The sequence below is a fragment of the Helicobacter ibis genome (genome assembly GCF_027859255.1).
In the GTDB taxonomy this organism is placed as follows: Bacteria; Campylobacterota; Campylobacteria; order Campylobacterales; family Helicobacteraceae; genus Helicobacter_D; species Helicobacter_D ibis.
Genome location: NZ_JAQHXR010000001.1, coordinates 285,297 through 342,967 on the forward strand (window position 1 = coordinate 285,297; position 57,671 = coordinate 342,967).

Genomic DNA, 57,671 nt, shown 5'->3' on the forward strand with positions numbered 1-57,671 from the left:
ACAAATATCTGTGATATATGTTAAACCTGGATCTATAACTAATATATAATCAGGATTCATAAATTTCTCGTGGTTTAAAATTGGATTATCATCAATTCTGTTGTATGCAGTCATAGCAGCACCTCTTTTGGCTGAACCATAAAACGCAAATGCTTGAACCTCTTTGCCAGTTCCTGCAATTACATCAGCCAAACCCTTAGCACCAGTAACAGCACCTTGACCTGCTCGACTATGCCATCTAATCTCTAGCATGTTATGCCTCCTAAATAACTTGTATTTATATTATTGTAAGCAAGAGGCACTTAAAAATTACTTTTTACAGAATAAAAGGTAAAATAATATTTATCTTTATAGAAATTGATAATATTTATAAAATTTCTCAACATATCCTATTTTATCCCTAGTATTTCTTTTATTTTTAATATAGCATACAATGAATCTTTTTCTATGTTGCTTGTATATTTTTGTAACAATTCTACACTTGCATATCCGGTTGTTACTGCAATAGAGTTTATATTTGCGTCATTTGCTGCTTGTATATCAAGTTGTGTATCGCCTATTAGGTAAATATTGTCTTTAGCTATGTTTTTTGAGATTGCATTGATTGCTTTTATTACAGGCTCTTTGTTTGGTTTTGGGTATGTTACATCTTCTCTGCCTATAACACATGAAAAATATTTCAATAATCCAAAGTGTTCTAGCAACTCTTTGGAGTATTTGCCAGTTTTTGTTGTTACTATGCCTAAATGTGCAAAACTATAAGCCTCAATAATCGAATCTTTAGCATTTGGAAGTAGATTCGTTTTTATATTACATATTTCTCTATAGTATTTTTTGTAAGATTCAACATAAGTAGGTATTGAATCTTTTGGCACTTCTAATGCTTCAAACATATCTTCTAGTGTGTATCCTATTTTGCTTGTTAGTATTTCTAAATTTGGTTTATTTTTGTTGTGAGATTCAAATACTTTGTTGAAACTCTCACATATTGCTTCAGTTGAATCTATTAATGTCCCGTCTAAATCAAATAATACAATTGTTTGTTTCATATCGTGTCCTAAAAATAATATTTTGAAATTTACATTTATTTTGCTTTAAAAACGATAGAATCTAGGCTTTAATTTTTAGGAATGGTGATGTCAAATATTTATTCTAAACTTATAAACAAACTTACAAAAAGACCACTTAGCATAAATGAGCTTGAGGTTTTATTGAGTGATTTGGATAATTATTGTGATGCTAGTTTAGAGTTAGAATTGTTACAATCAAGCGGTTTGCCACTTGTTTTTATAAAAGATCAGGTATTTTTAAAAACAACACTAACGCAAGCTACCCTAGATAGTTATTGTATAGTTGATATAGAGACCAATGGACATAATCCACAGCTTCACCAACCAATAGAAATAGGAGCTATATTATACAAAGAAGGTAGAGTTGAGAGAACTTTTAGTAGCCTAATTTTTTGCAAAGAGATTCCACAAGCAGTTACTAAACTAACTGGAATCACACCGGATATGCTAGTTAATGCACCGCATTTAAAGAGTGTATTGGAAACTTTTAGAGTGTTTTTAGGAGATTCAATTCTTGTGGCACATAATGCTGATTTTGATTTTAATTTTTTAAGCCAATGTTTGGATTATTATGATTTTGGTGCTTTATATAACTTTAGAATATGTACAATAAAGTTAGCAAGAAAGCTAATAAAATCAGAAAGATATTCACTTGGCTATTTAAATGAATTTTTAGAAATTAATCATTTTCCTTTACATAGAGCTTATGATGATTCAGTAATTGCATTTGAGATATTTAAAAAATGTCTAAAGTTGCTACCTAAGAGCATATACACCAGCCAAGATTTGATACAATTTGCAACCCAATAAAGCAGGAGAATCTTAAGATGAATACAAATAATTATCCTAATAATTTTGAATATTTTCCAAGTCCATGCTATGTGCTAGAAGAAGAGAAACTAGAAAAGAATCTTCAGATACTAAATTATGTAAGATTAAAAAGTGGAGCAAAGATTTTATTGGCTTTGAAAGCTTATTCTCTATGGAGGAGCTTTGGTTTAATAAGACAATATTTAGATGGTATAACAGCTAGTGGAATTTATGAAGCAAGATTAGGTTATGAAGAGTTTAAAAAAGAGGTTGCAACATTTAGTCCTGCTTACAAAAAACGAGAAATGGAAGAACTAGTAAAAATTTCAAACCATATTATTTTTAATTCTTTTAAGCAGTGGCGTAAGTTTAAAGACATAATAGATAATGAAAATAAAATTAGAGAAAGTGAAAATAGAGAATTAATTGAAGTTGGACTTAGGGTGAATCCAAAATATAGCGAAGTTACACCACCTATATACAATCCTTGTATCATTGGTTCTAGGCTTGGGATTACGCCAAAGGAGTTTAAAAAAGGTGTTAGTAAATATGGGTTAGATGGTATAAGTGGAATTCACTTTCATACGCATTGTGAGCAAAATAGTGATGCATTAGCTAGAAGTTTGGAACATTTTGAGAAGCATTTTGGTGGCCATATTGCAAAAATGAAGTGGATTAATTTTGGTGGTGGTCATCACATTACAAGGGCTGATTACGATGTTGAGCTTTTGGTGAAAATTATTCAAGGATTCATTCAGAAGTATAAAACAGAAGTGTATTTAGAGCCGGGAGAGGCGGTTGGTTGGCAAACTGGGTTTTTAATAGGAAGTGTTATTGATATTGTTCACAATGGAATAGATATTGCTATTTTGGATATTAGTGCCACAACACACATGCCAGATTGCCTTGAGATGCCATATAGACCAATGGTTAGAAATAGTGGTGAAGTAAAAATAAAGCACAAAAAAAATGGTAAGCTAAAGCTTAAAGGAGAGAAAAAATATTGCTATCGATTCGGTGGCCCTAGTTGTTTGGCAGGTGATGTAATAGGCGATTATAGTTTTGATGAACCACTTAAAATTGGAGATAAAATAATCTTTGAAGATATGATACATTACACAATTGTTAAGAATAATACATTCAATGGAATACCTTTGCCAAGTATAGCAATGATAAGTAAAGAAGGCAATTTTAATATTTTAAAAACATTTGATTATAGTGAGTATAAGAATCGAAATAGTTAGATTTAAGCTTATATAAACAATTTTTAGTTAGAATTTTTGGTTTTGTAACTAGTATTACACTTTGTATTAAGGAAAATTATTATGATGCATAAAAAAATCATATTGTTAGTTTCGTTGTTTGTAGCATTTGTTGTTAGTGGTTGTTCAAGTGGAGATACGCAAAATGTTGCTAAAAATTCTTCAATACCTGTTGAAGTTTATAATGTAAAGCAAGAAAATGTGGAAGTTTCATTTGAGTATCCAACTCAATTAAAAAGTATCCAAAGTGTTGATATTTATGCAAGAGTTCAAGGGACATTGTTGCAACAAAACTTTATTGAAGGCACTTTTGTTAAAGAAGGTGACAAGCTCTTTAAAATAGATCCAGCAAGATATGAGGCAAGTGTTAATATAGCTAAGGCTCAATTATTATCAGCTCAAGCTACCTTTAAAGAAGCAAAGAGGGATTGGGAGAGATCAAAGAAGCTTTTTGAAGAAAAAGCATTAAGCCCAAAAGAAAGAGATCAATCTTTATCTGCATATGAGAGTGCATTAGCAAATGTAGAAAATGCAAAAGCTAGTTTAGATAATGCAATGATTGACTTAGAATATACAGATGTTATTGCTACTGCAAGTGGAAAAATAGGTATGAAAAATTATGACATAGGTGATTTAGTAGGTATTGCAGGTGGGAACAATGTTTTAACCACGATAACGCAACTCGATCCAATACATGCAGAATTCTCAATACCAAATAACGATTACTATTTCTTGCGGAATCTAAATAGAGATAATATTAAAGTTACATATATATTGCCTGATGGTAATGATTATAAAGAGAAGGGCAAGATTGATTTTATAGATAATGTAGTAGATTCAAATACTGCTACTATAAAGGCTAGAGCAATTGTGGCAAATACTGATAATTTGCTTGTTCCAGGTGAATTTTCTAGGGTAAAACTTGATGGATTTGTAGCCGAAAATGCAATTGCGATTCCTCAAAATGCTGTTATGCAAAATGCACAAGGTAGTTTTGTCTATACAATTATAGATAATAAAGCCACTATCACCCCAGTAGTATTAGGAAATGTAGTTGGAAATAAGTTTTTAGTTAAGTCTGGTTTAAAAGATGGAGATGTTGTAATTACAAGTCAGCTAATTAAAATAAAACCGGGTGCTAGTGTAACCCCAATTGGTGTCAATAAGTTTGAAACTAAATAAGTTAATGTAAGGTTTTTAAAAAAGGTTTTTTATGTTTTCTAAATTTTTTATTAATCGTCCAGTATTAGCTATGGTTATGTCAATAGTCATAGTAATTTCTGGATTATTATCCATGGTATCTCTTGCGGTTGAAGAGTATCCACAAGTAACTCCTCCACAAGTTGTGGTGCAAGCTACATATCCCGGTGCTAGTGCAGAGGTAATTTCAAGTAGTGTGGCAAGTGTGCTAGAGAGTAGTATTAATGGTGTTGAAGGCATGATATATATGCAAACTTCCTCTACTTCAAGTGGAACTCTTAGTATTAATATATATTTCACAAATGAGACAGATCCAGATCAAGCCACCATAAATGTAAATAATCGTGTCCAATCAGTGCTTAGTTCATTGCCACAAGAAGTTCAAAGAATGGGCGTTAAGGTAGACAAAAGATCATCTACAATTTTGGCGGTTTATTCTTTATTTTCTGATGTTCCAAACCAAGATGCAACTTATATTGCAAATTACGCTGCGATTAATATTTTAGATGAGTTAAAGAGAGTGCCGGGGGTTGGTGATGCTACATTATTTGGTAGACAAGAGTATGCAATGAGGATTTGGTTATCGCCAGACAAACTTACAAAATATAATCTAACCCCTTCTGAAGTAATTGCATTAGTGCAGGAACAAAACTCACAATTTGCAGCAGGTGCATTTGGACAAGAGCCTGTAAGGTCTGATTTAAACTTCACATATACGGTTACTACAAAAGGAAGATTTGTTGATGCAAAAGAGTTTGAAAACATATTAATTAGGACTAATCCTGATGGTTCATCTTTGTATTTAAAAGATATAGCAAGGATAGAACTAGGTGCCGAAGATTATAGTGTTAATGCTTTTTATAATGGGCATTCTGCAGTTGCATTTGGTGTATTTTTACAACCAGGAGCTAATGCACTTAATGTAGCAGAAGGCGTAGAAAAGAAGTTACAAGAGCTATCAAAAAGCTTCCCTGATGGTATGCAATATAAGATTCCATATGATACAACCGCATTTGTGAAGGTTTCTGTGCAAGAGGTTGTAAAGACATTTTTTGAAGCCATAATACTTGTTGTTATTGTTATTTACTTCTTTTTGCAGAATTTTAGGGCAACTATTATTCCAGTCTTAGCGGTACCCGTTTCTATTATAGGTGCATTTGCAGGTATGTATTTACTTGGATTTTCGATTAACTTACTTACGCTATTTGGACTTATATTGGCCATTGGTATTGTTGTTGATGATGCAATTATTGTTATTGAAAATGTTGAGAGAATAATCCATGAAGAAAAGCTAAGTGTAAAGGAAGCAACAATTAAGGCAATGGACGAAATAGCAAGTCCAGTTATTGCTATTGTGCTTGTTTTATCAGCTGTTTTTGTGCCTGTCGCATTTATTGGTGGGTTTTCTGGTGAGATATATAAGCAATTTGCAATTACTATAGTTATATCTGTTATTATATCTGGGTTTGTTGCTCTTACGCTGACGCCTGCATTATGTGTGTCTATTTTAAGCACAAAAGAACCAAAGCCTTTTAAAATAGTGAAGAAGTTTAATGTATTTTTTGATTGGCTTACACATAAATTCACAGAAAAGGTAGCAAATGCTATTAGGAGAGGTACTTTATACTTGGTACTTTTTGTTGGTTTGATTTTTATTACTTATGGATTATTTACTAGAGTTCCTACTGGATTAGTTCCTGCTGAAGATAAGGGTATTTTGCTAATTTCAGTACAATTGCCACCTGCAACTGCATTGAGCAGGACAACTCAAACTATTGGCTTTATGGAAGAAACCGTAAGAAGCAATCCTAATGTAGATTCAATTATGGCTCTAGCTGGATATGATTTGTTATCTAGTGCTACTAGAACATTTGGTGGTACTGCGTTTGTTAAGCTTAAAGATTGGGACGAGAGAAAAGAAGATTCGCAACACTCTGCTTTCTTGGCAAAAACGCTAACAGGACAACTTATGCAAAATCCAAATGCTGTTATTTTTGCATTAAATCCACCTCCAATTATGGGACTTAGCTTGACTGATGGCTTTGAAGCATATATTCAAGATAGAACTGGTGGATCTATACAAGATCTACAAAAATACACTCAAATGGTGTTAGAAGCAGCACAGAATCGTCCGGAGCTAACTGGAGTTAGGACAACGCTTAGTGCAAGTGTGCCTCAATATAATGTAGAACTAGATAGAGAAAAGGCAAAATCTCTTGGTATAAGCGTTGTTGATGTATTTTCTACTTTACAAGCAACATTTGGAACTTATTATGTAAATGACTTTAATTTGTTTGGTAGAACCTATAAGGTAAATATACAATCTGAAAGTAGCTTTAGGGAATCTCCTGCTGATTTGAGCAAGGTTTTTGTAAGGACAAATAAGGGTGATTTAGTGCCAATTAGCTCTATTGTAACTTTTAAAAGGGTGGTTGGACCTGATATTTTAGAGAGATTCAACTTATTCCCTGCTGCAAAATTAATGGGTGATGCAACTGCAGGATATTCTTCTGGTGATGCATTAAGGGCTATTGAAGAAGTGGCTGCTGAAGTCTTGCCAGATGGATATACGATAGCATTTTCTGGTAGCTCATATCAAGAAAAAGCAAGTAGTGGAACTGGTGCTGTTGCATTTATTTTTGGTTTGATATTTGTGTTTTTGATTCTTGCTGCACAATACGAAAGATGGCTAATGCCTTTAGCGGTTCTAACCGCTGTTCCTTTTGCGGTATTTGGTGCTATTTTTGCTACATGGCTTAGAGGATTAGAAAATGACATATATTTCCAAATAGGTCTAGTAACTCTAATAGCCTTAGCAGCAAAGAATGCAATTTTGATAATAGAATTTGCAATGCAAGCTAGAGAGCATGAAGGTAAAGATATATACGAATCTGCAATTGAAGCAGCAAGACTTAGATTTAGACCAATTGTTATGACTTCTTTAGCATTTACTATAGGGGTTCTACCATTAGCAATTAGCACAGGTGCTGGTTCTGCTAGTAGGCATGCAATAGGAACTGGTGTTATAGGTGGTATGTTGGCAGCTACATTTATTGCTACATTTTTCATACCTTTATTTTTCACATATTTTGCGAGATTTAGTGAGTTTTTAGCAAACCTAAGGAATAAAAAATGAAATTAAAAATTATATCTTTAATATCTTTATTGTTGATTTTTGGAGGTTGTTCTCTATCTCCAAAATATGAACAACCACAAGTTAGTATCCCTAGTAACTTTACAGGAGAGAGTGCAGATTCTAAAATTAGTGTTGCTTGGTGGAAAGACTTTAATGATGAATATTTAAATACTCTTGTTGATGAAGCATTGAAAAATAATTATGATTTATCTTTAGCTATGAGTAGAATCTCTCAAGCTAGAAGTCAGTGGAGCTATGCTAGAAGCGATAGATATCCAAATATAGGTGCTAAAGGTGAGGCTACTAGAAATAATGGAAATATGAGCAATCCAGTAAGTATGGGTGATAATTATAATAATTTTTCTTTAAGTGCTGTTTTGAGTTTTGAACTTGATTTGTGGGGTAGGGCTAGGGATTCTGATAGGAAAGCTTATGCCATGTTATTATCAAGCAAGGCCAGTAGAGACACTATTAAGCTTAGTTTGATTTCTAATGTTATTCAAAGTTATTTTGGTATTTTGGTTCTTAACAATCAAGTAGAAATTTCAAGATATACCCTAAAGAGTAGGACTGAAAGCTATGAATACAGAAAAAAAGAATATGAAATAGGGAAAATACCAGAAATAGATATGCAACAAGCAAAATCAGAGATGGCGTCTGTAAAGGCTCAAATGCAAAAGTTATTAATGGAGCAAAATGCAGCCCAAACTTCACTTATGATTCTTCTAGGTAGAAATCCGCAAGAGATTTTTGATCTAAAATTGCCGACAGAAGCAAAAGCATTGCCAAAATCACCGGTTATTCCTATTGGACTTTCATCTACTTTATTGGAGCAAAGACCAGATATAGAAGTAGCAACACAGAATCTAAAAGCATCTAACTTTGCAATTGGTGTTGCTAGAAGTGCATATTTTCCAACTATATCACTAACGGGATTAGCAGGATATGTAAGCCCACAATTAAATAATCTAATGCAAAGTTCATCTTCAACTTGGAATTATGGTGGTAACTTTGTTGGTAATCTCTTAGATATGGGTAGAACAATGGCTAATGTAGATTATGCAAAAGCACAACAAGAAGAGATGTTGCTTACATATGGACAAGTAGTAAGAAATGCATTTGGAGAGGTTAGAGATTCATTGTTTAACTATTCTATGAGTGGCGAGAGGTTAAAAAGCTTAGATGACCAAGTAAAGGCACTTAGGAGAACATTAGTCTTAGCAGAGCTTAGATATGCTGAAGGATATACTAATTATTTAGAGGTTTTAAATACGCAAAGTAGCTTGTTTGCAGCAGAATTGACTTATCAAAGTGCTGCATTGGAGAACTTGAGTGCTAGTATCAATGTGTATAAGGCATTTGGTGGTGGTTGGGATAAAACCAAATATGTACAAGAAGAATAGACTTTATTAAGATGCAAAATTATTTTAAGGAATAAAAATGTATTTTTTTGGTAGAATCAAGGCTTTTAATTTTGAATTAAGGTTATATAATTAATGTCCGAAATTATTGGTTATAAAGTCAATGGCGAGATAATTGATACACAAAGCATAGGAAATATAGATTCTAAAGAGCCTATTTATTTTGATAATTCTGAAGAATCTCTCTATATTATGAGACATACTTGTGCGCACTTAATGGCAGAAGCTATAAAGATTCTATATCCAGAGGCACAATTTTTCGTCGGTCCTGTTGTAAATGAGGGATTCTATTATGACTTTAGGGTGAATCATAAAATTAGCGAAGATGATTTAAAGACAATAGAAAACAAAATGAAACAATTAGCCAAAAAAGGCGAAAAATTAGTTAAGTATTCACTTCCTAGAGATGAGGCTATAGAGAAATTTAAAAATGATGACTTAAAACAGGCTGTAATTAGCAGAATACCTCTTGGAGATGGAACCCTTAGCATATATTCTCAAGGAGAATTCGAAGATTTGTGTAGAGGTCCTCATTTGCCTACTTTAAAGCTACTTAATTCATTTAAGCTAACTAAAATAGCAGGTGCCTACTTAGGTGGTGATGAAAACTCTGAAATGCTAACTAGAATTTATGGTATTGCATTTGCTGATAAGGATAGTTTAAATACATATCTAAGACAATTAGAAGAAGCAAAAAAAAGAGATCATAGAAAAGTTGGTATGGAGCTTGGATTATTTGCCTTTGATGATGAAATAGGAGCAGGGCTACCAATATGGTTACCAAGTGGTGCTAGACTTAGGCGAAATATAGAAAATTTGCTAACACAGGCATTAATAGAGCGTGGTTATGAACCAGTTAGAGGACCAGAGATACTAAAGAGTGATGTATGGAGGGTTAGTGGACATTATGCAAATTATGGTGAAAACATGTATTTTACCACTATTGATAATGTAGAATATGGCATAAAGCCGATGAATTGTGTTGGACATATTAAAGTATATCAGAGCTCACCTAGAAGTTATAGGGATTTGCCTTTGAGATTCTATGAATATGGTGTTGTTCATAGACATGAAAAGAGTGGTGTTTTGCATGGGTTGCTTAGGGTTAGAGAATTCACACAAGATGATGCACATATTTTCTGTCTCCCAAGTCAAATAGGTAGTGAAGTTAAAGATATTATCGAATTTACACAAAAAATAATGAATGCATTTGGCTTCAAATATGAAATGGAAATTTCAACTAGACCAGAAAAATCAATAGGTAGCGATGAAGTATGGGAAGAGGCTACTAATGCATTAAAAGAAGCATTAGATGAATATGGTATAGACTATGCAATTGATGAGGGTGGAGGTGCATTTTATGGTCCAAAGATAGACATTAAAATCACTGATGCAATAGGTAGAAAGTGGCAGTGTGGGACTATACAAATTGATATGAATCTTCCAGAGAGATTCAAGTTAGAATATACAGCTGATGATAACACTAGTAAACAACCAATAATGATACATAGGGCTATATTGGGCAGTTTTGAAAGGTTTGTTGCTATTTTAACGGAGCATTTTGGAGGAGAATTTCCATTCTTTGTTGCACCTACTCAAATTATTATAATTCCTATATCAAATGTACATACTGCATATTCTTTAAAAATAAGAAATGAATTGCTAAAATATGGAGTATATTCTGAAATAGACAGCAAAAATGACACTCTAAATAAGAGGATTAGAAACGCAGAAAAGCAAAGAGTGCCTATGATTTTGGTTCTTGGAGATGAAGAGGTCAAGAATAATAGTGTTGCTATTAGGGATAGGAGAAATAAGGAACACTTTAATATGGATTTAGTTGAGTTTATAAAATTTTCAAGGGAGAAAATGCGTGAGGTTAGCTTTTGAGTAAGAATACAGATGTAATGTTAAATGAGGATATTGATTTTCCAGAGGTTCGTTGTATAGGTGATGATGGTGAGCAGTATGGCTTGATTAGTTCAAGTGAGGCTTTGAAAATTGCAGAAGAAAAGGGTGTTGATTTGGTTTTGATAGCGCCAGATGCAAAACCTCCTGTGTGTAAGGTTATGGACTATGGTAAGTTCAGATACCAGCAAGAAAAGAAACTAAAAGAAGCTAAAAAGAAGCAAAAGCAAATAGAAATAAAAGAAATCAAGTTATCAGTTAAAATAGCTATCAATGATATAAACTATAAAGTAAAACATGCAAAAGAGTTTTTAAGTGAGAATAAGCATGTTAGATTCCGTGTATTCTTACGAGGTAGAGAGGTAAGTGAGCCACAAGTTGGCTTTGAAGTGTTAAATAAGGTTGCTTCTATGCTAGAAGAAGTTGCCAATGTTGATAAGGATTACAAGATAGAAGGACGATATGTCAATATGCTTGTAACGCCTAAAAAATAATTTATCTTATGAAAGGAGAAAGCAATGCCAAAAATGAAAACAAATCGCGGTGCAGCGAAGAGATTTAAAATTAAAAAAAATAGCATTAAACGCGGATCTGCTTTTAAAAGTCATATTTTGACAAAGAAAAGACCACGACAAATAGCTAATCTTAATGCACCTAAGCATGTTCATAGTGCAAATATTGAATCTGTTAAGAAAATGCTTTGCATGGGTTAAAAGTTGCATAATTTTTATGTTATCCCCCTATTTTAGGGCAAGTTTGATTATATATCACACCTTTTAAGGTTAAGGAGAAAAAATGGCAAGAGTAAAGACAGGTGTTGTAAGAAGAAGAAGACATAAGAAAATCTTAAAATTAGCAAGAGGTTTTTATAGTGCTAGACATAAGCATTTTAGAAAAGCAAAAGAGCAACTAGAAAGAAGCTTATGTTATGCATTTAGAGATAGAAAGCAAAAGAAAAGAGACTTTAGAAGATTGTGGATTGTTAGAATTAATGCTGCTTGTAGGATTAATGCAATTAGCTATTCTAAGTTCATGTTTGGTCTTAAGAAGGCTGGAATCTCGCTTGACAGAAAGATATTAGCAGATATTGCGTTAAATGAGCCTAGCCACTTTGCTAAGATAGTAGAGAGTGCAAAAAAAGCTCTGTAAGGATTCTTCTTAGAATCCTTTGTTTTTTGATGATATAATTTTCCTCTTAGTAGTTTTGTACTTCTCTTAATTTCGGTATTCTTATCTTTATTGTTGATTATAAAGCTTTGTTTTGGAAACTGCATGAAGTGTATTAATAAATTTATTATCCACAAGATATCTGAACAAAATAGTAAAAGGTGGTTATAGTTAAATTAGTGCAACTTGATGTGTGATATAATTATCACTTATTGTTGCCTATAGTGTGGATTTATAAATGTTGTATCTGTGCTAATTGTGGCAAATATAAATTTAAAGGTGTAATATGAAATTATTTGTTGTGTTTTTATCTTGCATTAGCTTTATTTTTGCTAGTGAAATGGTTATTAAACAAAATTTGAGTGTCGGTTTAGAAGTATTGCTTACAGATTATGTGGCCGATGTTAATATTCTATCAAGCGAAAAGCTAAAGAATACAAAAAATCTATCAACTGCTACTAAAAATGAAATAATTAAAACATATAACACTATAAATGAGCTAATAAAGCAAAGCTCAATATGTAGTGGAGGGGAATTTTCTATAAATCCTTATCATACATATAATAATGGAAGCATGGTGCAAAGTGGTTATGATAGTATGTATAGTTTGAAATGTAAGTTTAACGAGGAAAATAAAGGGATGTTCAATACTATGTTAAGCAGTATAGAAACTATTGTTTCGAAAAACTCATTTCTTCAATTGCCAATTCCAGCGATTACCAAGCAAGCAAGTTATGAATCTCAAAATGATACTTTAAAACAATTAAATAATAAAATGATACTAGAGGCAATATCGTTAGCGAAGGAATATTCTAATATTTCACATAAAAGTTGTTATGTAAAAGAGATTAATTTAGATAATAATAGAAATGTAATGCCAATGCTTGCAAACGATTCTAGAGCTAAAAATGAATTAAGTGGAATCTCTATGCCAGTCAAAAGTAAAGAAATGCAAAAGTTAAACGGATTAGTAATCTTTGCATGTAAATAGTTAGATTCCTAGCAATAAAATTTCCCATAATTTATCAACTTCATTGTCTTCTAAAAATTCTCCGTTGCCATTTAGCCAATGGAGGATTTTACTTTTATTAAATAAAGTCCCATTTATGCATTCTTTGTGTGCAGCAAGTATTCCTCTTAGTATTATAATTTTATCACCATTTAGGATATTATTGCAGATTAGACATGTATTTAGTGGGTTATTTCTTCCTTCAAAATTTAGTAATTTAGCATACAAACTTAGCATACATCGTTTTGGTTCTTCTTTATTGAGTCTAATAGCACCATGTTCTAAGTGATCAAAATAAAAGCTGTCTATATTACTTACATCTTGTAGATGAGTATTTAGTAAGGTTATATATTGTTGCCAATAGTATCTTTTGTGTGAGTGTATTTCCCAATCAAACGATAGATGTGATGGTTCCCTTAATTTACCTAGATTCTTTATATCTCGTTCTATTATAAAGTCTATTTTATGTCCTATATGTATCGTGCTGTGTCTAGCACCATAGAATCTATATAGTGTATATATATGATTTGTTGTTATTATTTTTACTAGCAAGTCTTCATCTCTTACTTTATGTGTGTGAAGTATATAGCCTTGCATTTAGATTCCTATAAACCATTTTCCCTAAATTAAAACTTGATTTTACAACAAAAAATAAAAAGAGTGTTAATTCTAAAAGCTAAGATCCAACTTAGTGTTGAAACTTAGACTTTTAAGAAAGAAGATTGTGAAGAATTGAATTTACTCCTCCCTTAGAGGGAAGAATCGCTTACCACCACATACCTAGTCTTAATAGACCTGAGTGAGATGATGTATCACTTGAATAGTTACCATTGTAGTTTAGAGAAACTTCAATGTTATTAGTAATCATATAGCTTAGACCACCCTGAACATATTGATATGTGCTTGGTAGATCAACTGTTTGGCTAATGTGATTATTGTCAATTCTTACAGCTGTATCAATATCACCTGTGAAGTTGTTTTTGATACCTGCACCGAAATTTGTGCTAAATACTGGTGACCATTGAGCTAACCAGTTAAATCCTATTTTACCTTGTAATAGATTTGCATCGCTTTCTTCATAATATTGATTGCCTATTACAAAACTATCAGTATTTAATCTATCATAGCTTATACCAATTTCTGGTGAAATTACATGAGCATCTGTTAGATAGAAATTGATACCTAAATCAGCGCCAGCACCAAAGTTAGCACTATCTACGCTTGCATCACCAGTTCCACTTCCTGCTGTTGTGCTTCTTGAAACATCTGAACTAATTAACGCAGCTTTAGCTATAGCTTTTACATAGTATTCTCTGCTTTCTGTTCCACCTAATACTTTATAGTAGTTTAGACCACCATAGAATGTTAAGTCATCTTGGTTGTATGATGTAAATCTAGCACTTGTATCATAGCTACCACTTTCAAATCCAAAGAAGATACCAACGATACCTGCATCATATAGATTCTTTTGAGCACCAGCAACAAGACCATAAGTGTTACCTTTTAGGTTTTCAAATCCACCTTGTAAATCCATGCTATCAGCTGTATAGTAAGGTATCGCATAGAAATATGTATCTCTATTTGATGTCGCACTATATGCATCTGTAGAGATTTGAGCATATTTAGCTAGGTTTTCAAAATTAACATCACTATCATTGTAGCTAACTTGTTGTGTTCTACTTGTTTGATCAATTGTAGCTTGGATAGCTGTTGAAGTAATTGAATCAATAAATAGAGATCTTCTAGCGCTAACATTTGTTAAACCTTGAGCTAGAAGAGCACCTGCACCATTTGCTACATCAACACCAATTGAGAAACCTCTTACTCTCTTTCCATCACCATTTTCAGAAGTTATTGTATCAATGAATGTATCACTAATAGTGTATAGATCATCTTGGATTGCTAAGTTAGCAGATGTTAGACCTCTACCACCATTAACGCTTGAAGCACCACTATCTAATTCATATACTAGTGTTCCATTACCACTACCATTGTCTTTAATAGTCCATTCAGCAGAACCTATACCTGTTAATAGACCGTTATTATCAACACCATATACTAGATTATCCATATTATATACTTGACCTATTTCAAAGCCTTGATTTGACAGATCTAGAACTATAGATTTATCTAGGAAGTTTACATTTTCAAACTTACCATTCTCATCTTTAGATACATAGATATGTGAATTAGCATTCATTTTATTAGTATCTGTATTAGCACCAGAACCAATAGTTGTAAATACCCACTTACCTTTTGGATTAGTTGCACCTGTATTATCACCACTTTCTGTATTGCCACCACTTCCATCTGTTGGAGGAGTTACTTCTGCAGGAATAAATGTGCCTGATAGATATCTTTCATCACTTACTCTGTATGTATATCCAGGAGTGTTGTTAAATGTTGATGTGCTTTCATTTAGAGTTAGTTTCCAAGCTTCAATGTTTGCACTTGCACCTGCACCAGATAGGTGAATTTGAGATTGCTTATAGTTTCTAACATCTACTGAACCTGTATTGTTGATGCTAATAGCTCCCATAGTGCTAAATATGCTAACTCCATCTTGAGAACCTATGATTTTACCAGTATTTGTTACTCTTGCACCATCTGCTAGATTTATAGCATTAGAAGTTCCTTTAGCTAAAGCAATTGTTCCTTTGTTATCTAGAAGCTTATCGATTGTTCCAGTTCCAGCATATACGATTGAACCTGTCTCATAGTTTCTTAGATTGTCGATTGTGTTATTGTTAGTTAAACCAACTTTACCAGTATCAACATTTCCAAGTGTAGAGTAGTTGTTTAAGTTTACAATTGAACCAGAATCATTAGCTATAGTAATACCATTTACAATTGTTCCGTAGTTGTTAAGAGTTCCAATATGACCACCACTACCATTGTTTCCAACTAGGATTTCACCAATTGAACCAGTATCATAGTTAGTAAGAGTCGCAATAGAAGCTATAGCACTTGTAGATGCATTTCCTGTTGCTAGAATTATCTTACCTGTAATTTTACCTGAATTGTCTAAAGTAGTAATAGTATTGTTGCCACCCTTATCGCTTGATAAGTTAATATTACCATTTATACTACCTGTATTTATAAGAGAAGCTATACTATTCGCACCTGATTTCATAGAGATTGCATCAGAAGTAGCATTTTGTGCATTCTTATTACCGATTACACCTTCATTAACAACTGAAGTTATAGTCGCACCACCACTTAAAGCCAAGGAGCTAATTGCACCTGTATCTAAGTTAGCAATTGTTCCAAACGCTGCATTGTTTGTAGCAGAGCCAGTAGCTATTATTGAATTTATAGTTCCTGTGTTTTTGATTGTTGTAATAGAAGATTCTTTATTAATGATACCGTCAATTGTTCCACCTTGGTTATCTATAAGTCCTATTGAAGCACCACTTCCACCCCTATTATCACTTACTATGTAACCAATTTTAGCGTTTGTAGAAGTTGTAGTAGAACCGCTACCATCTGGGCTTTCAGTGATAAATTTATTTGAGTTAATAATTGTTCCAACTACACCAACATTGTAGATAGCAGCATTAGCTCCAGAGAAATCTTTACCATCTATAATGTTTCCATAGTTAGCAATAGTATTAATAACACTTCCAGCATTATTTGTAACACCACCAGAAGTATTAGCACCTGAACCAATAGAACCTGTATTTACTAGGGTATTAATTGTGCCATATAAAGAAGTGTCACCATTTACTATTGTTGTTATTTTACCAGCATTATTTAATGTGCCAATATATGCATTCGCAGAAGCATCAGCATTTGTAATTTTAGAAATAGACCCAGTTTTTGAGTTTGTGAAGTTGTTAATATTTCCAAAGTTTTCAAATCCTTTTGAAGTGCTTATTGAACCATTATTTGTTAGCATTTCAATTGAGCCATTGTTAGACAGTGTTACGCTACCAGCACCACTTTCTTTAATAGAACCATTATTAATCCAGTTAGCAATTGATCCACTATTAGTAATAGATATAGAACCGCTTACACCCGTATTAATTGTAGAACCCTTTCCTATAATAAAATCACCTATTGTTCCTGAATTGTTTTCAATTGTAATCTTACCAGCTTTATCTGCAAAAAGACTGCCGTTTATATTCAAAGAATCAAGGTTACCAGTATTTTGGACTAAAAACACAGCGGAGCCTGATGAAGCAGCCATACCACCACTAGACTGGACTAATACATTGTCATTTAGGCTTATTCCACCAGTTATATTTCCTGCATTTTTAATGCTAACTTCAGCATCACCTCCACTAAGAGCTTTTATGTCTATTGCTCCTAATTTTACACCATTGCCTATAGTGCCTTCTGCTGTGTTTTCAAATACGAAATCACCACCTAATGCACCACCAGAAACATTAACATCTATCTTGCCTATGTCTACACCACCAGTAATCGCACCACCATTTGTAACAGAGATACCAGAACCACTAGCTTTGATGTTTGCATTTACATTCACAGATTTAATAATTAAATTTCCACTGATTGTGCCACTATTAATAATTGCACCAGTAGCTGATGCTGAACCACTAACATTCAGTTTGCCAAATGTCATATTTCCATCTATTGTGCCGTTATTTGATATAGTTGCGCCACCACCAGAAAAAGTAATATTTCCAAAATCGGCACCTTTACCAATTGTAGCATTGTTTGTGATAGTTCCTTGTAAATTAGAAGAACCTTTACCATTAATAATGCCATTTGTTATATCAAAGTTTATAGTAACGTTCTTGTCACCACCGCCACTAAAACCATTAAGGTCAAGTAAGCTACCAGAAATTTGTTCGTTGATAACTAGATTTTGGTCACCTTTTACGCTAGACTTGTCTGCACCAGACTGATCTAGACCACTAATTTCAGCATTAGCAACAGTTGCTAACACAGATACACACGCTAGTGATAACACTAGACTTTTCTTACTTGCTGTGAATTTTTTATTAGTCTTTTTCTTCACAATCTTCTCCTTTTAGAAATTTAATAGAGGCTACAATTTTAGTAAAACGAAACTAAAAAATATATAAAAGTTAATAAAGATAATGCTAAAATATTTTGAACTAAAAAATAGCAATAGGAGTTTGTTTTGAAAGTATTATTATTACAAGATGTAAGAGGACTTGGCAAGAAAGGTGAAATATGTGAAGTAAAAGATGGCTATGGGAAAAACTTCCTAATAGCAAAGGGTATGGCAAGTGCTGCTACAAATGAAGTTATAAATAAATATAAAGCAATGCAAAAGAAAATAGCAGAAGAAAATGCCGAACAAAGATCACTAATGGAAATGACTGCTAAAAAGATAGAAGAAATAACTCTAAAAATAGTTCAAAAGGTAGGTGCAAATGGCTCACTATATGGAGCTATAACAAAAGAAGATATAGCAAATGCACTAAGTGAATATAGAGTAGAGATAGATAAGAAAAGTATAGAGCTAAAGTCTCCTATAAAATCTACTGGAATCTATGAAGTAGAGGTAAAGCTAGGACATGGCATTAATGCTAAGCTAAAAGTAGATGTAGAGGCTAAGTAATGTTTCATGCTACTACTATATTAGCCTATAGAGGCGATGGATATGCGGTGATTGGTGGAGATGGGCAGGTTACTTTGGGAAATTGTGTTTTTAAGGGCAATGCTACAAAGATTAGGACACTATGTGGCGGTAAGATTCTAAGTGGGTTTGCTGGTAGCACTGCTGATGCATTTACTTTGTTTGAGATGTTTGAGAGAATTTTGGAGAATAAAAAGGGAGATTTGCTAAAGTCTGTAATGGAGTTCTCTAAAGAATGGAGAAAGGATAAGTATCTAAGAAGATTAGAAGCTATGATGATAGTATTAAATAAGGAACACATATATATACTAAGTGGAACTGGAGATGTAATAGAGCCAGAAGATGGGAAGATAGCTGCTATTGGTAGTGGTGGGAACTATGCGTTATCTGCTGCTAGGGCATTAGATAGATTTGGAAAGCTAGAGCCAAAAGAAATAGTTTTAGAATCTCTAAAAATAGCTGGTGAACTATGTATATATACAAATAATAATATAAAAATTTTGGAGCTTAAATAATGGAAAATGCAAATATGACGCCTAGAGAGATTGTAGCTTATTTAGACGAATACATTATAGGGCAAAATGAGGCAAAAAGGGTGGTAGCCATAGCTTTAAGAAATAGATATAGAAGATTACAACTTCCAAAAGATATTCAAGAAGAAGTAATGCCAAAAAACATACTAATGATAGGTTCAACTGGTGTGGGTAAAACAGAAATAGCAAGGAGAATGGCAAAGATAATGGGGCTTCCTTTTGTTAAAGTTGAGGCTAGTAAATATACTGAAGTTGGGTTTGTCGGTAGAGATGTGGAATCTATGGTTAGAGATCTAGTTTTTGCTTCTATTGCATTAGTAAAAGAGGAGCAAAAAGAAAAAAATGCCGAAAAAATAGAAGATTATGTATTAAACAAAATAGTAGAAAAGCTAATACCACCGCTACCAAAAGGTGCTAGTGAGCAGAAGGTGGAAGAATATAAAGTAGCTAGTGAGAGAATGAAAAATAGAGTAATAAATGGTGAGATGGATAATTTAAAAATAGAGATAAATACTCCAAAAAGACAAGTAGAAGTCGAAGATGGAAATGTGCCTGTTGAGATAATTAAGGTGCAAGAGACGATAGCTAAGGTTTTTAGTGCGTCAAAAGAGAATCCTAAAAAAGAAGTAACAATTAAAGAAGCAAAGGATTTATTAAAGATTGAAGCTAGTGAATCTCTGCTAGATATGGAGAGTATCAAGCAAGAGGGAATAAAGAGAGCGGAGAATAGCGGGATAATTTTCATAGATGAGATTGATAAGGTTGCTGTTAGTTCAAACTCTCAAGGCAGGCAAGATCCTAGTAAAGAGGGTGTGCAAAGAGATTTATTGCCTATTGTTGAGGGGAGCTTGGTAAATACAAAATATGGTAGTGTGAAGACTGATCATATATTATTTATCGCTGCTGGTGCATTTAGCCTTAGTAAGCCTAGCGATTTGATAGCCGAGCTTCAGGGGAGATTCCCATTAAGGGTGGAGCTAGATAGCTTAGATGAAGAGGCGTTATATAAGATTCTAACACAGACTAAGAACTCTATTTTACGACAATATGAAGCATTACTTGGGGTTGAGAATGTGAAATTAATCTTTAAAGATGAGGCAATAAGAGCGTTAGCTCACTACTCTCAAATGGCAAATGAAAAAACTGATGATATAGGCGCTAGAAGATTGCACACGGTGGTTGAAAGAGTTATAGAGGATATTAGCTTTGAAGCTGAAAAGTATAGCGGAGAGAGTGTGGAAATCACTGAATCTTTAGTAAAAGAAAAGCTAGATGTATTAGTAGAAGATAGTGATGTTACTAGGTATATATTATAATGGATAGCAAGGCTGGATTTGTTGCATTACTTGGGAGACCTAATGCTGGGAAAAGCACTCTATTAAATGCACTTTTAGGAGAGAGATTAGCACTTGTATCGCACAAGGCAAATGCGACTAGAAAGAGACTAAATGTAATTGTCATGTGGGAGGATACACAAATAATATTTGTCGATACTCCCGGGATTCATAAACAAGAAAAACTACTTAATGAATATATGCTAAAAGAAGCACTAAAGGCGTTAGATGATTGTGATTTTTTAATCTTTTTAGCTCCTGCTAGTGATAGAATTTCGTTTTATGAAGAGTTTTTGGAGTTAAATAAAAATAAAAAAAAGCATATCTTGGTCCTTAGCAAAGCTGATATGGTGAGTAAAGATGAGCTTTTATCAAAGATAAAAGAATATGAAAAATATAGTGGTGTATATGAAGAGCTAATACCAGTATCTTATAAAGATGATAAAAGCTTGGAGAGTTTGCTAAAAGCAATATCCAAATATATACCACAAAATCCATACTACTATGATCAAGAGATTCTAAGTCCTGAATCTACAAAAGAAATAGTAAAAGAGATAATAAGGGAATCTTGCTTTGCGTTTTTGAGTGATGAACTACCTTATGAGAGTGATGTGATGATAAATAAATATACAGAAAAAGAAAGTGTAGATGTAATAAGAGCTACTATAATCGTGCTAAAAGATAGTCAAAAGGGGATAGTAGTCGGAAAGTGTGGTGCTACAATAAAAAGGATAGGCAAGGATTGTAGGGTTAAGATTGAAAGATTTTTAGGCAAGAGGGTGTATTTGGAGTTGTTTGTTAAGGTAGTGCCAAATTGGTCTAAAGAGAAAGAAATGCTAAAAAAAGTTGGCTATAATTTCGATTTTTAAGGAGTTTGTATGAAAGTTGTGTTGTTTTTATTTCTTAGCATTTTTGTTTATGCAAATGAATATGCTTGGATTGAAACTTACAGAAATGGCGGAGTTAGCGCATTAGAGAAAAAAATAGATGAAACTCTGCAAAGTAGGGAATATTGGAAATATGCACTAAAAGATAAAGATGTGCGATATGGATACTATGAGAGTGTTAATTTCTTGTTTGTGGCGACTAAAGATTCTCCTAGTTTGGAGAAGCCAAAGCTAAAGTTGTATAGCATGGATAATGGCAAATGGGTGGAGAAGATAAATGTAAATAGCCTGGTTGGTTCAAAAGGTGGGCATAAGCAAAAAGAAGGAGACTTAGCCACCCCAATTGGTGTATATGAGCTAAAGGCTAGACTTAGTGGGCTAGATCAATATTATGGTCCATTGGCCTATGATACTTCATATCCAAATCTATATGATAAGCTACATAAAAGAACGGGATATGGGATATGGATTCATGGTATGCCACTAAATGGAAATAGAGAAGAGCTAAATACTAGAGGTTGTATTGCTATTGAAAATAATTTTTTAACACAAGTTGATGGCTTAATAAATCACAAAGAAGCATTATTAATCACATATGACAATAAGATTAAAGAAACAAATATAGATGAGCTTTCAAGCATACTTGCAAACTTGTTTGCATGGAAAGAGGCATGGAAGGTGAATGATATTGAATCTTATCTGAGCTTTTATAGTAAAGATGAGTTTATTAGGTTTGATGGTGCTAGATTTGATGAATTTGCAGAGAATAAAAGAAGAATCTTTAACAAAAAAGAAGATAAAACAATAACTTTTAGCAAAATAAATGTATCTCCATATCCAAATGATGGAAATAGAAATATGTTTAGAATTAGTTTCTTTGAAGATTATAAAGCACCTAGCTATTCTTTTAGGGGAACAAAAGAATTATACGTGTTATTGGATGGTGAAAAGATTCAAATATTAGCAGAGAAGTAAAGGCTAATTGCCTATTGCTTCTATTATATACTTAGCTAGTTTTAGTGCTTTGTATCTATGTGATATTTGATTTTTTTCTTGTGCTGATAGTTCTGCTAGGGTTTTATTAAAGCCATTTGGGATAAATATCGGATCATATCCAAAGCCATTTTCTCCTCTTTTTTCTGCTATTACAAATCCATGCATGAATCCATGTGTGCTAAAGTCTCCAAAAAAGCTACTAATTGCTATACACGCACAATAGTGTGCCTTTGAAGTTTGGGATTCAAATCTTTTTACTTCATTTATTAGCTTTTCTAAATTATCTTTTGAATTTCCACCGCTATATCTTGCACTATAAATTCCCGGAGCTCCATTTAATAAATCCACACAAATACCACTATCATCAGATATGACAATATCCGTTTTGTGTAATAGATTCTGTGTTTTTAGAGTGTTAAATACACATTTTGATTTTATTAGTGCATTTTCTTTAAAGCTATTTCCATTTTCTTCTATTTCAAAACTTGGTATTAATTCATCAAAACATAAAACTTGAAAATTATTGTAGATTTCTCTGATTTCTTTTATTTTGTCTTTGTTGGAACTTGCTAAAATTATTCTCATTGTTGCCTCGTTTAAAATAGTTTAGATACAATTTTGCTTCACATTTTATCAAAAATGGAGTTTTATATTGAAAGATTTATTGCAAAAAACATTACCTTTAAGCTTGATTTTAGGTGCTAGATTTTTTGGGTTATTTGTAGTAATGCCACTTTTATCTTTATATGCTTTTTCGCTTAGTGGTGCAACTCCTATTTTAATAGGTATTGCTATGGGTGGATACGCACTCACTCAAGTTATATTTCAAGTTCCTTTTGGATTTTTAAGTGATAAGTTTGGTAGAAAAAGTATGATAGCTTTAGGGCTTATTATTTTTGCTATTGGTTCTGCTATTTGTGCTTTGAGTGATGATATTTATATGTTGATTATAGGTAGATTTTTGCAGGGTGCTGGTGCTGTTGGTGGCGTGGTTAGTGCCATGATTGCAGACTTGGTAAATGAAGAAAAACGCACAAAGGCAATGGCGTTTATGGGGGCTACTATTTCTCTATCTTTTGTGGTTGCTATGATTGTTGGTCCTATAATTGGTGGAATTTATGGTGTGTCGAATCTTTTTTGGATTACTTTTGTTTTAGCTATTTTTGGTATTGTTTTGCTTTTTGTCTCTGTGCCTGAAGCACCAAAGATAACCTATAGTTTTAATGCAAACACAAATGAATATAGTTTGATTTTTAAAAATAAAAATTTACAAATTATGAATCTTACAAATTTCTTGCAAAAAGGATTCATGACTTTGGCGTTTTTGATTATTCCTATTGCACTTGTAAAGGGATTTGAAATGCCAAAAGAGGAGCTTTATAAAGTATATATTCCTGCTAGTATTTTAGGGCTTCTATCAATGGCGCCTGCGGCAATTATCGCAGAGAAAAAGGGCAAATTTAAAAGTGTAATGGTAACTGGTGTGTTGTTTTTTGTTATTGCTTATTTATTGATGCTTAGTGATAATAAGTGGGCATTTATTGCTGGAATCTTTGTGTTTTTTATTGGGTTTTCTATGCATGAGCCTATTATGCAAAGCCTTGCTAGTAGGTATTGTAAAGCACATCAAAAAGGAAGTGCATTAGGAATCTTTACTTCATTTGGATATTTGGGGACTTTTGTAGGGGCGCTTATTGGTGGGCATTTTTATGATTTTTTTGGAATGTTGTCTATTAGCATGTTTGTTGTGATTGCTTCGTTTTTGTGGATATTACTTTTTGCATTCTTGGCAAACCCTACTTTTCAGAAGAATCTTTATCTACCATTGTGTGAGCATACGCGTGGAGAAGATTTAGAGGTACTTGTTGAGCTTGTGGGGATATTAGAGTGGTATATTAATGAGAGTGAGCGTAAAGCAGTTATCAAGTATGATAAACATTTGTTAGAAGAGCAGGAAATTATGGATTTTATAAAAATACATTTACGAGATAAGTTTAAAGAGTAGCAAAATGGAAATTAGTAAAAAAATATTAAAAATAACCGGACAGACAAATGCTAGACTTGGACTTATAAAAGAGGGTGATAGGGTTTTATTGGGGCTTAGTGGTGGGAAGGATTCTATGCTTTTAGCCACACTTCTAGCAAGGCTTAAAAAATATGCACCTTTTAATTTTGAATTTAAAGCACTAACCGTTGATTATGGGCGTGGTGGTGAGTATGATTATATATTTGAATATTGTGAGAAAAATGAGATTCCTTATGAGCTTTATAGGACTGATATTTATAAGATTTTAGAGGAGAATAAAAGGGAAGGAACGGTTTATTGTAGCTTTTGTTCTCGTATGCGTAGAGGTGCTTTGTATTCTAAGGCATTAGAGGGAGGGTATAATAAAGTTGCTCTTGCACATCATTTAGATGATGCAGCTGAAAGCTTTATGATGAATCTTACTTATAATGGTGCTTTGCGTTCTATGCCTCCTATTTATAAGGCTGAAAATGGTTTGTATGTGATTCGCCCTTTGATTTTTGTCAGAGAGAGGCAGATTATTGACTTTATAGCTCATAATAACATATATATCGCACCTGATTGTAATTGTCCTATCATGTGGCAAAATGACGATAAACGCCCATATGCTAGAGAAAATACAAAGCAAATGTTAAAAGACATGGAAGAGAAGAATCCGGATTTCTTTACATCTTTAAAAGTTGCATTAAGCAATGTGCATTTAAATAGTCTTTTTGATGAGAGGTATTTAGATAAGCAAGATTAGATTAGATTATAAATCTTGCTTGTTAGGAGTTTAGCTCCATTTGGTTTAGGTGGTCTGTATCGCCAAAATGCTCATTTGTAAAATCGTTATCATAAAAGAAGTTTATGATTTTTAGTGGATAGCTTTTAGAAATATTTATCAAATCATCAAATATAGAATCCAAACTTGGTATGTGGGATTTGTAATCTTCTCTTGCTGGTGGGATTACTATATATAAATTATGATTGTTAATCATTGCTAATTCTTGCATTGCTATTAAAAATTGATTTTGCAAATTACCATATGATAGTTGCTTTAGATGTTGTGAGGCTCTTATCTTAGAATCTATGTTTGTATAAAGAATGTCCATAAAGATTCGCCAGTATAATTTAAAAACTCATTGTAGTTTTGTATTGTTAGACTTCTTTTATAGGCCACTAATTCATTTAGGGAATATGAGTATATGTTATTTAGATATGATATTTATCTGCGGGGGGGGGGGCGATTTTATTATAGTCTATATTGTATAGTAATTTATATATTGTTGCAAAGTGAGATTCGCCACTTAGAATTAAGTTGTATCCCGGAGAGAAGATAGAATAAAATAAGAAAATATTTTTTAGTAATGGCAAATTTTGCACATACAAATATAAACTATATGAAGTATATAAGTCTTGTGAAGTGTTTGCTAGGTTGAATCCATTATTATTTGGTATGTAGCCATAGTTGCCGTGCGATGAACCTAAGGCTAGATCTTGAATGTTTAGTGATCTTGCCATTAGGCTTATGTATTTTTTGTATTCTAACTTTAAATAGTCTATAAACCAATCTTGCAAAAGTATCCTTTATCAAAAGCAAAAATTATATCATTTTTGATACTAATTCTTTTGTATCTCTTGCAATTACTAGTTCTTCATTTGTTGGGATTACACATACTTTGACTTTTGAATCTTTTGTTGAAATTATCCCTTCTTTTCCTATTGTTTCCAAGTTTGCTTTCTCATCTAGTGTGATACCCAAAAACTCTAGTTGTGATACTATCTTTCCTCTTATGAATTTAGCATTCTCACCAACACCAGCACAGAAAGATATAGCATCAACTCCTTTTAGAGCGGCTGTATATGAACCTATATATTTTGCCACATGATATGCAAATACTTCTCTAGCAAATCTAGCTTTTAAGTTGCCCTCTTCATCAGCAGCAAGTAAATCTCTAAAATCACTCGATAGTCCAGAAATACCAAGAACGCCCGATTTTTTGTTTAATATATTTGTTATTTCTGCTGTGCTTAGGTTTTCTTTTTGCGCTATGTAGTCTATTATTGCAGGGTCTATATCACCGCTTCTAGTTCCCATAACTAAGCCTTCTAGCGGAGTTAATCCCATGCTTGTATCTACACTTTTGCCATTTTCTATTGCACATATGCTTGAGCCATTGCCTAGATGACATGTTATGATTTTAGAATTCTCAAGTGGAATCCCTAAGAATTCTGCTGTTCTTTTTGATACATAACTATGACTTGTTCCATGAAATCCGTATCTTCTTATTTTGTATTTTTCGTAGTATTCGTATGGAAGTCCATAAATATAAGCCTTAGGAGGCATAGTTTGATGAAATGCAGTATCAAAGACTGCAACCATTGGTGTATTTGGCATTAAATGCTTACAAGCATTAATCCCTAGCAGATGTGCTGGGTTATGCAGTGGAGCAAGGTCAGAGCATTCTTGTATATGTCTTATTACTTCATCATTTATTATTGCAGAATGAGTGAAGTGCTCTCCACCATGGACGATTCTATGACCTATGGCTTTTATCTCATTGAGTGAAGATATAATTCCAAATTCTTTATTTACTAATGTCTCTAAAACCATTTTTACCGCTACTTCATGGTCTTTTAAGTCTGCATTTTTAACTATTTTTTCACCATTTTTTGGTTTGTAGTGAAATTTGCCATCATTTATACCTATCCTATCGCATAATCCACTTGCTAAGACTTCTTCTGTTTCTGTATTTATTAGTTGATATTTTAATGATGAGCTACCACAATTAATTACTAAGATATCCATATTATTCTCCTTGTTGTTGTGCTTGAAGTGCTGTTATTGCTATTACACCTATTATATCTTCGCTACTGCAACCTCTAGATAGGTCATTTACAGGTGCTGAAATCCCTTGTGTGATTGGTCCATAGCTTTCTGCATTTGCTAATCTTTGAACTAGTTTATAGCCTATGTTTCCAGCATCTAAGTCGGGGAATATAAGCACATTAGCATTTCCTGCTATGTTGCTATTTGGTGCTTTTGATTTTCCTATGCTTGGAACTATTGCTGCATCTAATTGGAATTCACCATCGATTGCTAGATTTGGATTTAATTGTTGGGCTATTTGTGTTGCTTGTATTATTTTATCTATATCTGCATGTTTTGCACTTCCTTTTGTAGAGTGAGATAACATAGCAACTATTGGTTCTTTATTTACTAGTGCTTTAAAGCTTTTTGCAGAATCTATTGCAATGCTTGCTAATTCTTCAGAGTTTGGATTTTGAACCAAACCGCAATCAGAGAATATAAAAACTCCATTTTCTCCATAGCTACAATTTGGCACAACCATAACAAAAAATGATGATACAAGTTTTGAATCTTTATTTGTGCCAAGTATTTGTAGTGATGCTCTTAAAACATCAGAAGTAGAGTTTATAGCTCCAGCTACCATGCCGTGTGCTACCTTACTTTTTACAAGTGCTACTCCAAAATATAGTGGATTTTCAAGTAACATAGCTCTTGCAGAACTCTCACTTAAGCCCTTGTGCCCTCTTAGTTTCACAAAAAGCTCGACATAAGAATCTAACTCATCGCAAGATTTCGGATCAATAAAAGTTGCATTATCTAAATTTAGACCATTTGCTTTTGTTTTTATATCTCTTTCATCACCAACTAGAATGATATTAGCTATACCTTCATTTAAGACTTTGCTTGCAGCTTCAAGCATTCTTATATCATCAGATTCTGGTAGAACTATAGTCTTCTTATCTTTTTTGGCTTTATTTTTTATTTCATCTATAAACCCCATGTTTCTTCCTTAATGTTGAAGTTATAAACATTGTAAGATTTTATATGCAGGATTAGATAAAAAATCGTAAAAAATCGTAAAAATTTTTTATGAATGTGTAAATTTTTCTCTTAGTATTTTTTTACCAAACTCAACTCCCGGTTGATTGTATGTATCAATTTGTAGCAAGATACCGACACATGAAGTTAGTAGTTCATAATAGAATATTAATTCTCCAGCACTGCTTTCTGTGAGGTTTGAGAGGGTAATTGAATCTACTGGGATATTTTGTGAGATTATACTTTCTTTGGTTGATATGCATTGTAGTTTTAACAATGTGTTAAATGAGGTTTTATTTACAAAATCTGTGCTTTCCATACCTTGTAGGCTAATATTTGGGATAAATACTTGTTTTTGAGATAGTTTTTCTGCATTTAGGAATGTTATTGTTTTGTTTTTTTGTCCTTGCATTATTAATTGCAAGAAAGAATGTTGATCTATGCTTCCTATTAGTGCAATTGGAGTTAAACCGCGTCTTTTTTTATACACATCTAATTTACCTAAAGATTCTCCCCATAGCTGAACATACCATGAGTTAAAATGCCTAAAAACACTACTGTATGAAAATAGTACATTTATAGGGAAGTTATTTTCATTCTTGGCTAAGAATAGCGCCTTTTTTAGAATCTGATTATTTTTGTCGTTAAAAAAGTTATTGTTTGTAATGGCAGCACCATTTAGGATTGATTGTATGTTATATCCAAGTATGGCAAGAGGTAAAAGTCCTATTGTGCTAAGAACAGAAAATCTACCGCCTATGTTTTGGTTTATAGCAAATGCTTTTATATTATTTGCATTACTCCATTTAAATAGTGGAGATTCATGATCGCTTATTGTTAGTAGATGTTTCTTTTTATTGTTATCTAGTAGTTTATACTTATGTAATACATATTTAAAAAGAGAAGTAGTTTCAATTGTTAGTCCAGATTTTGAAATAACAATAAATAGCGTATCTTCATATTTGATTCTTCTTAGTTCTTTTTGAATCATTATTGGATCTGTGTGTTCTAGGAATCTTAATTTGATTTTTCTTCTATGTGGCTGATGAGATAGCATTGTATCTATTGCCTTAGTGCCTAGAGAGCTACCTCCTATGCCTATTATTATCATGTTTTTAATTGTGTCTATAAACGCTTTATTTTGTTCCATATATGAAAAGATTTCTTCATTTTTGGCAAAAGGTAAGTCATAGTATCCACTTATATGACTATTTTTTTCTATTAATACCTTTTGAAAGAATAGTTCTGAATTCTCTGTGCTAAATAGATTTTGATTTTTTAGAAAATTAGTATAGTTATTATCCAATATAAGCATTAATTGTAATTACCTACAAAAGAAGTCATATCTACTAATCTCGTAGAATACCCCCATTCATTGTCATACCATGCACATATTTTTATGTGATTTTCATCTGTAACAAATGTGCAATCAGGAATAAAAATTGCACTATGTGGGAATCCTATAAAATCACCAGATACACGCTTTTCGTTATCGATTAACAAAATATCTTTCATCTCACCATTTGCATAATTTGCAAATAGTTCGTTTATGGATTCTTTAGTTATACCTTTTTCTACTATACAACTTAAATCAACCATGCTAACATCAGGCGTAGGAACTCTAATTGATAGTCCATTTAGTTTTCCTTGAAGCTCTGGTAATACAAGTCCAATAGCCTTTGCAGCCCCAGTTGAAGTTGGTATCATATTGAGTGCAGCTGCTCTTGCTCTTCTTAGGTCTTTATGTTTTGAATCTACTAGATTTTGATCATTTGTATAGCTGTGTATTGTTGTCATAAGTCCGCTTTTTATTTTTAGATTCAAATGTAGAATCTTCACTAGAGGTGCTAGAGCATTTGTGGTGCAACTTGCATTTGAAATTACTTCTTCTCCATTGTATGAGTTATGATTTACTCCATATACAAATGTAGGTGTATCTGTTGCTGGAGCTGATATGACCACCTTTTGTATTCCACCATATAGATGTGCTTTTGCCTTATTTATATCATTAAATGCACCGGTGCATTCGATAACTACCTTTGCACCATATGAGCCAAAATTTGTCTCTTTTATATCTCTAGTGCTTACTATTTTTATATTTTTTTGTTTTCCTATGTTTATTATATTTTCATCTATTTTTTTTATTTCGCTTCCTATATGAACAGAATCGTATTTTAATAAATGTATCAGTGTATCAGTTGGCATTGTTGTGTTTATTGCTACTAGATTGATATCATCTCTATTTCCTAGAATCTTGCATACACATAGTCCAATTCTACCAGTTCCATTTACTGCAACTTTTAATGCCATTAAGTTCTCCATAAAATAAATTTTTATGAGCATTCTACAAAAATCATTATTAATGAGTATTAAAAATTACATAAAAATGTTATGAATGCTTGAAATCCCTTAAAATATGTGTTAGAATAGTGTGTATTTCAATTTTATGGAGGTTCTAAAATGAACAAGGCAGAATTTGTAGATTTAGTAAAAAAAGTAGGAGAATACGAGACTAAAAAAGAAGCTGAAAAAGCAATTAGCTCTTTTGTTCTAGCAGTTGAGAAAGCTCTAGCTAAAAAAGAAAGCATTGAATTAGTAGGATTTGGTAAATTTGAATCTGTTCTACAAAAAGGTAAAGAAGGAACAGTTCCGGGAACAAACAAAAAATATAAAACAAAAGATAAGTTCGTTCCTAAATTCAAAGCTGGTAAAGGTCTTAAAGACGCTGTTGCGGCTGCTAAAAAATAACTTCTTCTTTTCCCCTTTTGGGGTTTCCTTATTTTACTTTCATAATGTCTTCGTAGCTCAGCTGGATAGAGCACACGATTCCTAATCGTGAGGTCATGCGTTCGAATCGCATCGTGGACACCACTTAATTGTTCTTCATATTTGCCATGTGATTTTTTAGTATGTATTATGGGTTTATGTTGCTCTTTATAAGTATTGATATTAGTATCCATATTCAATAGGGATACTAATATGTGTGTTAATTTGTTTTTGAGAATAATTTCAAAGAGGTTCTAGTTATCTCACCTAGTATTATTATACTACTGCTTATTAGTAAAATCTTGCACCATGTCTCTAGCTCTAGTGGCGTGGTATGAAATGCACTTCCTCCAAACTCAACAATTAAAACTTGCATTGCAAAAGTAATTATAAATGTGCCTAGCATTATTTTGTTGCTACTTATGTCTTTAAAGATACTATTATTATTTAATTCTCTAGCATTAAAGGCATTAAATAATGCAAATAACACAAATAAGGTGAATAAAGTTGTATTCCTCTCAGATTCTGCTACGCTTAAAAAGTTCGTAAAATACTGCAATAGACAAATTGTTGCTATAAAGATTCCATTTACAAAAATAGAAATAAACATATTTTTTGTAATGATATTTGAATCTCTTTTTATTGGCTTTTCTTTGAGTAGATTTTTTGAAATTGGCTCTAAGCCTAAAGTCAAAGCCGGAGGTCCGTCCATTATTAGATTCACCCATAAAAGTTGCAATGCACTAAAAGGTGCTGTAAATCCCATAATAACTGCAGATAATACAATAATAACTGATGAGATATTAACGGTTAGCTGGAATTGTATGAATCTTTGGAAGTTTTTATAGATTCCACGCCCCCATTCTATCGCTTTGACTATTGTTGAGAAGCTATCATTTAATAATACTATATCACTTGCCTCTTTTGATACTTCAGTCCCGCTAATGCCCATTGCAATACCGACATCTGCATTTCTTAATGCAGGAGCATCATTTATGCCATCTCCTGTTAGCGCTACCACATTTCCTTGTTCTTTTAGGGCATTTACTATTTGCATTTTTGTGCTCGGTGTTGAACGAGCTATTATTTTTATCTTTGGTAATAGTTTGCATAGTTCATCATTGCTTAGAGATTCTAATTTACTTGCTTCAAAGACTAGATGGTCTTTATCTATTATTTCTAGTTGCTTTCCTATTGCTTGTGCGGTTTTTAGATTATCTCCTGTTAGTATTTTTATGTCAATTCCTGCTTTCATGCAGTTTGCTATAGCTTCTTTTACATCATCTCTTAATGGATCTAAAATAGCCACAAAACCATCAAAAATCATATTAGATTCAAGTTCCTTTTTATTGCTATTATTAGTATCTAAAAACTTATGAGAGAAAGCTAGAATCCTATATGCTTGTTCTTGTAGTTTTGATATTTTTTCTGTTATATTTTTTAAAGTTTTATTGTCCAAATTGCATTGTGCAAGTATAACTTCTGGACTTCCTTTACTAAAGCATATTAAATTATTTTCTATTTTTACAACACTAGTCATATTTTTTGTTTGTGAAGAAAAAGGAAATGAATTTACAATTTTATGCTTTTCTCGAATCTCTTTATAATCTATTCTATTTTTATGACTAAATACAAGCAATGCACATTCTGTTGGGTTACCTAAGAATTGATAGTTTGAATCTTTGTATGCAATATCTGCTGTTGAATTTAAGATGCAGTTTAATAACACATCTTCTATTTTATTGTGTATATATTCTTTCTCTACTGACATTTGGTTTTTTGTTAATGTCCCTGTTTTATCCGAACATATAATATTTACACAGCCTATAGTTTCACATGCTACTAGCTTTTTTACTAGAGCATTTTGTTTGGACATTTTTACTATATTTAATGCAAGTAATACAGCGACTATTGTAGGAAGCCCTTCAGGCACTGAAGCTACTATTAAAACGATACTTGAGATAAATGCCTCTGTTATGTGCTCAATTAGAGTTTCAGTCTCTAAATCTCTAAAGCTTAAAAATATAACCTGTATTATAAAGGCTAGCAATGCTGCACTACCGCCAAGTATAGTTATTTTATGACTTAGTTTTTTAAGTTTTTCTTGGAGTGGTGTAGTTGTTTTTGAGCTTGTATTTAATGCGCTTGCAATTTTACCAAACTCTGTATCATATCCAACAGCAATACACATGGCCTTTACACTTCCTTGAGTGATAAAGCAACCACTATATAGTATGTTTTTGTATGTATTAGTTGAATCTTGGCTTTCTAGTGTTTGACTTTTTGTTGTGTGTTTGCTCTCTCCAGTTAGACTTGATTCATCGCACATTACACCTAAGCTTTTAGATTCTATAATTCTGCAATCGGCAGGTATTTTATCGCCACTTTCAAGAATGATTATATCTCCAACTGCTAGTTCATTTTGTGGTTTTAGTGAGATTTCGCCATTTCTTATTGTTTTAATTAGATTTCCATTGTTTATATCATTTAATGCTTCAAATGCTTTAGCGCTCCTATCTTCCATGATAATTGTGATGGCTATTGATAGAGATATTGCTATTAGGATCCCTATGCATTCTAAGAAGTTGGAATTATTGTGATAAATGTATTCATATACATTGATACAAACTGCTAAAAAAGCAGCAAATAAAAGCAACAATATTATAGGTTCTGTTGTTGCATAAATTATTTTTTGAATAATTGATTGTTTTTTTACTCTATAAAATTCATTTTTGCCGAATCTTTGTTGATTCTTTAATGCTTGTTCAGAGCTTAGTCCATATTTTATGTTTGTATTGAAACTTTTGGATAATGATTCAATATCGGCTTGTGCTAATTCTTTGATATTAATATTATTTGTAGTATCGTTCAATTTAGCCCCCTTATTAGCTATATAGGATAAATTGAACTAAACACTCATATATAGCTATGTAAGTATAGTTATATATGAGTCTCATAATTTAAGGCAAAACCAGACTTAAGATTAAGTCAGTATGTTGATTTTACCACAAGAGTTTCTTGCTTACTACTCCCTCATATTGTTGTGCGGATTGTAGCAAAATTAAATTAAGAATGTAAAGATTTAATATAGAATTCAACAGAGCCCATACCTTCTTTTTTTGCCCATTCTAGTGCTTTTGATACAAACTCCCAATTAATATGAGAGAAGAATTTCTCTAAGTAATTTGGTCTAGCATTTCTATAATCTACATAGTATGCATGCTCCCATACATCTACTACTAAAATTGGTATCAGTCCATCTGTAACTGGTGTTTGTGCATTGCTTGTTTGTTTTATTTCTAGTTTTTTTGATGATGGATTATATACCACCCAGCACCAACCAGAACCAAATAAAGTTGTAGCAGATTGTAAAAATGTTTCTTTAAACTTATCAAAGCTACCAAAACTTGAATCTATATCACTTTCTAACTCATCGCTTAAGCTTGTAGATTCAGGTGATACACAATCCCAGTAAAAGTCATGGTTGTAAATTTGTGCTGCGTTATTGAAGATTCCGCCTTGTGATTTTGTTAGAATCTCAAATAATGACGCATTTTCAAATTCTGTACCTTTTACTAAGTTGTTTAGATTGTTTACGTATGTTTGATGATGTTTGCCATAATGGAACTCACAGGTTTCTTTGCTTATAAAATCTTTAATTTCACTAAAAGGTAATTCTCTTAATTTAAACATTGTATTCTCCTTAAATTGTGTTATAAAAACTCTCTCATTATAATGAATGAGTTTTAAAAAATTCTTTAACTTTTTATTACTTATTTTTCAAACTCTAGCATACCTTCAGTTGGTGAGCTTGCAGTTGCATATGGTTTTTTAGGGATTCTTCCTGCAAGGAAGCTATCTCTTCCAGCGATGACTGCATTTTTCATTGCTCTTGCCATAAGTATTGGATTTTTAGCTTGTGCTATTGCTGTATTTGTAAGAACGGCATCGGCACCAAGTTCCATAGCAATAGAGGCATCAGAAGCACAACCAACACCAGCATCGACAATTACAGGAATCTTAATGGCTTCTTTAATGAAAGATATGTTGTATTTATTTTGGATTCCAAGCCCACTTCCAATTGGTGCTGCAAGAGGCATTACCGCACTAGCACCACATTCTTCTAATCTCTTTGCAATTACGGGGTCATCATTTGTATATGCAAGAACGATGAATCCTTCTTTGGCTAGAATCTCACATGCTTTTAGAGTTTCTATTGCATCAGGGTATAGCGTTTTTTGTGTGTCTCCTATTATTTCTAGCTTTATAAAATTAATTCCAGTTGCTTCTTTTGTAAGTCTAAAGAGTGTTATAGCTTCATTTGCATTCACACAACCAGCGGAATTTGGTAAAAATTCTACATTGCTATTTTTAAAATAATCAAGTAAATTTTCTTCATTTTTGTTTGTGATATTTACTCTTCTTACAGCAACGGTTATCATTTCTGCACCAGATTCCATTGTTGCTTCATAAGTTGTTTTGAAGTCTTTGTATTTACCGCTTCCCACTATTAGTCTGCTTTTGAAAGTTTTGTTTGCTATTACTAAGTTATCATTCATAATTTATCCTTGTTTTTATTTGTGCTTAATGTATCTTAATTGATTTATTAAATCAAGTGGGCTTATAGAGAAGTTTGCATATTTTTTGCTTAGTTTTTTTGATATTAATGCTTGAAGCATACTTCCTTGAATGCAAGATTGTAATGTCGTATATCCTTGAGCTAATAATCCTCCTATAATCCCAGCTAAGCAATCTCCACTACCACCTTTTGCTAATATATTTGTCCCAAGTGGATTTATATATATAGTTCCATTTTGTGCGATTATTTGGTTAGCACCTTTTAGCAGCAGAGTTATATTTGGGTAATTTTGGCTAAATTTCATTGCATAGTCTATTTTATTTTTCAAAAGAGATTCCATGTCTATTTTTTCACTACAAAGAATCTCTAGAATTTTTAAGAATTCCTTTGGGTGTGGAGTTAGAATGATGTTTTGCATTGTATCTGCTAGTTTTTTAAAATCTTTATGATAGAAAATATCTGCATCTAGCAAAATTGGAATATTTATATTTAAAAATAGTTCTTTTAAAATCTCGTTTGTTCTGCCATATCCCATACCTAAGAGTATTGCAGTTACATTGTGTGATATTGAATCTTGTTGCATTATCTCATGTGGGAGATTTATGTTTTTGTCAGAAATCACGCTAACAAGCCCAGCTCCACTTCTAAAGGCTGCTAGAGAGGAAATTATTGCTGCACCTTCTTTTTCTCCTAAAAATACATTTAAATGTCCAAAGATTCCTTTATGGCAATTTTGCATATCTCTATATGGAGGCTTAAAGTCGCACTTTTCTAAAAGCTTTATATTTGAATCTTTTTTATAATCGTTATAGCCAATTCCAAGTGGAACTATTTTTATCTTGCCTACAAAATCTTTAGCAACATCGCTAAATAGAGACACTTTTAATGCTCCCATACTCAAAGTATAATGTGCCTTAAAGGCTATATATGATTGTAAATTCCCATCTCTATCAATACCGCTTGGTATATCACATGCTATCTTTAGTGCGTTTTTTTTATTTAGCATATCTATCAGATTTGCTATTTGTATGCTTATCTCACCTCTAAGCCCAACTCCAAATAGAGAATCTACAATGCAATCAAAGTCTAAAGATTCAATGTCATTTATACCCATTATGGTTATATTTAATCTATTTAGCCTTTTTAGTTGAATCTTATTTAGGTTGCTTTTGCTCCCAAGTGGCATTATTATGTGTATTTTGTATTTTTCATATAGCATTCTTGCTAGTGCTAAACCATCAGCACCATTATCACCACTGCCACATACTAGAAGGATTTTTGAATCTTTTTTTAGTTTTTTGTTAATTAGATTTTTCATGCCAAATGCGGCATTTTCCATTAATAATTCGCTATTTATTAAGTAATGCTCTTCTGCTTTTTTATCTAAGATTCTACTATCATAGAAAATATCTTTCATATTAACTCCTAACTTGGCGTGTGAAGTATCTTAACAAATTATGCTATAAATTCATAAAATAATTTTAGAGATTTTTATGTTTAGAGTTTTATTTCTTTTTGTTTTTATGTTTTTTACCGCTTGTGATGATTATAGGAATGTTTCATCTTTTGATGATAATTCTACAAATACTTCCACAAACAAAACTATACAAGATAGCAATAAAAGCGATGATAATATAACTACTCCTTTGCAAAAAGAATTAAAGCAGAATCTAAAAAAGCACCTAGATTCTTTATCTAAAGAATTACAAGATAAAAGAATAGATAGTATTGAAGGCAACCAAGCATTCAAAAATCATATGCAGCATTTTGAAAGTCTGTATGATAGAAAGGATCTTCCAAGAGATTCAGGCTCTGTAAATTTGCAACAAAAATTTGATAAAGCATATAAATTGCAAGAGGAGCAATTAAGAAAATTACAACAAAATACTGATGAAATAATGAGATAATTTAGTGCTTTATAAGTGATGTTTCATTATAATAAAATATTTTATTTATGTATAAGGTTTTTTATATGATAAAAAGAGTTTTAGTTAAATTTTCTGGCGAGGCTTTAGCTGGTGAGAATGGTTTTGGCATTGATAGCTCTATTTTAAAGTATATTGCACTTGAGTTAAAATCTCTAGTAACGCTTGGAGTGCAAGTTGGAATCGTAATTGGTGGTGGGAATTTCGTGCGTGGTGTTAGTGCTTCAGAGAGTGGTCTTATTAAGAGAACTAGTGGCGATCACATGGGAATGCTAGCGACAGTTATAAATGGAATTGCAATGCAAGAGGCATTGGAATATCATGGTGTTGATGTAAGAGTGCAGAGTGCTTTAGAGATTAAAGAAGTGTGCGAGACTTACATTAATAGACGAGCTATTAGGCATTTAGAGAAAGGTAGAGTAGTGATTTTTGTAGCTGGAACTGGGAATCCATTCTTTACAACAGATACTGCAGCTACTCTAAGAGCCATAGAGATAGAATCTGAAATGATAATTAAGGCTACTAAAGTAAATGGAGTATATGATAAAGATCCTGCAAAATTTAGTGATGCAATAATGCTTAAAAATATAAGCTATGAACAAGCATTAAAAGACAATATAAAAGTAATGGATGATACTGCAATAGCATTAGCAAAAGATAATTCACTACCAATAGTTGTATGTAATATGTTACTAGAAGGTAATTTATTAAAAATAATACAGAAAGATGAAAATGCAGTGTTTTCAAGAGTTTCAAATTAATTAAGGAGTAATAATGAGAATAGAACAAATTGCATCAAAAGCATTAGAAAGAGTAAATTACGATAGATACTTATTATCAAATATATTATTTGCAAGAATTGATGAGCTAAGCAAAGGTGCAAAGCCTCTTGTAAATAAAGATGTAAAGGTTGATAAATTATCTGACATTGCTTTATTGGAAGTTGCAGAAGGTAAAATAGGTTTAGATAAGATAGAAGAGATTCAGTATTAATTTTTGTGCTAGGTTTGTATAGTGGAGTTTTTTAGAGAAGTTTCTCAAATTTCTAGTCCTCAAAAGGCTATTAGCTTTTTGGAGAGTATTACGGAGATAACGCCTAGAATCAAAAATGCAATAGAGTTCGCCACAGAAGCTCATAAGAATCAAAAAAGACAAAGTGGCGATCCATATATCACTCACCCATTACTTGTGTCTTGCATTGTGGCTCATTTTGGTGGTGATGAAGTGATGATATGTGCTGCATTATTGCATGATGTGGTGGAGGATACTGAATATACTTTAGAAGAGGTTAGAAGTAATTATGGAGATGATGTTGCTTCTTTGGTTGATGGACTAACTAAAATCGTAGCTATTAGAGCAGAGGAGTTATCTCCTTCTCATACAAATGAAAAGCTAGTAATATCCGCACTTAGCTTTAGAAAAATGCTAATTACTTCCATAAAAGATGTTAGGGTATTAATTGTTAAGCTATGCGATAGAATGCATAATATGCTAACTTTAGAATATATGCCCAAAAACAAACGGCTAAGAATCTCTGAAGAAACTCTAGTTGTATATGCACCAATAGCACATAGACTTGGGATTTCTACATTAAAAAACGAGTTAGAAGATAGAAGTTTTTATTATATTTTCCCTGAAGTTTATAGAAAGATAGATAAATATTTTTTAGATAACAAACAAACAATAAGACTGAAGTTAAATGCTTTCATACAAAAGGTAAAAAAAAGCATAATACAAGGCGGTGTGCCAGAAGGTGATTTTTCAGTATCTAGCAGGATTAAGAGGCATTATTCTATATATCTAAAAATGCAAAGAAAAGGAATTTCAATCGATGAGGTTTTGGATTTACTTGCAATTAGAGTTATAGTTAAAGAGCCACTTGATTGTTATAGGGTATTTGGTATTTTGCATTTAGCATTTAAGCCAATAATGTCAAGATTCAAAGATTATATAGCATTGCCAAAGGAGAATGGTTATCAGACGATACACACAACTTTATTTGATAATTCTGCTATTTTTGAAGTGCAAATAAGAACAGAAGATATGCATAAAAGTGCAGAATATGGAATTGCAGCACATTGGAAATATAAAACAGGAGGGAATAGTCAGCCAAGCCTTGATTGGCTAAATAAGTTGCAGTTTAAAAACGATTCTGTTGAGGAGTTTTACGAGCTTGTAAAAAATGACTTATATAGTGATGATATAGTTGTTTTCTCACCAGATGGTGATGATTATTCTTTGCCTATTGGTGCTGTTGTGCTTGATTTTGCCTATGCTGTGCATACTGAAGTTGGAAATAAGGCAAAAGAAGCATATGTAAATAACCAAAAAACTTCACTTCTTACTACTCTAAAGAGTGGTGATATAGTAAAGATAATCACTGCAAAAGAGACGATTCTTAGATGTTCATGGATTGATGCTGTGAAAACTTCAAGGGCAAAAAGTCAGCTTAAAGCAAATTGTGCTTTAAGAATTAAAGAGATAGAGAAGAAAAGTGCTATAAATATCATTGCTACGATTTTTGATAAAAGTGCAAATGAGATAGAACAATATGTAAAAGATAATGAACTAGATGAGATTATTCCTAGAGCCTCAAGGGATATTGCACTTCTAAAAGATATAAAAAATAGAGTAAAAAATAGCTATCAAAAAGAGGCAGGATTCCTAACGCAGCTTAAGTTTAGAATCTTAAAACTAAAAGAATTGCATTTTGATAATATTGTCTTGCATACGAATCATACGATAAGTCAAGCAGTTTTTGACTATTGTTGTCACCCAAAGTTTGGAGATGATATTGTTGCTTTAAAAGTTGGCACAAAAGCTTTTATACACCACAGAATGTGCGATAGGGCGTATTTAGAAATACAAAAAGGCGTAAAAATGCTCTATGTCGGGTGGCTTGGGGATAAGATTCAAACATATAAATTGATAGTTGCATTAGAAAACCGCAAAGGAATCTTGGCAAATTTCTTGCAATTTCTAGCAAAAAATGACATTAATGTGTTATCAATCGAGCTTGGTTCGCAAAAAAATACATATGCTACGCATTGTGAGATAAAGTTTGAGTGTATGTCATTGGGATTAAAGGAGATTAAGCAGATATTATCAAATCAATACAAAATAATAGACATACATGCATTAAAAGATGCATATGCTAATTAAGGATTACACATGGATTTAGAATTAAAACTTAAAGAAGCTATGGAAGATATACAGCGTGGAGTGCAAGAGATAATAGGTATAGAATATATACAAAGTCTTGTCAATAAGTATCTGCAAGATGGAACCACATTTACCATTAAGGCTGGTTTTGACCCAACTGCACCGGATTTGCATTTGGGACATAGTGTGTTATTGCAAAAACTAGCTACCTTTCAAAAATATGGTGCGAAAGTTTATTTTCTAATAGGTGATTTTACTGGCATGATAGGCGATCCAAGCGGTAAGAGTGAGACTAGAAAACCACTTAGCAAAGAGCAAGTGTTAATGAATGCGAAAACTTATGAAGAGCAAGTATATAAGGTTTTAGATTCTTCTAAAATGGAGATAGTATTTAACTCAAAGTGGCTTGATGAACTTGGGATTCGTGGTATGTTGGAGCTTTCATCAAAGTTTTCTGTTGCTAGAATGTTAGAGAGAGATGATTTTGAGAAAAGATATAAAAGCCAAAGCCCAATTAGTATTGTTGAATTTTTCTATCCTCTTTTGCAGGGATATGATTCAGTTGCCTTAAATTGTGATATAGAATTTGGTGGAACTGATCAGAAGTTTAATTTGCTTATGGGTAGGCATTTGCAAAAGGCTTATGGTTGCAATAAAGAACAATCAGTTGTTATGTTGCCACTGCTAGAAGGACTAGATGGTGTAAATAAAATGAGCAAAAGCTTAGGGAATTATGTCGGTATCACACAAGAGCCAAAAGAGATGTTTGGTAGATTGCTTAGTATTTCAGATGAACTTATGTGGAGATATTATGAGCTTTTAAGCACAAAATCATTACAGCAAATAGAATCTCTAAAAGAGGGTGTAAAAAATGGCAGTTTGCACCCAAAGGCGATTAAAGAAGAATTAGCATTAGAGATAATAACCAAATATCATGATGAAAAAAGTGCCAAAGAAGCACAAGAGGAATTTGCTAAAGTGTTTAGCAAAGATGAGCTACCAAGCGATATTGAAGAGTTTGTAAAAGAAGAAGGAATTTGGATAGCACAAGTGCTTAGTGAATGCAAGCTATCATCTTCTAATTCTGAATCTATACGATTAATTAAGCAGGGTGGTGTAAAAATTAACCAACAAAAACTAGAAGATTCCAAACTCAACTTAACTAGTGGAGAATATATAATACAAGTTGGAAAAAGAAAATTTGCAAAAGTAATTATAAAATAAAGAGGGAAGCTATGGGACTAAAACCTTTAAAAATTGGACAATATACAATACCTTTACCTATATTTCAAGGGGGTATGGGAATTGGCATTAGTTGGGATAATCTAGCAGGAAATGTATCTAAGTGTAATGCAATGGGTATTATCTCTTGTGTTGGGACTGGGTATTATAAAAATAGAGAATTTATACAAAAATCAATCAAGAATCGTCCATTTGATACTATGAATTTTTACTCTAAAGATTCTTTGTTTGAAATATTTAAAAATGCTAGAAAAATATGTGGTGATAAGCCACTTGGAGCAAATATTTTATATGCAATAAATGAATATGGTAGAGTAGTAAGAGATGCGTGTGAGGCTGGTGCAAATATGATAATAACTGGTGCTGGATTGCCTACTAATATGCCTGAATTTACAAGCAACTTTCCAAATGTAGCATTAATTCCCATAGTATCATCTGCAAAGGCATTGAGAATATTATGCAAAAGATGGGAGGGAAGATATAAGAAAATCCCTGATGCAGTCATTGTTGAAGGACCTCTAAGTGGAGGACATCAAGGTGTTAGTTATGAAGACTGCTTCAAAGCAGAACATCAGCTTGAATCTATATTACCACAAGTAGTAGAGGAGAGTAAGAATTGGGGGGAGATTCCAATTATTGCAGCAGGTGGCATTTGGGATAGGGGTGATATTGATAGAATGATTTCTCTTGGTGCTAGTGGTGTGCAAATGGGGACTAGATTCTTAGGTGCAAAAGAATGTGATGCAAAATATTACAATGAGCTTATGTTAAAAGTAAAAAAAGAAGATATAGAGCTCATAAAATCTCCTGTTGGATATCCTGCTAGAGCGATTGTTACTGGTATAATTAAGGCACTAAGGGAAGGAAAAGCACCAAAGATAGCTTGTATAAGTAATTGTGTCTCACCATGCAATAGAGGAGAAGAGGCAAAAAAGGTTGGATACTGCATTGCTGATGGATTAGGAGATGGGTATCGTGGAGATATAGAAAATGGTTTATTCTTTACTGGTGCTAATGGATATAGGATTGATAAGATTCAAAGTGTCCAAGAAATTATAGATGAACTAACCAAATGATTAGAATAATTTTTTGTATCTTTATTTATTGTGCTTTTATTAATGCTAGTGATTTAAAGATAACTTCTATTACACAAACAAATAATGGCGTATCTTTATTTTTTAATAAAGCTATAAAGGCTAGTGCTTTTAAAGCATTTACGCTAAAAAATAATGATGAGATTCGATATGTATATGATATAAGTGCAGACTTATTGGGTAATGCTAGGGTGTTTGAGTTTGAAGGTGATGTTATAGTTAAGATTGCACAAAATGCACCAAACAAGGTAAGGCTTGTGCTAAGCACAAAAAAAGAACTAAGAGCAAAATGGAAATATGCACAAAAAAAGGCAATCTTAGAAATACCAAATGCAAAAAGTGTAAATAAAGTTTCAATCGCTTCATTGTTTGACACTCACAAAAAAGAAAATAAAAGCACAACGAATACAAAAGCAGAATCTACAAAGCAAAAAATAATCGTAATAGATCCTGGTCATGGTGGCAAGGATTGTGGTGCTGTTGGGATTGATAAAGTATGCGAAAAAACAATTGTATTAAATATAGGAAAGTATCTAAGCGAAGAGCTAAAAAAGCGTGGATATAAAGTATATATGACTAGAAGCAAAGATGTGTTTATAAGCCTAAGAGATAGAACTAAATTTGCAAACAATAAAAATGCTGATTTGTTTATATCAATACACGCAAATGCGGTTTCTGAAAACAAAACAAAGCTTCAAGGAATTGAGAGTTATTTCTTGTCTACTGCTAGGAGTGAGAGAGCTAAGAAGGTTGCTGCATTAGAAAATAAAGACGATACTGAAGTTATGAATTATTTCTCTAAACAATCATTCTTAAATACTCTAAACACACAAAGAATCGTAGCTTCAAATAGGCTTGCCATTGATATTCAATATGGTATGTTGCAGTCTGTAAAGAAAAACTATAGCGTAGTAGATGGCGGTGTTAGGGAGGGACCATTTTGGGTGCTAGTTGGTGCTATTATGCCATCTGTATTAATTGAGAGTGGATATCTAACTCACCCAACAGAGGGTAAGAGATTGACTAAATCATCATTTCAAAAGGCATTAAGCATTGGTATTGCTAATGGTGTTGATGGATATTTCTTAAAAAATCCATAGGATAAGATATGAAAAAACTAACATTCCCTCAATTATTGTTTTCATCTATATTTTTTGTAATAGCAATTTTTAATATATTGTTATTGCTATTATCAGGTAGTGTTAGTGAATTATCACAGATGTTTAGACTTATGACAGAGCCACATGGAGTTTATTTTTTTATAGAAATTACTTTTTTAGTATGTGGATTTATATTTAGTATCTTTAGTATGTTTAGGGTTTATAATCTTCCTAAATTATACATGTTGTTTATATTTTATATGGCTTGTTTATTTTTGTATCTTTTGTATTATGAGATTTTTGTAGTTGTTAGGAGTGATTTGGATTTATTTTCTTTAGAAGATACTTTAGCATTTAATAGAGATACTATGTTTGTCAAACCATATAGACAAATGTTTGTTGATTATATTATGTATATATTTTTTGTTATTTTGCCTAGCATTATTTATATTTTTTCTCTAAACTTTAGCAAACAAACAAAAATAGGCAGAATCTTACATCTAACAAAACCAAATTTAAATGTTGTAATAAGCACACTTTTTGCATTTTCTATTGCACCATTTTTTAGTGGTGATATATTTGGATATATTGATATGGTAATGTTGGTATTTGGTGTGTGTTTGGTGATATTTATATGGGTGAAGAAAAAGTTAATTTTAGATTCATATGAATATTTTAATTTATTTTTACTACTTATTATTTCTTGTGTTATGATTGTTTGTTCGCATAAGTTTGTGGATATTGAATCTTATTTTGAGATTCGCAAGTCCATTTATGCATTTGTATTATTTGGGTGGTGCAATATGTGGATGGTAAAGTTAAAGGCAAAATCGCTACAAAAGGATATAAAATGAAAAAACCATATCTAAAACAATTCCCAGATGAGAGTGGATTTTTTGGTAAGTTTGGCGGTAGCTTTGTTCCAGAGGAAGTAAAAAAAGCTATGCAAGAGATAAATGAGGCTTATGATTTAATAGCACAAAATTCTGATTTTATAGCAGAGTTACGCAAGATAAGAAAGCACTTTCAAGGTCGTCCAACTCCGATATATTTCGCACATAATCTAACAAAAAAATATGGTGGCGCTGGAATCTACTTTAAAAGAGAGGATTTAAATCATACAGGTGCTCATAAGCTAAATCACTGCATGGGCGAGGGATTACTAGCTAAGTTTATGGGCAAAAAGAAGCTAATAGCAGAAACTGGAGCAGGACAACATGGGGTTGCACTTGCTACTGCTGCGGCGTATTTTGGGCTTGAATGTGAAATACACATGGGTGAGATAGATATACAAAAAGAATATCCAAATGTAGTTAGAATGAAAATTCTAGGAGCTAAGGTTGTTCCAGTTAGCTTTGGTGCAAAGACATTAAAAGAGGCTGTGGATTCTGCATTTGAATCTTATATGAGCGATTTGGAAAATTCTATGTATGCAATAGGTTCTGTTGTAGGACCACATCCATTTCCAAGGATGGTTAGAGATTTTCAAGCTATTGTAGGTATCGAATCTAAAGAGCAGTTTTTAGAGATGACTGGGGAGTTGCCTGATATTGTTACTGCTTGTGTTGGTGGTGGAAGTAATGCACTTGGTATTTTTAGTGGATTTATAGATGATAGTGTTGAGCTAGTTGGGGTTGAGCCTCTTGGTCGGGGTAGTGAATATGGCAATCATGCTTCATCTCTTAGCTATGGAGAAGAGGGAATTATGCATGGGTTTAACTCTATTATGCTAAAAGATTCATCTGGCAATCCAGCTTCTGTATATAGTGTAGCAAGTGGTTTAGATTATCCAAGTGTTGGACCAGAACATGCATATTTGCATAGTATAGGTAGGACTAAGGTAGAGTGTATAAGTGATAATGAGGCTATCTCTGCGTTTTTTGAACTTAGCAAAGAAGAGGGGATAATACCAGCTATTGAATCAAGTCATGCAGTAGCATATGCACTAAAAATAGCAAAAGACTTGAAAGGCAAGAAGATTCTAGTAAATCTAAGTGGTAGGGGAGATAAGGATATAGATTTTATTGTAAATACCTATGGCTATTCTTTGTGAGCCATTTTTACTGCCATTTTTACTGCGTTGATATAGCTTTTTATATGTGCTTTATTTTTATAAGCTATATCAAATGCACAGCCATGATCTACTGAAGTGCGTATTATGGGTATATTTAGCGTTATATTTATACTTTCTTTAAAATATAGGGTTTTTAGCGGTATTAATCCTTGGTCATGATACATTGCTACATAGTATTTTAAATGTTTCCCGTTAAATGCTACATCAGGCACAAGTGGTCCTTGAAATACTTCTTTGTTTAGCTTGGTATTTGCTATTTTGATTGCTTTTATTATTTCTTTTTCTTCATTTCCTAGCACACCAAAATCACCAGCATGAGGGTTTAGCCCCAATACACCACATTTTTTATCCACAAAAGATGAAATATTTATTAAAAACTTACTTAGAGATTCAGAATTTATCGTGTTTGGAACATCTCTTAGAGGTATATGGTCGCTAAATAGGGCTACAAACATTCTAGGAGATCCTAGAATCATTATTGCCTCACTTTTAAAATAATCCCTTAAGGCATCTGTATGACCTTTGTATTTTATATTTGCTAATTCCCATGCTTTTTTGTGTATCGGCATTGTTATGATTGCTTTTACTTTTTTTGTCTTTGCTAATGCAACTGATTTTTTAAAGCTTTTATATGAATATAACCCACTATCTTTATCTATTGTAGAGGGAGATATTGTTGGGATATTTTTATCTATCTTTTGGCATTTTATATCTTTTGGCATTTTATATCTTATGAGTTTTGCAGCCTTTTTTAGAATCTCTTTATCGACACAATAAATTGGTGTGCATAGTTTGCTTATTTTTTTATGTGCTTTTAGGATTATTTCTGGTCCAATTCCATTTATATCGCCTATACTAATTGCTATTTTCAATAACACATTCCTTTACTCTCAAGTATATACTGCACTTGTGGGTTTGGAGATGGTATTACTGCTTTAAACTCTGTTGTTTGATTTTTCTCTAGTGGTGTTTTTAGGTGTTCATAGTGTATATAAGTTGGGAGTAATCTATACTTTATGTATCTGTATTTTTTTGTATTACTTGGTATGAAGTTTGTTGAAATCAAGCAACCTTTAAAATCAACATGGCTGATATTTGTGATGTTGCCTTCTACATAGTAGAATGAATCATATTGTAATTTTTCGTTTTTGCTTAAATTAAAGTCTATTTTTTTTATGTAGTTTTCCATTATATATTGATATGCAATTGGTGCAGAAAAGAACAAAACAACACTAATAAGGAGTAAAAAAAACGCAATAACCCTACTTAATCTAAAGACAACGCTAAGCAAGAAAAAAATCAAAATCACAAGAAAAATGCTAATTAATATCAAATAATCTGGTAGTGAGAAAAATTGCAACAATGTTGTTATTTTTGCAAAATATGCTTTTATTATAGAAGCATCCATGTTGTATCCTATTTTTTTCTAGAGTTTTTTTCGTCTATACCACTTGTGCCAACTCTTCTTAGTAGCTCTGTCCTTACTTCATCTAATGTTATATTGCTAAAACTTAATCCAACTAGAGCGTGATAGAACAAATCTGCTGCTTCATATATTATTTCTTTTTTGTCTTTATCTTTGATTGCAAAGGCTAGTTCTGAAGATTCTTCTACTATTTTTTTGCCTATTTGATTTTCGCCTTTAGCAAATAGTGATGCTGTATATGACTTTTCTGTGCTGTCAAACTTTTTATCTTGTATTGTATTAAATAGATTATCAAATATATCATAGATTTGTGTTGTATCTATGGAGTTAGATTGTGTTTTTACAATGCTATTTTGGTCTATTTTGTTAAAAAAACATGTAAGATTTCCGGTGTGGCATGCTATGCCATTTTGTTCTACTTTTAATAATAGACAATCATAATCGCAATCAAGCATTAATTCTACTATCTTTTGTGAATGTCCGCTACTTTCGCCCTTTTTCCATATTCTTTGTTTGTTTCTAGAAAAATAGTGTGCATATCCTGTTTGTATGGTTAGCTGTAGAGATTCTTTGTTCATAAAAGCACACATAAGAACTTCATTTGTTTTGCTATCTTGTGCTATTGCTGGGATTAGCCCATTTAGCTTATCCCATTGTATGCTACTTAGAATATCCATTTATTGACCTATTGAAGATGCCCTTTGATTATCTTTTGAATCTAGCCATATATTTGGAGTTGCTCCACCCGGTGTTAAGAAAATTTTAGCATCTTTGTTTGTTTTTAATGCTTCGTTAAATTGTCCTTGAACTTCAATTTGGCGAAGTTGCAATAGTGGGCTATTTAAGCTTTGACTTATTAGCTTGTTTGCTTTTGCTTGTGCGTCTGCTTCAATTATTGTTGCATCAGCTACACCCTTTGCAAGTGCTGCTTTTTTCTCTGCTTCCTGTTTTGCTCTTTCTACTTCATATCTGGCTCTCTCTGCTTCTTGTCTTGCTACTTGCACTCTTTCTATTTGTTCTTTTATTGCAACTGGTAAGACTATCTCTGTTAATTGTATTGATACAAGCTCAACAGGTCTATTTTCTAAGCTATTAATATTTTCTCTAAATTTTTGGTCAATTAGTGTTGCAATTTCATTTCTCTTTACAGGTAATTCTTCAGCTGGGAAGCTACCAACAACATTTCTTACTATTTCTCTAATTACTGGAGTTATTATTCTTTCTTCCCAGTTTTGTCCCCAAGTTGCTATTGTTTGTGGCACACTTAGTGGATCTAGTCTATATTGCACTGCTAATTCTACAAATACTGATAATCCCCTTGAATCTAGCACACTAATGGCTTGATTTTTCACACTACCTTCATCTCTAGAGCGGATATTTCCCTCTACGCTTGTAAATTCAGCGATTCTAACCTTTGTATTTACAGGGATTATTTTTTGAATCCCGGGGATAAAGAAGTGGATTCCCGGTTGTAGCGGAGTTTGGCTAAATTCACCAGTTGTGATTTTTACACCAACTTCACCACTATTTATTATTGTAAATGGTTTTAGTAAAAAAATAATTGCTATTAAAGCAACAATTAAGTAGATTACACCCATTTTCTTGCCGCTAGGCATATTAAAAGCTGGCATTTTTGGTTGGAATCCACCACCTCTATTACCTCCGCCAAATCCACCATTACCACGCTTATCATTATTTGTGTTGGCATTTTCTTCCGTGTTGTTTTGTCTGTTGTTTCTGTTTTTGTTCTTTAAATGTTCATTTAAGTCAATAGGCATAAAACCCCTTTTAGTTGATATAAGTTAGCCAATGGCTATATTTTGTATTTCTTCCATATACTACATCAAAGTACGCTTCTTGTAGTTTTGAAGTTATCTCTCCTCTTTTGCCATTTCCTATGATTCTATAGTCTAGCTCTTTTATTGGAGTGATTTCTGCTGCTGTGCCTGTAAAGAATGCTTCATCTGAAATATATACTTCATCTCTTGTAATATTTCGTCTAAGCACTTCTATACCCAAGTCTTTAGCAATTTGTATAACTGAATCTTGTGTGATAGATTCTAAAGATGAATCATTTGGAGGAGTGATTAACTTCCCATTTCTAACTATAAAAAAGCACTCTCCGCTTCCTTCTGCTACAACACCATTTTCATCAAGCAATAATGCTTCTTCAAAACCGCATTGAGTTGCTTCGTATTTTGCCATTTGAGAGTTTAGATAGTTTCCAACTGCTTTTGCTTTGCCAAATAGTGCTTTTGATGAGTTTCTAGTAAATGAAGAAGTTTTCACTCTAATTCCATTTTCTAATCCATCTTCTCCTAGATATGCACCCCACTGCCACGCTGCTATTGCTACATTTGTTGGAGAATTTCTATGATATACACCCATAGAGCCATATCCTAGATATATCAATGGGCGTATGTAAGCATTGCTGGTGAAGTTGTTTTCTTTTATTAATTCTATTTGTGCATTTTGTAATTCTTGTTGATTATAAGGTGAGTTTATAGCAACTATTTTTGCAGAATCAAGTAGTCTTTTTGTGTGAGATTCAAGTCTAAAGATAGCCATTCCCTTATCGGTTTTATAGGCTCTTGTGCCTTCAAATACGCCATTTCCATAATGTAGTGTGTGAGTTAAGATATGCACCTTAGCATCAGCCCAAGGCACTAGCTTACCATCCATCCATATTAATTTTGCTTCTACCATTACATAAACCTTAAAAATTTAGTGCAAAAATATATCAAAAAAATACTTAAAACAGAAAATTTATCGGTTCATCATCTATAAAGCTATATCCAAGTAGTTCTATTTTTTGTGCATGTAGCATGATTCTGCTTCCTTCTTGTCCGCCATAGAATGTATCGCCAATTATTGGGTGTTTTATGTGTGATAAATGAACTCTTATTTGATGTGTTCTACCTGTTGTTATTGTTACTTCTAGTTTTGTTTTTTTGCCTTGTATTTCTAATGGCTTAATGTGAGTATGTGCGTTAATTCCGCTTTTTGACACTGATACTTTTGCGAATCTATCTTTTTTAATTAATAATGGGAAGTTTAAGTCTTGTTCTTCATCTACTATTCCGCTTACTATTGCTAGATATTTTTTTGTTACTTTTTGTGCTTTAAATTCTTCTTTGGCTTTTTGGTGAAACTTACTATTTTCTTTAACCAAAAGCAAAATTCCGCTTGTCTCTTTATCAAGTCTATGTAAAAGAGACCATTCTTTATGCTTTTGTGCTATTTCTTCAGAGCTTAAAAAAGGTGGTTTAGATAGTGCTAAGATATTTTCATCTTTAAAGATTACTTTTATTTTTGGCTGTTTTTGTATTTTGAATTTCGTATTTATCGGTAGTTCGGCTCTTGCTATTTTAAGCCTTTTATTATTTATGCTAACTAGTCCTTTATCTATTAGGTTCTTTGCTTCATTGTTTGATATTTTTTCTTGTAATGCTAGTAGTTTATAGGCTTTTTGTAGATTTTTTGTATTTTCAATCATTATTGTCCTTGTATTTTTTGGGCTATTTTGTCTAGTTTAATTTTGTTTATTGTTTTAGAATCTTCTAATAAATTTCTATATTTTAACACTACGCTTAGGTCTTTTATATCACATATTACATAGTTTTGTAATAATGAAAATAGTGCTGTTTGGTTGAAAATATATGCTCCTGTTATTAGTTTGTTGTTAAAAAATGATGGTTCTATTGGGTTATGTCCTCCAACTTTATCAACAAAGCTACCACCTAGTATGACTAATGATGAAATAGCATATAGGTTATTTAATTCACCTAGGCAATCAATCAAGCCAAATTGTGCTTGTATCGTTTTTTGGATTCCTTCTTTTGATGCTATTTTTAATTCTAGGTTTTTTGCTTTTAGTATATTTTCTAAGGTTAGTTGAACTTTTGAAAACCTCTCTGGGTGTCGTGGGACAAATAGGATTCTAGGGCTAGAGTCTGATATTTCTAATATTTTTAGTATTTCTTGTAGGATTATTTCTTCTTCTAAGATTCCTTGTTTTTCGTGTGTGCTAGCTACTATCCATAACTCTTGTTTTGGTTTTTTGTAATCTTTAGTAATCTGTGGTTTTTGACTTGCTTTTATATTTCCACATATTTCGATATTTCTAGCACCAATGCTTTGTAATCTTTGTTTGTCTATATTTTGTTGTGCTAATACCAAATCTACATAGCTAAATAAAACTTTATAAAGAAATGAGAATTTTAAATATTTATCATAAGAGTTTGTTGAGATTCTAGCATTAAGGAGGATTGTTGTTGCTTGTTTTTGCTTGGCACATACAAGTGGCATGAGCCATAGTTCTGCTTCAAAGAGTGTTAGTGTTTTTATCTTTAAGTTTTTTGTAAATAATGGAATAAAAGATTCAAATGGAAGATAATAAACTTGTGCATTTTGAAAGATTTTATTTGCTTCGTTGTAGCCTGTTTGTGTTGTTGTGGTGATAATTATAGATTCATTATTGTTTAGATTTATTTTTTCTATTAGTGGTTTTATAGCTCTAATTTCACCAAATGAACAAGCATGAATCCAAATGATTTCATTTTGTGTTTTTGGGAAGCTTGGTAAAAGGAAGCGTTTTTTAAGGGATTGTCTATATTTTTGCTTGAAACTTAATAAAAATAGGAGCGGTAGTGCTATTATATTTAGCGCCACCATAATTACATAATAGAAGGCTACAAATAATCTCAAGCCTCTTTAGTCTCCTCGTTGTATAGGATTCTGCCACAATGTGGGCAAGTGATAATATCATCAGAGCGTATTACATCAGAATATGTCTTGTCATTAATTCTCATAAAGCAACCACCACATGCTTGTCTAGTTATTGATACTACGCCAGTGTTTTTAGCCCATTTTCTTATTTTTTCATAGAATGAAATTATTTTTTGGTCCATTTTGGCTACTAATTCTTCTTTTTGCTTGAAGATTTTTTCTTGCTCACCTTTTATTTCTTTTACTTCTTTTTCTACTTTTTGTTCGACTTCTTTTGCGTTTTTGTTTAGTTCGCTTATTTTATTTTTTAGTTCTTTTATATTGTCATTTTTTGAAGATATAAGTGTATTTAGTCTTGCTATTTCTTCATTTGCAAATGTGATTTGTTCTTTTGCTAATTCTTCTTCTAGGCTAAGAGCTTTGCTTTCTTTTTCTGTTTTTATTAGTTTAGTTTTCTTTGCTATGTCTTCTAGTTTGTTTGATAGCTCACTTAGGTGGTTTTCGTTTTTTTGTATTGCCAAAGATAGGTCTTTATTTGTTGCTTCTAGTTCATCTAGTTCTCTTTTTAGCACTTTTTCTTCATCTAGTATTACATCTAATTCTTTGTTTGCTTCTTTGATTCTAGGTTCAAAAGAATCGATTTCTTTATCTAGGTTTGATATATCAATTAGCTGTATTAGGTGTTTGTTCATGTTTGCTCCAAGATTTTATAGAAAATAAAAAGGATTTTTTGAATCAAAGATTATAGCTTTATAACCATAATTTGTCAAAATATCAGCTAGAATCTCCCCAAAATAGCACTCTAGCTCATAATGACCACAATCAATTAGATTTATATTTCTCTCCATAGCTTCCATTGCTTCATGATACTTTATATCGCCTGTAATTAGGCAATCTACATTGCTTAGGCTTCTTACAAAACTAGCTCCACTACCAGTAACAAGTGCAATGTTTTTGCAATTTTGACTACTTTTTGTTATTTTTAGAGTTTGTATTTTTAGGGATTCTTTAAGCTTATAACATAATGAATCTAAATTGCTATCCCATGAAAAATACACAACAAAACCATCTTGATTAAAAGAATCTATTTTTAGCAGTTTTCTAACTACATATTTTCCAAAATGTGTTTTATCAAAGTTTGTGTGCATTGCTATTAGTTTTATATTTTTTTGTATGGCAATTTTTAATAATGATGAAGGATAGGATTCAAAGTCTATTTGTTTTAACGGGTAGAAGATAAGTGGGTGATGTGTTATAAGCACAGAATCTTTAGGAATGCTCTCTAAAATGTTTCTATCTACCTCTAATGATAGATAAATATTGCTAAATTCATCATTTCTGCTACCAAGTATAAGCCCAGAGTTATCCCATGATTCTTGCAAGTCAAATGGGCTTATAGTATTTAGAGTATCTAGTAAATTATTTATTTTTTGCATTTTGTAATCTTAGTTCCCTTTCTTCTTCTTGTTCTTTGTATAGCAATGCACAACTTTTTACTAACTCTCTTATTTTTAGTATGTAATTTTGTCTCTCTAATGCTGATATTGCCTTTCTTGCATCTAGAGTGTTAAAAAGATGAGAAGATAGCATAGCACAATCATATGCAGGTAGTGGAAGTCCTGCTTCAAGTGCTCTTTTGCCCTCATCTTGCATTTTGTGAAAAAACTCAAAAAGCATTGTAGTATCTGCTACTTCAAAGTTATATTTTGAAAATTCATACTCTCCTTGTAAATGCACATCAGCGTATTTGTAGTTTTCATTCCAAGCAATATCTAATATATTATCTACTCCTTGAAGATACATGGCTAATCTTTCTGTTCCATATGTTATCTCAACTGCCACAGGAGAGCAAGCAACCCCGCCTACTTGTTGAAAATAAGTAAATTGAGTAACCTCCATGCCATCTAGCCATACTTCCCAGCCAAGCCCCCATGCACCAAGCGTTGGAGATTCCCAGTTATCTTCTACGAATCTTACATCATGGTTTTTTAGGCCTAATCCTAGGTATTCTAGGCTTTTTAGGTATAGTTCTTGTATATTGCTAGGATTAGGCTTTATTAGCACTTGGAATTGATAATAGCTACCAAGTCTGTTTGGGTTTTCACCATAGCGTCCATCTGTCGGTCTTCTTGAGGGGGCTACATATGCTACGCTCCATGGTTTGCTATCTAGGCTTCTAAGCAGTGTTGCAGGGTGAAATGTCCCAGCCCCAGCAGGTATATCATAAGGCTGTATAATAAGGCAACCTTCTTTTTTCCAAAATTCTTGTAGTTTTAATAAAAGGTCAGAAAAATAAAGCATCTTAGCTCCTTATCCAAGATAAAATTTCATTCATAACTTCATTTGAATTTAGTGTTTTATTATTTACTTCTTCTTTTTGGAATAGCTCTACAATCTGTTTTGGGACATTTATGTTATAAGTTTTTGATATTTTTTCTAAAGATTCTTTATCATGTGTTGAATCTATATGTAATGCCTTTGCTAGTGTTGGGGCAAATTTCGTCCATTCTGCTGTTGAGCATAGTATGGTTGGGATTACATTTGAATCTTGTTGTATTTTTTCATATGCTTTTATGCCACATGCTGTGTGTGGGTCTATTATAATTCCATTATCTGCGTATTTTTTGATTGTCTTAAGACAGAATTCATCATCACAAAAAGTTGCTTGAAAATACTTTTGAATCATCTTTAACTCATCGCTATTTACTTGATACTTCTTATTTGTTTCTAGCTCTTGCATTAGCTCTTTTGTTCTTGTATCGCCAAATAGTGCAAATAGCATTCTCTCAACATTTGAGCTTTTTAATATATCCATAGCCGGAGAGAATGTTTTTTGTAGGCTTTTGTTGCTTATGTCGTAGATTCCTGTGTTTATGAATTCTGTTAGTATGTTGTTTTTATTTGATGCAATGTATATTGTATGTATAGGGAATCCCATAAGCTTTGCATAAAATGCTCCAAGTGCATTACCAAAATTACCACTAGGGACTATTATGTTTATTTGTTTATTGTATTTTTTATACATTTCTAAAGAAGAATAAGCATGATATATTATTTGAAATGCGATTCTGCCAAAATTAACAGAATTAGCAGCACTTAAAGATATGCTATTTGCTTTTAATTCATTTTGAAAGTTAGAATCTTTTAATAGTGATTTTAAGAGACTTTGTGCATCATCGAAATTACCATTAATTCCTATGGTCTTTATATTTTTTGCAGCTATTGTTGTCATTTGTAATCTTTGCACATCGCTTGTGCCATTTTTGGGGTAAATACATACTACTTGTATATTTGACTTATTGGCAAATCCACTTAAAGTAGCAGGACCAGTATCGCCGCTTGTTGCGACTAATATTAGGTATTTTTGGTTTGTGTTTTTTATAAAGCTACTAAACATTGTTGAAAATGGTTGCAATGCCATATCTTTAAATGCTCTAGTAGGTCCGCAGTATAATTTTTGTATATAAAAATTATTCTCTATTTTTTTAATGGGTGCTGGTATTTTTGTATCAAAACTATCGTATGTTAATAAAGATTCTTCTAAGATACTAGAATCTATATCTAAGCCTAGTTTGTCAAATATGCTCTTGCATAATTCTTTGTAATCCAAGTTGCTTAGTTTTGCGATGTCATCTTGTGTTAGCTTTGGTATGTGTGATAGTGTGTATAATCCACCATAAGGTGCATTTGGGTTTAAGATAGCATCTTTAAATGAAATTAAATCAATACCAGAATCTCTTGTAGAAGTAAATACCACGCAAATCCTTTGTGTTTAGATTTGCGTATTTTATCCTAAATAATCTTTAAAAAGGCCATACAGATTCGACAAGTTTCGTTCCCCAGCCTTTTTCTGTGCTTCTTTTTAACTCACCTTGAGTGTCATACATTATCTTTGCATCTGCTATGTATTGAGATTCGATGGTATTGTTTCTTGCTATATCATTTGGTCTTACTACGCCACTTATATGGATTATTTGTTTTTCACCATTTATTAGCACTTCTCTGCTACCTTCTATGAAGTAGTTTCCATTTTGCAATACTTTAATTATCCTTGCTGCTATTGTTGTTGAGAATGTTTCTTGTCTATTTTGTGAGCCAGCACCTGTGAATGTTGATGTGCTATTTCCCATATTTAGTCCTATGTTTGCTAGATTATTCCAGCTATTTATAATGCTTCCAACTCCCTCACTAGCACCACCATAATTTAGCGTTGGAGGCGTTAGAGTGCCATTTGAAGTTTTGTTTGTGTTTTTGTTTGCTGTTGAGCTTGTTTGTGCTGTTTGATTTATAATTACGGTTACTAAATCATTTAGCTGCATAGCTCTTCTATCTGAAAATAACAAATTATCCCCTCTACCAAATATGCTTCCCGGATTCCCAAAATTGTCTTCTTCTTCTCTTGGGGGTAATTCCTCTACATATGCTGGTGGTTTAAATGAAATTTTTGGCTCTGTATTTGCGCAACCACTTAGTAAAACAATGGCTAAACCAAGTAAAGCAGGCATTATTGCAAGTGTTGTAGAATTTCTTTTCATAATTGTCATTCCTTTGAACTTTGAGATATAATCCATATAAGCAAAGTGTATTCCATATTTGTAGATATTAGAAGTTTTGGTATTTAGGGGGTATTTAGTGGATATAAAAGATTTTTGGCATTACGAAAAGGCAATGCGTGTGAATAAAGACGATATACAAAGGTTTGGGGTTTTATTTGTATTTGTTTTGTTGATAATTACCATGGTTATATGGTATAGCAATGAAGTTAGTAATCCGATGCTACTTGGTTTTGCAGCTATTGTTGGTGGATATATGGCATTAAATATAGGTGCAAATGATGTAGCAAACAATGTAGGACCTGCAGTTGGCTCAAAAGCACTTAGCATGACAGGAGCAATAATCATAGCTGCTATATGTGAGATTGCAGGAGCGTTAATTGCAGGTGGCGAAGTGGTAGATACGGTTAGATCTGGGATAATATCAATAGAATCCATAGGAGATAGCAAGGTTTTTACTGGAATGATGTTAGCAGCCTTAATTTCTGGTGCTTTGTGGTTACATTTAGCAACCGCCATTGGCGCACCTGTATCTACAACTCATTCCATTGTTGGCGGAATCTTAGGCACAGGTATAGCAGCAGGTGGATTTGATGTGGTTAATTGGGAAGCACTAATTAGCATTGTTTCTAGTTGGGTTATTTCGCCAGTTGCAGGTGGAGTTATTGCTGCTTTGTTATTGTTTTTTATAAAAAATACAATTACTTATAAAGAAAATAAAAAAACCGCAGCACAAAAAAATGTCCCATACTTAATGTCCTTTATGGTATTTGCTTTTAGCTTGTATCTTATAAATAAGGGCTTAAAGAAGATTCTGCAATTAGAGCAAGTTACTGCCTTTGGAGTTAGTATTATATTG

At 32.5% G+C, this 57,671-nt stretch carries 55 protein-coding genes and 1 tRNA gene (2 of these 56 cut by a window edge); 29 read left to right on the forward strand and 27 right to left on the reverse strand.

What is annotated here, in order from left to right:
• Positions 1-252: the start of a pyruvate flavodoxin oxidoreductase subunit gamma gene (locus PF021_RS01660; protein WP_271020669.1), read on the reverse strand. It extends 309 nt beyond the left edge of the window; only the first 252 of its 561 coding nucleotides appear in the window; the start codon lies at positions 250-252; its stop codon lies beyond the left edge, outside the window.
• 137 nt (positions 253-389) lie between these two features.
• Positions 390-1,049 carry an HAD family hydrolase gene (locus tag PF021_RS01665; protein WP_271020670.1) on the reverse strand — a complete coding sequence of 220 codons (660 nt, stop codon included), beginning with the start codon at positions 1,047-1,049 and terminating at the stop codon, positions 390-392.
• 87 nt (positions 1,050-1,136) lie between these two features.
• On the opposite strand from PF021_RS01665, the gene PF021_RS01670 reads away from it, so the two are divergent.
• From PF021_RS01670 to PF021_RS01715, 10 genes are all read left to right on the forward strand, one after another.
• Positions 1,137-1,880 (forward strand): 3'-5' exonuclease, encoded by a 744-nt coding sequence (locus tag PF021_RS01670; protein WP_271020671.1) that lies wholly within the window; start codon positions 1,137-1,139, stop codon positions 1,878-1,880.
• 17 nt (positions 1,881-1,897) lie between these two features.
• Positions 1,898-3,124: a carboxynorspermidine decarboxylase gene (nspC, locus tag PF021_RS01675; RefSeq protein ID WP_271020672.1), complete on the forward strand. Its 1,227-nt coding sequence runs from the start codon at positions 1,898-1,900 to the stop codon at positions 3,122-3,124.
• 81 nt (positions 3,125-3,205) lie between these two features.
• On the forward strand, positions 3,206-4,324 hold the full coding sequence (locus tag PF021_RS01680; protein ID WP_271020673.1) for an efflux RND transporter periplasmic adaptor subunit: 1,119 nt from the start codon (positions 3,206-3,208) through the stop codon (positions 4,322-4,324).
• A gap of 31 nt (positions 4,325-4,355) precedes the next feature.
• Positions 4,356-7,478: an efflux RND transporter permease subunit gene (locus tag PF021_RS01685; protein WP_271020674.1), complete on the forward strand. Its 3,123-nt coding sequence runs from the start codon at positions 4,356-4,358 to the stop codon at positions 7,476-7,478.
• Positions 7,475-8,881: an efflux transporter outer membrane subunit gene (locus tag PF021_RS01690; protein WP_271020675.1), complete on the forward strand. Its 1,407-nt coding sequence runs from the start codon at positions 7,475-7,477 to the stop codon at positions 8,879-8,881. Before PF021_RS01685 ends, PF021_RS01690 begins: the two co-directional genes overlap by 4 nt.
• Positions 8,882-8,974: 93 nt before the next feature.
• A complete protein-coding gene (gene thrS, locus PF021_RS01695; protein WP_271020676.1) occupies positions 8,975-10,789 on the forward strand; it encodes a threonine--tRNA ligase in 1,815 nt (604 codons plus the stop codon).
• The gene (infC, locus tag PF021_RS01700; protein ID WP_271020677.1) at positions 10,786-11,301 is read left to right on the forward strand and encodes a translation initiation factor IF-3; all 516 of its coding nucleotides are present in this window, start codon (positions 10,786-10,788) and stop codon (positions 11,299-11,301) included. The genes thrS and infC overlap by 4 nt, the downstream gene beginning before the upstream one ends.
• 24 nt (positions 11,302-11,325) lie before the next feature.
• Complete coding sequence (gene rpmI, locus PF021_RS01705; protein WP_271020678.1) at positions 11,326-11,520, forward strand: 50S ribosomal protein L35; 195 nt, start codon at positions 11,326-11,328, stop codon at positions 11,518-11,520.
• An 82-nt stretch (positions 11,521-11,602) separates the two neighbouring features.
• Positions 11,603-11,956 (forward strand): 50S ribosomal protein L20, encoded by a 354-nt coding sequence (gene rplT / locus PF021_RS01710; RefSeq protein ID WP_271020679.1) that lies wholly within the window; start codon positions 11,603-11,605, stop codon positions 11,954-11,956.
• Between the two features lie 304 nt (positions 11,957-12,260).
• The gene (locus PF021_RS01715; protein ID WP_271020680.1) at positions 12,261-12,965 is read left to right on the forward strand and encodes a hypothetical protein; all 705 of its coding nucleotides are present in this window, start codon (positions 12,261-12,263) and stop codon (positions 12,963-12,965) included.
• Here PF021_RS01715 and recO read toward each other — a convergent pair whose 3' ends face one another.
• A complete protein-coding gene (gene recO / locus PF021_RS01720) occupies positions 12,966-13,580 on the reverse strand; it encodes a recombination protein RecO (protein WP_271020681.1) in 615 nt (204 codons plus the stop codon).
• 169 nt (positions 13,581-13,749) lie between these two features.
• Positions 13,750-17,967, reverse strand: a complete 4,218-nt coding sequence (locus PF021_RS01725) for a beta strand repeat-containing protein (protein ID WP_271020682.1) — start codon at positions 17,965-17,967, stop codon at positions 13,750-13,752.
• A gap of 126 nt (positions 17,968-18,093) precedes the next feature.
• On the opposite strand from PF021_RS01725, the gene rplI reads away from it, so the two are divergent.
• The 5 genes from rplI to PF021_RS01750 are packed head-to-tail and all read left to right on the forward strand — an operon-like array spanning position 18,094 to position 22,284.
• Entirely contained in the window at positions 18,094-18,537 is a 444-nt protein-coding gene (gene rplI / locus PF021_RS01730) for a 50S ribosomal protein L9 (protein ID WP_271020683.1), read from the forward strand.
• The gene (hslV, locus tag PF021_RS01735; protein ID WP_271020684.1) at positions 18,537-19,070 is read left to right on the forward strand and encodes an ATP-dependent protease subunit HslV; all 534 of its coding nucleotides are present in this window, start codon (positions 18,537-18,539) and stop codon (positions 19,068-19,070) included. The genes rplI and hslV overlap by 1 nt, the downstream gene beginning before the upstream one ends.
• A complete protein-coding gene (hslU, locus tag PF021_RS01740) occupies positions 19,070-20,404 on the forward strand; it encodes an HslU--HslV peptidase ATPase subunit (protein ID WP_271020685.1) in 1,335 nt (444 codons plus the stop codon). The genes hslV and hslU overlap by 1 nt, the downstream gene beginning before the upstream one ends.
• The gene (gene era / locus PF021_RS01745; protein ID WP_271020686.1) at positions 20,404-21,291 is read left to right on the forward strand and encodes a GTPase Era; all 888 of its coding nucleotides are present in this window, start codon (positions 20,404-20,406) and stop codon (positions 21,289-21,291) included. Before hslU ends, era begins: the two co-directional genes overlap by 1 nt.
• A 9-nt stretch (positions 21,292-21,300) precedes the next feature.
• Complete coding sequence (locus PF021_RS01750) at positions 21,301-22,284, forward strand: L,D-transpeptidase Cds6 family protein (protein WP_271020687.1); 984 nt, start codon at positions 21,301-21,303, stop codon at positions 22,282-22,284.
• 3 nt (positions 22,285-22,287) lie between these two features.
• Here the strand turns inward: PF021_RS01750 and rdgB are convergent, their stop codons facing one another.
• A complete protein-coding gene (rdgB, locus tag PF021_RS01755; RefSeq protein WP_271020688.1) occupies positions 22,288-22,890 on the reverse strand; it encodes an RdgB/HAM1 family non-canonical purine NTP pyrophosphatase in 603 nt (200 codons plus the stop codon).
• Between the two features lie 67 nt (positions 22,891-22,957).
• Between rdgB and PF021_RS01760 the strand changes: the two genes are divergently transcribed.
• Both PF021_RS01760 and PF021_RS01765 read left to right on the forward strand, forming a co-directional pair.
• Entirely contained in the window at positions 22,958-24,310 is a 1,353-nt protein-coding gene (locus tag PF021_RS01760; RefSeq protein ID WP_271020689.1) for an MFS transporter, read from the forward strand.
• Positions 24,311-24,314: 4 nt separating this feature from the next.
• The gene (locus PF021_RS01765; protein WP_271020690.1) at positions 24,315-25,076 is read left to right on the forward strand and encodes a tRNA 2-thiocytidine biosynthesis TtcA family protein; all 762 of its coding nucleotides are present in this window, start codon (positions 24,315-24,317) and stop codon (positions 25,074-25,076) included.
• 22 nt (positions 25,077-25,098) lie between these two features.
• Here PF021_RS01765 and PF021_RS01770 read toward each other — a convergent pair whose 3' ends face one another.
• The 6 genes from PF021_RS01770 to gap form a co-directional block, all read right to left on the reverse strand.
• The gene (locus PF021_RS01770; protein ID WP_271020691.1) at positions 25,099-25,425 is read right to left on the reverse strand and encodes a hypothetical protein; all 327 of its coding nucleotides are present in this window, start codon (positions 25,423-25,425) and stop codon (positions 25,099-25,101) included.
• A 100-nt stretch (positions 25,426-25,525) separates the two neighbouring features.
• A complete protein-coding gene (locus tag PF021_RS01775; protein ID WP_271020692.1) occupies positions 25,526-25,891 on the reverse strand; it encodes a hypothetical protein in 366 nt (121 codons plus the stop codon).
• 25 nt (positions 25,892-25,916) lie between these two features.
• Positions 25,917-27,122, reverse strand: a complete 1,206-nt coding sequence (locus tag PF021_RS01780; RefSeq protein WP_271020693.1) for an acetate kinase — start codon at positions 27,120-27,122, stop codon at positions 25,917-25,919.
• Between the two features lies 1 nt (position 27,123).
• Positions 27,124-28,125 carry a phosphate acetyltransferase gene (gene pta / locus PF021_RS01785; protein WP_271020694.1) on the reverse strand — a complete coding sequence of 334 codons (1,002 nt, stop codon included), beginning with the start codon at positions 28,123-28,125 and terminating at the stop codon, positions 27,124-27,126.
• 87 nt (positions 28,126-28,212) lie between these two features.
• On the reverse strand, positions 28,213-29,478 hold the full coding sequence (locus PF021_RS01790) for a glucose-6-phosphate isomerase (RefSeq protein WP_271020695.1): 1,266 nt from the start codon (positions 29,476-29,478) through the stop codon (positions 28,213-28,215).
• Positions 29,478-30,473, reverse strand: coding sequence for a type I glyceraldehyde-3-phosphate dehydrogenase (gap, locus tag PF021_RS01795; protein ID WP_271020696.1), 996 nt, complete (start codon positions 30,471-30,473; stop codon positions 29,478-29,480). Before gap ends, PF021_RS01790 begins: the two co-directional genes overlap by 1 nt.
• Before the next feature lie 150 nt (positions 30,474-30,623).
• Here gap and PF021_RS01800 point away from each other — a divergent pair, with 150 nt between their 5' ends.
• Together PF021_RS01800 and PF021_RS01805 are read left to right on the forward strand one after the other, a co-directional pair.
• The gene (locus PF021_RS01800) at positions 30,624-30,911 is read left to right on the forward strand and encodes an HU family DNA-binding protein (protein WP_271020697.1); all 288 of its coding nucleotides are present in this window, start codon (positions 30,624-30,626) and stop codon (positions 30,909-30,911) included.
• A gap of 46 nt (positions 30,912-30,957) precedes the next feature.
• Positions 30,958-31,034, forward strand: a tRNA-Arg gene (locus PF021_RS01805).
• A gap of 115 nt (positions 31,035-31,149) precedes the next feature.
• Here PF021_RS01805 and PF021_RS01810 read toward each other — a convergent pair.
• The 4 genes from PF021_RS01810 to PF021_RS01825 all read right to left on the reverse strand — a co-directional run bounded on the left by PF021_RS01810 (position 31,150) and on the right by PF021_RS01825 (position 36,925).
• Positions 31,150-33,801 carry a calcium-translocating P-type ATPase, PMCA-type gene (locus PF021_RS01810; RefSeq protein ID WP_271020698.1) on the reverse strand — a complete coding sequence of 884 codons (2,652 nt, stop codon included), beginning with the start codon at positions 33,799-33,801 and terminating at the stop codon, positions 31,150-31,152.
• A gap of 194 nt (positions 33,802-33,995) precedes the next feature.
• Entirely contained in the window at positions 33,996-34,622 is a 627-nt protein-coding gene (locus tag PF021_RS01815) for a superoxide dismutase (protein WP_271020699.1), read from the reverse strand.
• 80 nt (positions 34,623-34,702) lie between these two features.
• A complete protein-coding gene (locus PF021_RS01820) occupies positions 34,703-35,488 on the reverse strand; it encodes a thiazole synthase (RefSeq protein ID WP_271020700.1) in 786 nt (261 codons plus the stop codon).
• A 15-nt stretch (positions 35,489-35,503) separates the two neighbouring features.
• Positions 35,504-36,925: an NAD(P)H-hydrate dehydratase gene (locus PF021_RS01825; RefSeq protein ID WP_271020701.1), complete on the reverse strand. Its 1,422-nt coding sequence runs from the start codon at positions 36,923-36,925 to the stop codon at positions 35,504-35,506.
• 76 nt (positions 36,926-37,001) lie between these two features.
• On the opposite strand from PF021_RS01825, the gene PF021_RS01830 reads away from it, so the two are divergent.
• The 9 genes from PF021_RS01830 to trpB all read left to right on the forward strand — a co-directional run bounded on the left by PF021_RS01830 (position 37,002) and on the right by trpB (position 46,084).
• Positions 37,002-37,415: a hypothetical protein gene (locus tag PF021_RS01830; protein ID WP_271020702.1), complete on the forward strand. Its 414-nt coding sequence runs from the start codon at positions 37,002-37,004 to the stop codon at positions 37,413-37,415.
• Positions 37,416-37,480: 65 nt separating this feature from the next.
• Positions 37,481-38,194 carry a UMP kinase gene (pyrH, locus tag PF021_RS01835; RefSeq protein ID WP_271020703.1) on the forward strand — a complete coding sequence of 238 codons (714 nt, stop codon included), beginning with the start codon at positions 37,481-37,483 and terminating at the stop codon, positions 38,192-38,194.
• 13 nt (positions 38,195-38,207) lie between these two features.
• On the forward strand, positions 38,208-38,426 hold the full coding sequence (locus tag PF021_RS01840) for a DNA-directed RNA polymerase subunit omega (protein WP_271020704.1): 219 nt from the start codon (positions 38,208-38,210) through the stop codon (positions 38,424-38,426).
• Positions 38,427-38,447: 21 nt separating this feature from the next.
• Complete coding sequence (locus PF021_RS01845; RefSeq protein WP_271020705.1) at positions 38,448-40,595, forward strand: RelA/SpoT family protein; 2,148 nt, start codon at positions 38,448-38,450, stop codon at positions 40,593-40,595.
• Between the two features lie 9 nt (positions 40,596-40,604).
• The gene (gene tyrS, locus PF021_RS01850) at positions 40,605-41,819 is read left to right on the forward strand and encodes a tyrosine--tRNA ligase (protein ID WP_271020706.1); all 1,215 of its coding nucleotides are present in this window, start codon (positions 40,605-40,607) and stop codon (positions 41,817-41,819) included.
• A gap of 11 nt (positions 41,820-41,830) precedes the next feature.
• The gene (locus tag PF021_RS01855) at positions 41,831-42,913 is read left to right on the forward strand and encodes a nitronate monooxygenase (protein ID WP_271020707.1); all 1,083 of its coding nucleotides are present in this window, start codon (positions 41,831-41,833) and stop codon (positions 42,911-42,913) included.
• Entirely contained in the window at positions 42,910-44,031 is a 1,122-nt protein-coding gene (locus tag PF021_RS01860; protein WP_271020708.1) for an N-acetylmuramoyl-L-alanine amidase, read from the forward strand. The genes PF021_RS01855 and PF021_RS01860 overlap by 4 nt, the downstream gene beginning before the upstream one ends.
• Positions 44,032-44,039: 8 nt before the next feature.
• Entirely contained in the window at positions 44,040-44,885 is an 846-nt protein-coding gene (locus PF021_RS01865) for a hypothetical protein (RefSeq protein WP_271020709.1), read from the forward strand.
• Positions 44,882-46,084 (forward strand): tryptophan synthase subunit beta, encoded by a 1,203-nt coding sequence (gene trpB / locus PF021_RS01870; protein WP_271020710.1) that lies wholly within the window; start codon positions 44,882-44,884, stop codon positions 46,082-46,084. The genes PF021_RS01865 and trpB overlap by 4 nt, the downstream gene beginning before the upstream one ends.
• Here trpB and pdxA read toward each other — a convergent pair.
• Genes pdxA through flgH form a run of 12 tightly spaced genes read right to left on the reverse strand, consistent with a single transcriptional unit; the run spans position 46,072 to position 56,764 of the window.
• Complete coding sequence (gene pdxA, locus PF021_RS01875) at positions 46,072-46,977, reverse strand: 4-hydroxythreonine-4-phosphate dehydrogenase (RefSeq protein WP_271020711.1); 906 nt, start codon at positions 46,975-46,977, stop codon at positions 46,072-46,074. The genes trpB and pdxA overlap by 13 nt on opposite strands.
• Positions 46,974-47,513, reverse strand: a complete 540-nt coding sequence (locus PF021_RS01880) for a DUF2393 family protein (protein ID WP_271020712.1) — start codon at positions 47,511-47,513, stop codon at positions 46,974-46,976. The genes pdxA and PF021_RS01880 overlap by 4 nt, the downstream gene beginning before the upstream one ends.
• Before the next feature lie 8 nt (positions 47,514-47,521).
• Positions 47,522-48,208 carry a bifunctional phosphoribosyl-AMP cyclohydrolase/phosphoribosyl-ATP diphosphatase HisIE gene (hisIE, locus tag PF021_RS01885; RefSeq protein ID WP_271020713.1) on the reverse strand — a complete coding sequence of 229 codons (687 nt, stop codon included), beginning with the start codon at positions 48,206-48,208 and terminating at the stop codon, positions 47,522-47,524.
• Positions 48,209-49,309: a prohibitin family protein gene (locus PF021_RS01890; RefSeq protein ID WP_271020714.1), complete on the reverse strand. Its 1,101-nt coding sequence runs from the start codon at positions 49,307-49,309 to the stop codon at positions 48,209-48,211. It abuts the gene before it with no gap.
• Between the two features lie 10 nt (positions 49,310-49,319).
• On the reverse strand, positions 49,320-50,237 hold the full coding sequence (locus PF021_RS01895) for a branched-chain amino acid transaminase (RefSeq protein WP_271020715.1): 918 nt from the start codon (positions 50,235-50,237) through the stop codon (positions 49,320-49,322).
• A 46-nt stretch (positions 50,238-50,283) separates the two neighbouring features.
• The gene (locus PF021_RS01900) at positions 50,284-51,027 is read right to left on the reverse strand and encodes a pseudouridine synthase family protein (protein WP_271020716.1); all 744 of its coding nucleotides are present in this window, start codon (positions 51,025-51,027) and stop codon (positions 50,284-50,286) included.
• Positions 51,027-52,238, reverse strand: coding sequence for a lipid IV(A) 3-deoxy-D-manno-octulosonic acid transferase (waaA, locus tag PF021_RS01905; RefSeq protein ID WP_271020717.1), 1,212 nt, complete (start codon positions 52,236-52,238; stop codon positions 51,027-51,029). The genes PF021_RS01900 and waaA overlap by 1 nt, the downstream gene beginning before the upstream one ends.
• Positions 52,235-52,951 carry a zinc ribbon domain-containing protein gene (locus PF021_RS01910; RefSeq protein WP_271020718.1) on the reverse strand — a complete coding sequence of 239 codons (717 nt, stop codon included), beginning with the start codon at positions 52,949-52,951 and terminating at the stop codon, positions 52,235-52,237. The genes waaA and PF021_RS01910 overlap by 4 nt, the downstream gene beginning before the upstream one ends.
• Positions 52,952-52,966: 15 nt before the next feature.
• The gene (locus tag PF021_RS01915; protein ID WP_271020719.1) at positions 52,967-53,695 is read right to left on the reverse strand and encodes a Nif3-like dinuclear metal center hexameric protein; all 729 of its coding nucleotides are present in this window, start codon (positions 53,693-53,695) and stop codon (positions 52,967-52,969) included.
• The gene (glyQ, locus tag PF021_RS01920) at positions 53,679-54,560 is read right to left on the reverse strand and encodes a glycine--tRNA ligase subunit alpha (RefSeq protein WP_271020720.1); all 882 of its coding nucleotides are present in this window, start codon (positions 54,558-54,560) and stop codon (positions 53,679-53,681) included. The genes PF021_RS01915 and glyQ overlap by 17 nt, the downstream gene beginning before the upstream one ends.
• Before the next feature lies 1 nt (position 54,561).
• Entirely contained in the window at positions 54,562-56,016 is a 1,455-nt protein-coding gene (gene thrC, locus PF021_RS01925; RefSeq protein WP_271020721.1) for a threonine synthase, read from the reverse strand.
• Between the two features lie 46 nt (positions 56,017-56,062).
• The gene (gene flgH / locus PF021_RS01930) at positions 56,063-56,764 is read right to left on the reverse strand and encodes a flagellar basal body L-ring protein FlgH (protein ID WP_271020989.1); all 702 of its coding nucleotides are present in this window, start codon (positions 56,762-56,764) and stop codon (positions 56,063-56,065) included.
• 127 nt (positions 56,765-56,891) lie between these two features.
• On the opposite strand from flgH, the gene PF021_RS01935 reads away from it, so the two are divergent.
• Positions 56,892-57,671, forward strand: partial view of an inorganic phosphate transporter gene (locus PF021_RS01935; RefSeq protein WP_407081399.1) — the 5' portion only. The gene runs 798 nt beyond the window's last position; the window shows 780 of its 1,578 coding nt (coding positions 1-780); its start codon is at positions 56,892-56,894; its stop codon lies off the right edge, out of view.

Excerpts from the sequence above, each read along its gene's own strand:
- PF021_RS01665 (WP_271020670.1), bottom strand. The coding sequence starts at position 1,049 with ATGAAACAAACAATTGTATTATTTGATTTAGACGGGACATTAATAGAT.
- PF021_RS01670 (WP_271020671.1), top strand. The coding sequence starts at position 1,137 with ATGTCAAATATTTATTCTAAACTTATAAACAAACTTACAAAAAGACCA.
- nspC (WP_271020672.1), top strand. The coding sequence starts at position 1,898 with ATGAATACAAATAATTATCCTAATAATTTTGAATATTTTCCAAGTCCA.
- PF021_RS01680 (WP_271020673.1), top strand. The coding sequence starts at position 3,206 with ATGATGCATAAAAAAATCATATTGTTAGTTTCGTTGTTTGTAGCATTT.
- PF021_RS01685 (WP_271020674.1), top strand. The coding sequence starts at position 4,356 with ATGTTTTCTAAATTTTTTATTAATCGTCCAGTATTAGCTATGGTTATG.
- PF021_RS01690 (WP_271020675.1), top strand. The coding sequence starts at position 7,475 with ATGAAATTAAAAATTATATCTTTAATATCTTTATTGTTGATTTTTGGA.
- thrS (WP_271020676.1), top strand. The coding sequence starts at position 8,975 with ATGTCCGAAATTATTGGTTATAAAGTCAATGGCGAGATAATTGATACA.
- rpmI (WP_271020678.1), top strand. The coding sequence starts at position 11,326 with ATGCCAAAAATGAAAACAAATCGCGGTGCAGCGAAGAGATTTAAAATT.
- rplT (WP_271020679.1), top strand. The coding sequence starts at position 11,603 with ATGGCAAGAGTAAAGACAGGTGTTGTAAGAAGAAGAAGACATAAGAAA.
- PF021_RS01715 (WP_271020680.1), top strand. The coding sequence starts at position 12,261 with ATGAAATTATTTGTTGTGTTTTTATCTTGCATTAGCTTTATTTTTGCT.
- recO (WP_271020681.1), bottom strand. The coding sequence starts at position 13,580 with ATGCAAGGCTATATACTTCACACACATAAAGTAAGAGATGAAGACTTG.
- hslV (WP_271020684.1), top strand. The coding sequence starts at position 18,537 with ATGTTTCATGCTACTACTATATTAGCCTATAGAGGCGATGGATATGCG.
- hslU (WP_271020685.1), top strand. The coding sequence starts at position 19,070 with ATGGAAAATGCAAATATGACGCCTAGAGAGATTGTAGCTTATTTAGAC.
- era (WP_271020686.1), top strand. The coding sequence starts at position 20,404 with ATGGATAGCAAGGCTGGATTTGTTGCATTACTTGGGAGACCTAATGCT.
- PF021_RS01750 (WP_271020687.1), top strand. The coding sequence starts at position 21,301 with ATGAAAGTTGTGTTGTTTTTATTTCTTAGCATTTTTGTTTATGCAAAT.
- rdgB (WP_271020688.1), bottom strand. The coding sequence starts at position 22,890 with ATGAGAATAATTTTAGCAAGTTCCAACAAAGACAAAATAAAAGAAATC.
- PF021_RS01765 (WP_271020690.1), top strand. The coding sequence starts at position 24,315 with ATGGAAATTAGTAAAAAAATATTAAAAATAACCGGACAGACAAATGCT.
- PF021_RS01770 (WP_271020691.1), bottom strand. The coding sequence starts at position 25,425 with ATGGACATTCTTTATACAAACATAGATTCTAAGATAAGAGCCTCACAA.
- PF021_RS01780 (WP_271020693.1), bottom strand. The coding sequence starts at position 27,122 with ATGGATATCTTAGTAATTAATTGTGGTAGCTCATCATTAAAATATCAA.
- pta (WP_271020694.1), bottom strand. The coding sequence starts at position 28,125 with ATGGGGTTTATAGATGAAATAAAAAATAAAGCCAAAAAAGATAAGAAG.
- PF021_RS01790 (WP_271020695.1), bottom strand. The coding sequence starts at position 29,478 with ATGCTTATATTGGATAATAACTATACTAATTTTCTAAAAAATCAAAAT.
- gap (WP_271020696.1), bottom strand. The coding sequence starts at position 30,473 with ATGGCATTAAAAGTTGCAGTAAATGGAACTGGTAGAATTGGACTATGT.
- PF021_RS01800 (WP_271020697.1), top strand. The coding sequence starts at position 30,624 with ATGAACAAGGCAGAATTTGTAGATTTAGTAAAAAAAGTAGGAGAATAC.
- PF021_RS01815 (WP_271020699.1), bottom strand. The coding sequence starts at position 34,622 with ATGTTTAAATTAAGAGAATTACCTTTTAGTGAAATTAAAGATTTTATA.
- PF021_RS01820 (WP_271020700.1), bottom strand. The coding sequence starts at position 35,488 with ATGAATGATAACTTAGTAATAGCAAACAAAACTTTCAAAAGCAGACTA.
- PF021_RS01825 (WP_271020701.1), bottom strand. The coding sequence starts at position 36,925 with ATGAAAGATATTTTCTATGATAGTAGAATCTTAGATAAAAAAGCAGAA.
- PF021_RS01830 (WP_271020702.1), top strand. The coding sequence starts at position 37,002 with ATGTTTAGAGTTTTATTTCTTTTTGTTTTTATGTTTTTTACCGCTTGT.
- pyrH (WP_271020703.1), top strand. The coding sequence starts at position 37,481 with ATGATAAAAAGAGTTTTAGTTAAATTTTCTGGCGAGGCTTTAGCTGGT.
- PF021_RS01840 (WP_271020704.1), top strand. The coding sequence starts at position 38,208 with ATGAGAATAGAACAAATTGCATCAAAAGCATTAGAAAGAGTAAATTAC.
- tyrS (WP_271020706.1), top strand. The coding sequence starts at position 40,605 with ATGGATTTAGAATTAAAACTTAAAGAAGCTATGGAAGATATACAGCGT.
- PF021_RS01855 (WP_271020707.1), top strand. The coding sequence starts at position 41,831 with ATGGGACTAAAACCTTTAAAAATTGGACAATATACAATACCTTTACCT.
- PF021_RS01860 (WP_271020708.1), top strand. The coding sequence starts at position 42,910 with ATGATTAGAATAATTTTTTGTATCTTTATTTATTGTGCTTTTATTAAT.
- PF021_RS01865 (WP_271020709.1), top strand. The coding sequence starts at position 44,040 with ATGAAAAAACTAACATTCCCTCAATTATTGTTTTCATCTATATTTTTT.
- trpB (WP_271020710.1), top strand. The coding sequence starts at position 44,882 with ATGAAAAAACCATATCTAAAACAATTCCCAGATGAGAGTGGATTTTTT.
- PF021_RS01880 (WP_271020712.1), bottom strand. The coding sequence starts at position 47,513 with ATGGATGCTTCTATAATAAAAGCATATTTTGCAAAAATAACAACATTG.
- hisIE (WP_271020713.1), bottom strand. The coding sequence starts at position 48,208 with ATGGATATTCTAAGTAGCATACAATGGGATAAGCTAAATGGGCTAATC.
- PF021_RS01890 (WP_271020714.1), bottom strand. The coding sequence starts at position 49,309 with ATGCCTATTGACTTAAATGAACATTTAAAGAACAAAAACAGAAACAAC.
- PF021_RS01895 (WP_271020715.1), bottom strand. The coding sequence starts at position 50,237 with ATGGTAGAAGCAAAATTAATATGGATGGATGGTAAGCTAGTGCCTTGG.
- PF021_RS01900 (WP_271020716.1), bottom strand. The coding sequence starts at position 51,027 with ATGATTGAAAATACAAAAAATCTACAAAAAGCCTATAAACTACTAGCA.
- PF021_RS01910 (WP_271020718.1), bottom strand. The coding sequence starts at position 52,951 with ATGAACAAACACCTAATACAGCTAATTGATATATCAAACCTAGATAAA.
- PF021_RS01915 (WP_271020719.1), bottom strand. The coding sequence starts at position 53,695 with ATGCAAAAAATAAATAATTTACTAGATACTCTAAATACTATAAGCCCA.
- glyQ (WP_271020720.1), bottom strand. The coding sequence starts at position 54,560 with ATGCTTTATTTTTCTGACCTTTTATTAAAACTACAAGAATTTTGGAAA.
- flgH (WP_271020989.1), bottom strand. The coding sequence starts at position 56,764 with ATGCCTGCTTTACTTGGTTTAGCCATTGTTTTACTAAGTGGTTGCGCA.